We start from the raw sequence: 57,671 nt of genomic DNA on the forward strand, positions 1-57,671 counted from the left end.
GGCGAACCGAGCACTGCCACGCCGCCGCCTGCGCTGCCCGGGAGCACGGGCGGAACCGTCGGCAGACACCTCCGGCACGCCCGCCGCCGAGGCGGGCAGCACCGGCCCGGCACCGCCCGGCGGTACGGCCACGGCAGGAGTCTCCTCCTCGACCGCCCCGGCGAACCGAGCACTGCCACGCCGCCGCCTGCGCTGCCCGGGAGCACGGGCGGAACCGTCGGCAGACACCTCCGGCACGCCCGCCGCCGAGGCGGGAGCGCCGACGACGGGGCCGACCGGGGAGGGCGCGGGGCCGCCTGCCGCGGGGCCGGCGACAGAGGGCGCGGGACCGCCTGCCGCCGGGCCGTACATGCCGCTCCCCTCGGCTCCGGGGGCGGGGCCGACGGGAGAGGGTGCGGGGCCGCCTGCCGCGGGGCCGTGCACGCCGCTCCCCTCGGCTCCGGGGGCGGGGCCGCCTGTCGCCGCCGGGCCGTGCACGCCGCTCCGCCCGGCCGCTCCGGGGGCGAGGCCGATCCGAGATGGCGAAGGGCCACCTGCCGCCGGGCCGGTCGGAGAGGGCGCGGGGCCACCTACCGCCGAGCCGGTCGCAGAAGGCGCGGGGCCACCTGCCGCCGGGCCGGTCGCAGAAGGCGCGGGGCCACCTACCGCCGAGCCGGTCGCAGAAGGCGCGGGGCCACCTACCGCCGAGCCGGTCGCAGAAGGCGCGGGGCCACCTGCCGCCGGGCCGTGCACGCCGGGCCCCTCGGCGGCTCCGGGCGCGGTCCGCTCGCCGCGGTCCCGGAAGGCTGCCGCTCCGGCCGCCCTTCCGTCGGCCGTCCCGTCCGCAGGGACATCGGTCGCGGACCACTCGTCCCGCCGCCGCACCACAGACGCGGCCCGCTCACCCACGTACGGACCGCCCCGGTCACCGCGCGGATCCACACCCCCAGCCTCGTCCCCCGGGCCGCCACGCCCCCAGAGTCCAACGCCGCCCTCCCCCCGAGGCACGGCCCCTTCCGCCGAGGCGGCTCCCCCGCCCGTGACGAGCCCGTGCGGGGGCCGGTGGTCGTCCGCCGGGAGTCGGTCCGGCCTGTCGATCCTGGCCCGTAGTTCCGCGCATCGTGCGGTCGCGCGTTCGTGATCGTCCTGGGCCCAGGCCAGGTCGACGCGGAGGGCGTCGGCCTCCTCGCGGGTGGCTGCCGAGGCCAGGCGGCGGCTCAGTTGTGCCTGGCGTTCGGCCGCGTACCTCTGTTCGCGGAGCATCGCGCCGAGACGGTCCCGGAGGGAGTCCCGGGCGCCGGGCCGGGCGTCGTACGCCGCGAGCGCCGCGGCGTGCAGGAGGCGGGCCCGTTCCCGCTCCGGCGCGGCGGCCGCCGGTCCGTGTTCCGCGGCGAGGTCCTGCAGGAGGGCCTCCACCACGTCCCACGGCGGCACCTCACGTCCCTCGCGGCAGGCCCGCATGCCCTCGGGGTCGCGCCGCCAGAAGACGCCGCACCAGCCGCCGCCCTGGTCGAGACACGCCAGCAGACCGTCCAGGTAGGTCGCGAACTCCCGCAGCCGACCCGGGAGATGATCCACAGCCATCGTCCAACTCCCGTCAGACCGGAGCACTCCGACTCGTAGCGAACACCATTCGTGTTACGGGGCGGCTACGGGGAGTTTGCGCCGGGGCGTGCAGGGACCTCCGCGGGCGCGGCAAGCCGGGGTGAGGTCGCACCACCGCGGGCATCGAGGCGGCCGTCCCTGCACATGCCTTCCGCGGGAACCCGTGCCATCGTGGCATGAACGGCCCCGCGTCGGGTTACCCGGCCCCGGCACGTCGTCAGCGAAGGAATGGAAAGCCATGACCAGCGGCTTCATCGGCCCGGAGGGCGACCCCTTCGGCGAATTCCTCTCCCGCTACTTCGGCGGATCGTCCCAGGGGCCCCGGCACATCGACATCGGACGGCTGCTCAGCCAGCCCGCCCGGGAACTCGTGCGGGGCGCCGCCCAGTACGCCGCCGAGCACGGCAGCCGGGACCTGGACACCGAACACCTGCTGCGGGCGGCGCTCGCCACCGAACCCACCCGAAGTCTGCTCAGCCGGGCCGGCGCGGACCCCGATTCCATGGCGACGCAGATCGACGAGCGGTCCGGCCCGGTCCAGCGCCCGCAGGGCAACGCACCGCCGCCCACCTCGCTCTCGCTCACCCCGGCCGTCAAACGCGCCCTTCTCGACGCCCACGACATGGCGCGGGCGAGCGGCGCCGGATACATCGGCCCCGAGCACGTGCTGAGTGCCCTGGCCGCCAACCCGGACTCGGCGGCCGGGCACATCCTGAACGCGGCCCGGTTCGCCGCCTCCGGTGGCTCCTCCGAGGCGCCGGAGGCCGCGCCGCCCCTCGCCGAACGGCAGCGGCAGCGGCACTCCTCGACGCCGACCCTGGACAAGTACTCGCGCGACCTCACCGAGCTGGCCCGGCAGGGGCGCATCGACCCGGTGATCGGGCGGGACGAGGAGATCGAGCAGACCATCGAGGTGCTCTCCCGGCGTGGCAAGAACAACCCGGTGCTGATCGGGGATGCCGGCGTCGGCAAGACCGCCATCGTGGAGGGGCTGGCACAGCGGATCGTCGAGGGCGACGTCCCCGACATCCTCGCCGCCCACCGGGTCGTGGCCCTGGACCTGACGGGCGTGGTCGCGGGCACCCGCTACCGGGGCGACTTCGAGGAGCGGCTCAACAACATCGTCGGCGAGATCCGGGACCACTCCGGGCAGCTGATCGTGTTCATCGACGAGCTGCACACCGTCGTCGGCGCCGGCGGAGGCGGCGAGGGCGGTTCGATGGACGCGGGCAACATCCTCAAGCCCGCCCTGGCCCGCGGCGAGCTGCACGTCGTGGGCGCGACGACGCTGGAGGAGTACCGGCGGATCGAGAAGGACGCGGCACTGGCCCGGCGGTTCCAGCCGATCCTGGTACCCGAGCCGTCGGTCCCGGACGCGCTCGAGATCCTGCGCGGCCTGCGCGACCGCTACGAGGCCCACCACCAGGTCCGCTACACCGACGAGGCGCTGGTGGCCGCCGTGGAGCTGTCCGACCGCTACCTCACCGACCGCCGCCTGCCGGACAAGGCGATCGACCTGCTCGACCAGGCCGGCGCCCGGGTGCGGCTGCAGGCGCGCACGAAGGGCACGGACGTACGGGCCATGGAGCGCGAGGTCGAGCAGCTCGCCCGGGACAAGGACCAGGCGGTCGCGGACGAACAGTACGAGCAGGCCACGCAGTTGCGGGACCGCATCACTCAGCTGAAGGAGCGGATCACCCGGGAGTCCGGCGGCGGGGAGGTCGACGAGGGGCTCACACTCGTGGTCACCACCGAGGCGATCGCCGAGGTGGTGTCCCGGCAGACCGGCATCCCGGTGAGCAGCCTCACCCAGGAGGAGAAGGAGCGCCTGCTGGGACTGGAGGAGCATCTGCACCGGCGGGTGGTCGGTCAGGACGAGGCGGTCAGCGTCGTCGCCGAGGCGGTGCTGCGCTCCCGTGCCGGGCTGGCCGACCCGGACCGGCCGATCGGCAGCTTCCTGTTCCTCGGCCCGACCGGCGTCGGCAAGACCGAACTGGCCCGCGCGCTCGCGGAGGCCCTGTTCGGCAGCGAGGACCGCATGGTGCGCCTGGACATGAGCGAGTACCAGGAGCGGCACACGGTGAGCCGGCTGATCGGCGCCCCGCCCGGATACGTCGGTCACGAGGAGGCCGGTCAGCTCACCGAGGTGGTGCGCAGGCATCCGTACTCGCTGCTCCTGCTGGACGAGATGGAGAAGGCGCACCCGGACGTCTTCAACATCCTGCTGCAGGTCCTCGACGACGGGCGGCTGACCGACTCCCAGGGCCGGACGGTGGACTTCACCAACACCGTCATCGTGATGACGAGCAACCTGGGCTCCGAGGCGATCACCCGGCGGGGCGCCGGAATCGGGTTCGGCGCGGGGGGTGCCGAGGCGGACGAGGAGGCGCGGCGTGAACAGATCCTGCGCCCGCTGCGCGAGCACTTCCGGCCCGAGTTCCTCAACCGCATCGACGAGATCGTCGTCTTCCGCCAGCTCACCGCGGAGCAGCTGCGGCAGATCACCGACCTGCTGCTGGAGCGGACCCGCCGTCTGCTGCACGCGCAGGACGTCACCGTCGAGTTCACCGCGGCGGCCGTCGACTGGCTCGCCCAGCGCGGCTTCCAGCCCGAGTACGGCGCCCGCCCGTTGCGCCGGGTCATCCAGCGCGAGGTCGACAACGAGCTCTCCCACCTGCTCCTCGACGGCCGGATCGGCGCGGGCGGCAGGGTCACGGTGGACGTCGAGGACAAACGTCTGGTCTTCCGCACGGAGGCCGGGAGGTCCGCCCCCGGACCGGGGGACGCGGCGCCCTCGCCCGGGCCCGGGACCCCGGACGCCACGCCACCGGCGGCGGCGACGACGGACGGTCCTGACCCGTCCGGCCCGGAGGCGTGACGGCCCAGAGGCGTGAAGTCCTGCCCTGCGGAGGGCACCTTGGCCCTTCCGGCCCGGAGGCGTGACGCCCTGCCCCGCGTCGTCGGCCGTCGCCCGCCGTCGCCGAGCGCGCTACGGCGCCGGGTACACCACCATCGCCGAGCCGCCGCCGCGGCGTACCCTCTCCGCGGCGGCCAGCCACTTGCCGTCCGGCAGGCGCTGAACGCCCGTGGCGGCCCCGATCTCGGGATTGAGCTTGAAGGAGTGCCCGATCGCCTCGAGTTGCTTCCTCAGCCCGCTGTCGTACAGTCCGGGTTCCAGCTCGGTCTGGGCCGCGTTGCGCTGACTGGCGCGCGGCGCGGCGATGGCGTCGACCAGCGGCAGGTGCCGGTCGAGGAACTCGGTGAGCGTCTGCAGCACGGTGGTGATGATGGTCGCCCCGCCGGGCGAACCGAGCGCCACCACCGGCCTGTTCGACTTGTCCAGCACGATCGCCGGTGAGATCGACGAGCGCGGCCGCTTGCCGGGACCCGGCAGGTTGGGGTCGTGCACGGCCGGGCTCGCCGGGGTGAAGGAGAAGTCGGTCAGCTCGTTGTTGAGCAGGAAGCCGCGACCGGGGACGGTGATGCCGCTGCCGCCGGTCTGCTCGATGGTCAGCGTGTAGGAGACGACGTTGCCCCACCGGTCGGCGACCGTGAGGTGGGTCGTGTTGTCGCCCTCGTACGTGGTCGGGGCGGCCTTTCCGGCCACGGAGCAGGCGGTCGGGTGCCGCGGGTCGCCGGGCGCGAGCGGGCTGGTGAGGACCGCCTCGTCCTTGATGAGGCACGCGCGCGAGTCGGCGTACCGCTGCGCCAGCAGCTGCTTGGTCGGTACGTCCTCGAAGGCGGGGTCGCCGACCCAGCGTCCGCGGTCGGCGAAGGCGATGCGGCTCGCCTCGATGAAGTGGTGCAGGTACTGGACCTCGCTCGCCCTGGAAAGGTCCGTGTTCTCCAGGATGTTGAGCGCTTCGCCGACGGTCGTGCCGCCGGAGGAGGAGGGCGCTATGGAGTAGACGTCGAGCCCGCGGTAGGAGGTCTTCGTGGGCGCCTGGAGCTTGGCGCGGTAGGCCGCCAGGTCCTTGTCGGACAGCTTGCCGGGGCGGGCGTTCCACCCGGAGGCCGGGTCCACGGGCGGGTGGTCGACCGTCTTGACGATGTCGTCGCCGAGGTCCCCGTGGTAGATCGCGGCGATCCCCTTCCTGCCCAACTCCTCGTAGGTGCGGGCGAGTTCCGGGTTCCTGAAGGTGGAGCCGACGGCCGGGAGCCGCCCGCCGGGCAGGAACAGCCTGGCGGTGTCCGGGAAGTAGCGGAACCGGGTCTCGTTGGAGGCGGTCTGCGAGCGGAACGTGTCGTCGACGGTGAAGCCGTCGCGGGCGAGCCGCTCGGCCGGCTTGAGGACCGTGCCCAGCCGTCTGGTGCCCCACTCGTCCAGCGCCGTCTGCCAGGTGGCGGCCGTGCCCGGTGTGCCGACGCTGAGGCCGCTGCTGACGGCGTCGTTGAAGGCGAGGGGCTTGCCGTTCTCCACGAAGAGGCCGGAGTCGGCGGTGAGCGGCGCGGTCTCCCGGCCGTCGATGGTGTGCACCGTGCGGGAGCGGGCGTCGTAGTAGACGAAGTAGCCGCCTCCGCCGATGCCGGAGGAGTAGGGCTCGGTGACGCCGAGCGCGGCGGCGGTGGCGACAGCCGCGTCGACGGCGTTGCCGCCCTTCCTCAGGACTTCGATGCCGGCGGCGGAGGCGTCCGCGTCCACACTGGCGACAGCACCGCCGTAGCCGACGGCCACGGGGACCTTCCCGACCGGTTTCGCCGTCGTCCCCGTGCCGGCGCTCGTCCTCGCGACGGGCGGCGCCGCCGCCCCCACCGACACCACGGCGGCCGACACCGCCACAACCGCCAGCTTCCGAACACCAGGGCGACGCATGCGCACCTCCAGTCAGAGACCGTCCGCGCAGCCTATTCCATTGCCATGATCCCGTCAGGAGTGTCTCGAACACCGTTTCACTCGACCCGCTACCATGCGCGGCCATGAACGACGACGTGCGCAACATCGTCCTGGGTGTGATAGCGGCCGGCGTCAGCGCCGCGCTCGGCTGGCTGGCCCGGACCTACCTGTGGCAGCGGAAGCTGCGGCGCAAGCAGGCCTTCTTCGGGCTGCCCGACAACTCCGAGTCGCTTCTCGTGGTCAACCGCGAGGCGGGCGGACCCGAACTGACGGTGATGCGGCACGACGTGTTCGCCCTGCTCGAACTCTCCGCCCTGATCAAGGACTGCAACGCCCACGCCCAGGTCGTCGCGCACGACGCGGCCCAGCAGGGGTTCGGCGAGCGCACCGAGTTCTGCGTCGGGGGCCCGGCCTCCAACCGCCGAATGGCCGCACACCTGCACTCCCTGCTGCCCGGCGTTCGGGTGAATGTGGACGCCGAGCCCGGTCCGGACCGCGGGGCGTTCCAGATCGGCAGCGAGCGCTACCGGCTGGAGGGCGGCCGCAACGAGTACGTGCTGCTGGCCCGGCTCACCGCAGGCGAGCGCCGGGAGGCCCGGCCGGTGTTCCTCTTCTGCGGCCAGCGGGCGATCACCAACCAGGCCGCGACCCGCTATCTGGCCCGCAACCACGCCCGGCTGGCCCGCAAGTACGGCAACTCCTCCTTCGCGCTGCTGCTGAAGGTGGTCAACTCGCAGGCGTACGGGCCCGACGTGGTCGAACTCGTCGCGGACGTGACGCGGGCGGCGCAGGCGCCACTGCCGGAGGCGGCACCGGTCCGCACCTCGCACCGGGCGACCGGCTGAGTATGCGGAGGGCGCACTTCAGCCACACCGCCGCAAACGAAATCAACACTTCAACAAGCTTTACCCGCACGTAACTTACCAACGGGTTACTTCTGGTAAGGGTCTGAGGTTACCTTCGGGTCACTTTGTGCTGACACCAGTAAGGAGTGCCCCCGTGGGACACCACCGCAGGACCCTGCGCACCACGGCCGTGGGTGCCGTCTCGGCGACCCTGATCGCCGGCAGCGCCCTCGGCCTCGCCCCCGTCGCCCAGGCGGCCCCGAACGGCGTCCGCTTCGTCGACATCACCGGCGACGGCGGCACCGTCCTCAAGGCCAACGTCGTCACCCCGGCGAACGCCGACGGTTCCCGCAGCTACCCGCTCGTCGTACTGCCCACGAGCTGGGGGCTGCCCCAGATCGAGTACCTCACCCAGGCCCAGAAGCTCGCCGACTCCGGCTATGTCGTCGTCACCTACAACGTGCGCGGCTTCTGGCAGTCCGGCGGGCAGATAGAAGTGGCCGGCCCACCCGACTGGGCCGACGCCTCGAAGGTGATCGACTGGGCACTGGCCAACACGCCGGCCGATCCGCGGCACATCGGCATGGCGGGCGTCTCCTACGGCGCCGGCATCAGCCTGCTCGCCGCCGAGCACGACAAGCGCATCAAGACGGTCGCCGCGCTCAGCGGCTGGGGGGATCTGATCGACTCGATCTACTCCGGGCGTACCCAGCACATCCAGGCCGCGGCCCTGCTGGACGGCGCCGGCACCCTCACCGGCCGCGAGAGCCCCGAACTCCGGAAGGTGTTCGACGACTTCTACGCCTCCGACCTGACGAACGAACAGGGGCTCATCGACTGGGGGAAGATACGTTCTCCCGCGACCTACGTCGACCAGCTGAACCAGAACGGCACGGCGGTGCTGCTGGCCAACAGCTGGGGCGACACGATCTTCTCGCCCAACGAGTACGCCGACTTCTACGACCGGCTGACGGGCCCGAAGAGACTGGAGTTGCGGCCCGGCGACCACGCCACCGCCGAGATCCCCGGACTGTTCGGGCTGCCCAACGACGTCTGGACCGACACCCGGCGCTGGCTGGACCACTACCTCAAGGGCGAGGACAACGGCATCGACCGCGAGCAGCCGGTGCAGCTGGAGACCCGCTCCTCGGACGGCTACGAGGGCTACCCCGACTGGAAGTCGGTGGGCCGGACGAAGAAGAAGATCGACCTGGCGGGCGCGACCACGATCCACGCCAACGTCGACTCGGGCGCAGACGGCGGGATCATCTTCCTGTCCAGCATCCTCGACCAGGCGGCCCGTATTCCCCCGATGGCGTGGATCCCCCTTCTTCCCCGCCGCTGGGCCGCGGTGTGGCAGTCGGAGAAGTACGGCGGCGTCCAACGGGTGCGGGGAACCGCGACGTTCCACACGACGCTCACCCCCACCAGGGAGAGCGGCACCTTCATCGCCTACCTGTACGACGTGGGTCCGCTGGGGATCGGCAAGCTGGTCACGCACGCGCCGCTGACCTGGCACGGGCGCACCCCCGGAGAGCCGTTCGGCGTGGACCTGCCGCTGTACTCCACCGCCTACGACGTCCCGGCCGGGCACCGGCTCGCCCTCGTCGTGGACACCGTCGACCCGCTCTACATCGAGCACAACCCGTCCGGCGCGCAGCTGACCTTCTCCTCGCCCGCGGACAACCCTTCCTACCTGTCCGTTCCGCTGCGCGAGCAGTGATCTCCGGCTGCCGCCGGGCGGGCCTGGCCCTGGTGAACGCCGCCCCCTACGGCCCGGAGGCCGTGGGGGTATCCCCTCGCCGCAGCAGCGTCCTCGGGGGATGAACGGCACATCGTAGTCGAGGTTCGCTCACGGGTTCCACGCCCATCCGCAGCCCCACCCCCTCTCAGCTGTTTCCGTGGTGTCCGCAAACTATCCAGACACGACCGGAGTTGATAAACGACACGCACCTTTTGGGCAATAGCCGTATTTACCTGGTATTGCGTCCGGAGACTGACGCCGGGTCAGGTCTCCGAGACCTCGGCGTACAGTTGTGAGAGCTCGGGGACCCCGCTCGCCACCCAGGTGTGACCGGCGGCCACCACGTCGAACTCGCGGCCGGAGGCGAGTTTGACGACGGGCTGACCGTTCGGCCAGATGTCCCAGGCCGCGCCGGGGACGGTGCGGACGAGGACCGTACCGAGGTAGAGACCCGCGTCGTTGCCGAGCCAGGGCAGGATCTCGTCGTCGTCGCGCCAGCGCGGCAGCAGCTGGTCCAGTGCCTCGAGGGAGGCCGCGGAGTCGTCGAGCCGGATCCCCGCCAGGGAGGCCTGCGAGCGCAGCAGTTCGCACTCGGCGAGCAGGTCCGCGACGGCCGCGCCGTCACCGCCGTCCTGCGCGCCACCGGAGGAGAACACCGCGACACCGCGGGCGAGTCCACGCTTCTTGCGCCTGCCGGGGAAGGGGATGTTCATACGCCCAGCCTGTCACTCGCACCGCCGTCGCGCACCAGTGCGGACGGCGGTGCGACGAGTACCCGATGGCGGGCCCGTGGCCCTACACGTCCAGGTCCACCACGACCGGCGCGTGGTCCGAGGCCCCCTTGCCCTTGCGCTCCTCGCGGTCCACGTAGGCGTCGGCGACCGCCTTCGCGAACGGCTCGTTGGCGTACACCAGGTCGATGCGCATGCCGCGGTTCTTCGGGAAGCAGAGCTGGCGGTAGTCCCAGTACGTGAAGGGGTGGTCGTACTTCAGGGGGCGCGGGACCACGTCGGTGAGTCCTCCCTCGCGCAGGGCGGCCAGGGCGGCCCGCTCGGCCGGGGTGACATGGGTGCTGCCCTCGAACGCGGCCACGTCGAAGACGTCGTCGTCCGTCGGCGCCACGTTGTAGTCGCCGAGGACCGCGAACGGGCGGCTGCCCGTGGCGTCGCCGGCGACGGCCGCCTTCAGGGCCTCGAACCACTGCAGCTTGTAGGCGTAGTGGGGGTGGTCCACCTCACGTCCGTTCGGCACATAGACCGACCAGACGCGGACCGGGCCACAGGTCGCGGAGATGGCGCGCGGTTCCTGTACGCCCTCGTAGCCGGGGTCCCCGGGCAGGCCCTTGACCACGTCCTCGAGGCCGACGCGGGAGAGCACCGCCACGCCGTTCCACCGGCCGGTCGCGTGGACGGCGGCCTCGTAGCCCAGCTCGCGCAACTGGTCGAACGGGAACTGCTCCTCGGGGATCTTGGCCTCCTGGATGCACAGTACGTCGGTGCCACTGCTCTCCAACCAGGCAAGCAGCCTCGGGAGGCGGGCGGTGATCGAGTTCACGTTCCAGGTCGCGATGCGCATGCCTCACAACCTACCGGGCGGGTACGACAACGCTCCCCCGCCCGGTTCTTCCGGGCTCCGTCCCTCAGACCTCCGCGGACGCGCCGGGCGTCAGCCGCAGGTGCTCCGTACCGCCCAGGGCGCCGATCTGGTTGTCGTAGATCGGGCGGGCGAGGTCGGTGAGGAGGGCGTCGTGGATGTCGTAGGCGCGCAGGGGCTTGACCTCGCGCACGTAGTCGATCACCTCGGCGATCTTGTTCCAGGGCGCCATCACCGGGAGCATCAGCGTCTCCACCTGGTGGTCCGGGACAGTGAGGGCGTCGCCGGGGTGGAAGACCTTGCCGCCGTCGATCAGATAGCCGACGTTCGTGATGCGCGGGATGTCCGGGTGGATCACGGCGTGCAGCTCGCCGTGGACCTGGACGTCGAACCCGGCGGCCGTGAACGTGTCGCCGTGGCCGACGGTGTGCACCCGGCCCGGGAACGCCGCCGAGATCTTCTCCGCGACCGACTTCAGCGTCCAGATCTCGGCCGCCGGGTTGGTCTCCAGGCCTGCCCGCAGCCGGTCCTCGTTGAAGTGGTCGAGGTGCTCGTGCGTGACCAGGATGGCGTCCGCACCGACCGCCGCGTCCTCCTCGCTGAAGGTGCCGGGGTCGACGACGAGCGTGCGTCCGTCCTTCTCCAGGCGAATGCAGGCGTGCGACTTCTTCGTGAGCCTCATGGCACCATCCTGCCCCTACCGGGGAGCGGGCGGGCGGTTCGAGCCTGGTGCCCCTGGTGGCAGGGTGACGATCACCGAACGCCACCCGGCGTGGCGGCCGACGGCCAACGGGCGAGCCGTCGGCCGCCCGAGCGGCGGCACTGCCCGGCCACCCGCGGTACCACCCCGGTCACTCCGTCGGAGTGGTCTCCTCGCGGATCACCTGCTGGGCCACCTTGAACGCGCTGCCCGCCGCGGGAACGCCGCAGTAGACGGCCGCCTGCAGCAGCACCTCCTTGATCTCGTCCGGGGTGAGACCGTTGCGCAGGGCGGCCCGGACATGGGAGGCGAGTTCCTCCAGGTGACCGCCCGCGACCAGGGCGGTGAGGGTGACGCAGCTGCGGGCGCGCCGGTCGAGGCCCGGCCGGTCCCAGATCTCTCCCCAGGCGTAGCGGGTGAGGAAGTCCTGGAAGTCACCGGAGAAGTCGTCTGTGCGGGCCAGCTCCTCGTCGACGTGGGCGTCACCGAGCACCTCCCGGCGGACCTTCAGGCCGATGTCGTACCGGTCCGGCCGCTCCGCGGCCCGGGGCGGCGCGGCCGCCGGACCTATCTCGGCGATGGGCGCGGCCTGCGGGGGCGGGGCGAGGACAGGCCTTGCCGGGGGCGCGAGGATCGGCATCCGGCCGGTGGTGGTGTCGAAGGCGGGCTGCCACGCGGTGGAGAAGTGCCGCACCAGCAGGTCGCTGACGGCTGCGGGCTGCTCGACGGGCACCAGGTGGGAGGCACCGGGTACGACGGCGAGGCGCGCGTCCGGAATCCCGGCGACCAGGGTGCGGGCCTCGGCGGGACCGGTGACCTGGTCGTCCGAGCCGACCAGGACGAGCGTCGGTGCGCCGACCCGGGCGAGTTCGGCGCGGACGTCGAAGGCGGCGAGCGCCTCGCAGGCGGCGATGTAGCAGCCGGGGTCGGTGGTACGCACCATCTGCACGGCCCAGTCGGTGATCGCGGGCTGGGCAGCCGCGAACCCGGCGGTGAACCAGCGGTCGGGGGACGTACGGGCCATCGGATCGAGCCCGTTCGTGCGGACGATCACCCCGCGCTGCCGGAACTCGTCGGCCGTGCCGAACCGCGGCGAGGCGGCGATCAGCGCGAGCGAGGCGAGGCGCTCCGGATGGCGCAGGGCCAGCTCCACACCGACCGCGCCGCCCAGTGCGCAGCCCGCGTAGCCGAAGCGCTGCACGCCGAGTCCGTCGAGCGTGACGAGCAGCCGGGCCGCCAGGTCGGAGACCGATCCGGCCGGGTGGGCGGGGGCGCCGCCGTGGCCCGGCAGGTCGAACCGGAAGACACGCCACTGCTTGGCCAGCTCCGGGACCTGCCGGTCCCACATGTGCCATGTGGTACCCAGTGAGGGACCCAAGATCAGGACCGGAGCGTCTTCTGGCCCGTCAAAGCGGTATTGCAGGGTGTTCGGTGGTGTCTCACTCACGCCCCAGACCCTCTCACGTCTCACGGACGCCCTCATCGCCCCGCCGCCACAACAGCCGGACCCGTGGCAGCCGGTGACCTCGGCGGGCTGGCACCGCGACTCGGATGGTACGGCGCGCTCGCCGGACTCCATGTGCCACATCGAACTGCGCCCGTTGAGCGAATTCAGTGGCCGGTCGTCCTGGCACGTTGAGACCTGCGAGCCCGGCGACGGGCAGTTCCCCGGCCCGCGCATCTGGCACGCCTACTTCGATGAGGACGTCCCCGCCCACCATGTCGGATCGTTCCTCACCGCGCTGGCCGACCGCAGCCCGCTCCAGCGCGGCATGTACGACCGCACTGGCCACTACAGCGCCATACAGGAGCCCAGCCCGCTGCGCCCGCAGCAGGTGGTCGACGCCCACACTGCCCGTATCGCGTCGCTCCGCGGCCGGGCACGCTCCGCCCGCAAGCAGCAGACGAAACCCGCACCGACCCCGGCGCCGGCCCACACCGCCCAGCCGGCCGCCCGTCGCTGAACCGACAGGACCCCTTTCCCATTTCCGCCGATCACCGCGCACACCGCGACCTCCTCCGCCACCTCGACCATTACGTGAGCGACAGCAAGAAGATCCTCGACGCCTGGGACGCCTACTCCGACGAGCACACCGACCTCGACGGATGGCCCTACGACGACCACGCCTACGGAAGGCGCGCGAGCCAGCGCGACGCCGACACCGCCGAGGCATTCGAGCCGCTCCGGTACGGCGTCCGTCACCTGCTGGCCACGGCCGAAACGCAACTGGCCCACCTGCCGGAGACCAACGTGCAGAGCCGCTGGGTCTACCAGCTGGGCGTCCTGCGCGACGCACTCGACCGACTCGACGAACTGCACGAGCAATGGCTGGTCACCCGCGACGCCCTCCCCGCCACCGCCAAGCCCGGCACCCCGGACTTCGACGACGCACTCGCCGCACATCACGCCGAATCGTGGAGCTACCTCGACGACTGGGCCACCCACGGCAAGGCGCTCCGCGAGATCAACACGGCCGCCCGTAAAGCCCCTTCACCCCTGGCTCCCACACCGACACCGGCCCCGGCCACCGCGCCCGACCGGCGAGCTACGGCACGGAAGTGAGCACGCCCCCGACTCCCGAGACCGTCGAGGTCGACTTCATCACGCCGCGCCACCTGGTCGGCGGCGGTGCCCCCGCCTGGATCCCCGTCCCCCTGCACCGTGCCTGCGGCTGGAGCCACGGCAACGACCCCCTGATGCCCCGCGTCCTGCTCTCCAGCGCGAACCAGAAGGCCCTCCTGCGCCTGGAACCCGACCCCGACGGACAGTGGTGGACCCTCAACCATGCGGCGGAGGCGGACCGGCCCGCCTGGTACGCGAGTTTCGGCGCCCGCACCCCGGTCGAACTCATCGCCGCCTTCAGCGACGTCCCGCCGGCAACTCCAGGCCCGCCGCGCCCGCCGCCGGCCAGGAACAGCCGCAGCCGCTGAATGCCCCGCCCCCGCCCGGAAGGCACTTAACTCTTTGCCCCCCACCTCCTCCAACAGTTCCACCGACGGGTACGACATCGTCCTGCGCCTCCTGATCGGAGTCGCAGCCGTCGTCGTCCCCCTGTCCCACCTCGCCTGGCTGTCCGGCAACATCACCGCCTACCTCACCGGAGGCGGCTGGGCGCCGTACCAGCCGACCACCGCCCTGCTCCACCCCCAGCGCCTCTGGCCCCACGCGGGAGAAACATCCCTGCTGATCGGGGCACGCATCGTTCCCGTTCTCCTCCTCCTGGCCATCGGGACAACAGCGGGCATCCTGTGGGCCCGGCACAAGAACCGCAGCGGCGGCCGGAAGAAGAAGATCACCGGCATGGCCAAGGCCCGGGACATCGAACCGCTGATGGCCAAGGCGATCACCGACAAGGCCCGTTCCCTGCGCCCGAGCCTGAAGGACGCCAAGCACATCGAGGCCCGGGACACCGGCATCCTCCTCGGCAACCTGCAGAACACCAAGCACGAGGTGCGTATGGGCTACGAGGACGTGGCCGTCGCCATCATGGCGCCCCGCTCGGGCAAGACCACCTCGCTCGCGATCCCCTCCATCCTCGCCGCGCCCGGCCCGGTCCTGCTGACCTCGAACAAGGCCGCCGGCGATGCGTTCACCGCCACCTACGACGCCCGCGCCGCGGTGGGACGGGTGTGGTCGATGGACCCGCAGCAGATCGCGCACGCCGCACGCGAGATGTGGTGGAACCCCTTGGCGGACGCCAAAACGTTGGATGGCGCCGGGCGGCTGGCCGGCCACTTCCTCGCCGCCTCCGTGGACGCCTCCCAGCAGGGCGACTTCTGGTCCAAGGCCGGATCCAACATCCTCGCCCAGCTCTTCCTCGCCGCGGCCCTGGACGAGCGGCCGATCACCGACGTCATGCAGTGGCTGGCCTTCCCCGCCGACCGCACCCCGCTCGACATCCTCCGCGACCACGACTTCACCGCCGTCGCCGCCCAGCTCAAGGGCACCGTGGAAGGACCGCCGGAAACCCGGGACGGCATCTACGAGACCGCCCGCCAGTACGCCGCCGCGCTGCTCAACAGCGAGATCGCCGCCTGGGTCACCCCGCAGAAGAACGTCCCCGAGTTCAGGCCGTCCGAGTTCGTCACCTCCACCGACACCCTCTTCCTGCTCAGCAAGGACGGCGGAGGCGGAGCCTCGGCGCTGATCGCGGCGTGCGCCGACTCGGTGATGCGGGCCGCGACCGCCCAGGCCGAACGCGCCGGAGGACGCCTCGACCCGCCCATGCTCGCGATCCTCGACGAGGCCGCCAACGTGTGCAAGATCTCGGACCTTCCGGACCTGTACTCGCACCTCGGGTCGCGCGGCATCATCCCGATCACGATCCTGCAGTCCTACCGCCAGGGCCAGAAGGTCTGGGGGGACGCCGGCATGGACGCCATGTGGTCCGCCTCTACCGTCAAGGTCATCGGCTCCGGTATCGACGACCCCGACTTCGCGGACAAGCTGTCCCGCCTGATCGGCGACCACGACGTCGAGACCACCTCGACCTCGCACTCCGAGTCCGGCAAGTCGACCTCGGTGTCGATGCGACAGCAGCGGATCCTTCCCGCCGACGAGATCCGCGCCCTGCCCAAGGGCACGGCCCTCTGCTTCGCCACCGGTCTGCGCGCCGCCATGCTCGACCTGCGCCCGTGGTACCAAGAGCCCGGCGCGGCAGAACTGTCCGCGGCGTCCGACCGCGCATCCAAGGCGATCACCGCCCGGGCCATCGCCAAGCACGCACCGGTCCAGTCCGACTTCGGGCCCGCCGCGTGAGCGAATCGCGCCTGCACCTGGTGCCCGTCCGCTCTCGGGACGCCAAGGAGTTCGTCCGCCTCTGGCACCGGCACCACCCGCCGCCCGCCGGACAGATCTTCTCCCTCGGTGCCGCCGACGAGCCCAACATCCTGCGCGCCGTGGCCGTGGTCGGCCGCCCTGTCGCCCGCCACTTGGACGACGGCACCACCCTCGAAGTCACCCGCACCGCCAGTGACGGCACACGCAACGCCAACTCCCTGCTCTACGGAGCTGCTTGGAGAGCGGCCAAAGCGCTCGGATACCGGCGGCTGATCACCTATACGCAGGCAGGGGAGAGCGGAGCCTCGCTGCGCGGCGCGGGGTGGCGCGTCCTGGCCCACCGTCCTCCAAGGCCGGGCTGGCACACGCCGTCCCGGCCGCGGACGGACCGCGGAACCTCGCAGATCGCTCGCACACTGTGGCAAGCGCCCTGACAAGACACGCTCATCGGCACCTATGCATCCCACGAACGCGACGACATGACGTCCGTCAGCAGCGCTGGACGCGGTCATGGCCGCGGCCGTCCCGCTCGGCAGGCGCGGTACCACCACGTGCAGGCTCGCCGGGCCCGCTGAAACAGCCACCAGATCCCGTTCCCCGATCCCCTGGACCACCGTGTCTCTTTTGGACATCCCCGATGTGTTCATCGGGTCCACCGACGACGGGCACACCTTCGTCATCATCAACCGCCGCATCCACGATGCCGACCGGCTGCTGACCGAGGCCGGGTTCCTCGCCCGCGAGCACCTCGGCCGCACGCTCTACCTGCTCCCCCCAGGCACTGCCCAGGACGCGCACGAGCGCGCCGGGGTCGCCATGTACGGGCTCCTGGCCCACACCCATGACCTGATCGATCTCTGCTGGACGACCCGCTGGAGCCCCGGCAGTCCCGTCGCCGATCCGGAGATTCGTTTCCACTTCTGTGACGGCACCGTGGCGGTGACGGCCAGGACCGCCGCCGCCCGTTCCCTCTTGGAACGGCACGGCTTCACCCCGAACGGCTCTTCCTATCGGCCGCCGGACGGACTAGACGAGCGCCGCCTGCTCGGCGCTGTGACAGCTGCCGAAACCCACGCCTACACCCACGGTCTCAGTGTCCGTGTCGACCTCGGCATCCCCACGCCGTCCGACATCCCTCCCGCTCCCCGCCGCCCGTCAGCTGCCGCCCCCGGCTCACCGACCACGCCTGCGGCCCGCCGTCGCACCCGCTGACCCCACGCGGGGGGGCGGGGTGTGAACGATCGTCGAGCCGCGGCCAAGGGCGCGCGGCGGTACACACCTTCGCACCCCAGCCGTTGACCGCTTTCCCCTTGGAGTCTTGCCACGTCATCCGACACCCCGAGCGCGCATGACCTCGCCTGCGCGCTTGCCGACCAGATCCGCCCCGGCGCCGCTCCCCGTGACGTGGTCGTCAGTTTCAGCGTTCGCCGACAGGCGGCAGCCAAGTACGATCACGGCTCCTGCGGCGGCCCCGTGACGGTCTTCGCCCAAGCCCTGCACGCCCAGCTCTACAGCCTTCCCACGGACGACGATCCGCTGCCCACCGCCCTGGACGCGCTCCTGCAGGCCACTCACACCGCGACCGCCCCCGAGCAGCAGACCGCGATCCTGCAACAGCTCGCCGAGCAGCTACGCAACGCCACCGAGATCATCCAGCGCTACCAGTACCAGGCCCAATGGGACCGGCTCCCCGACAGCGTCGCCGAGCAGCTCCGGGACGCCCACGACCAGGCCGAGCAGGTCACCAAGACCCTCGACGCCGTCGCCCCCGCCTTCAGCAGCCAGCCCGCCGGCCCATGCCGCCTGCCGCGCAACCGCGCCACACCGCCAGCCCACCCGCGCCCACGACTCCACCGGCCGGGCGCCGCCGCTGACCTCCGGCGACAGCCCACCCGCCGGGAAAGGCACCAACCTGGCCACCGCCGATCCCCTCCAGACCTGCCTCACCCAAGAATCCTGTGCGCTGGGCGTGTTCGTTCCCGCCGGCCTGCACGCCGCAACCGCACAGCGCCAGCACCTCGACCAGCTCGCGCAGGCAGGTGCCGACCTGTTCGAGGTCGGCCTGCCCACCGAGGACGCCGCCCTCGACGGCCCCGTCATTCAGGCCGCCTACCGCCGCGCCCTGCGCAGCGGAAACGCCCTCGACCACGTGGTGCGCGCCGTCGAACATGCCGCCAGCCTCCGGCCGACCGTTGTCATGGCCTACTGGGAGCCCGTGAGCCGCTACGGCACCGCGTACGTCGCCCGTCTGTTCGCCGACGCCGGCGCCGACGGCGTGATGATCGTCGACCTGCCCGCTCACCAAACGGCCCGCTGGCACGAACTCGCACGGGCGACGGGCCTTCGCACCCCACGCCTCATCCCGCGCACCACCCCTGACCCCCTCCTCCCGGCCGCGGTCGCCGCCGCCTCCGGATGGCTCTACGCACCCGCCAGCACGGCCCCCACCGGCTACCGAGGGCCACTGGACATCCCGGCGCTCGCCGGCTTCACCCAGCGCCTGCGCGCCGCGAGCCCGCTGCCCGTGGTCTCGGGAGTGGGGATCTCCAACCCGGCCCTCGCCGCACGCGTCGCCCTGCTGGTGGACGCCGTCGTCATCGGCACCCCCGTCGTCCGCGCCCTGGCCACCGACCCGGCCCAAGCCCCGGACCTGACGGCCGCGTTCGCCCAGGCCCTGCACCCGCCCACTCTCACGGAGACCTGTGCCTGATCGCTCCGATCGCTCCACCCTGACCGAGGCCCTCGACCGGATCGTGGCCGACGCCCTTGTCCTGCACCGAGCCCTGCGCACCAACACCATCAGCCTCGCGCACGCGCTGGCCGCGCGGATCACCGACGCCCAAGGCATCGCCGGCGCCGCCCTGCGGCTGTTCCTCGACCTCGCCCAGCACACGCCGCACACCACGGCCGGGGAGCTGCTGCTCCTCGACCACGTCGCGCAGATCGCCAAGGCCGCCCAGGACGCAAGCGCCGAACTGACCGCAGCCCTCGCCCGCGCCGTGGAGAACCAACGCCGCCGAGCCGACGCCACGACGGGGTCGGCCGTCCTCATCCGCCCCTCACCACAGCAGTTCATCGAGTCGGCCACCGACCTCCTCGACCGCATCCCCACCCTCCACCACGTCATACGCCGCGACCGGCTGATCCCGCCCAGCCGGCTGACGCACCAGCCTCATTGAGGGCGCGCCCCCCATTTCCCCACCTCCAGGAGAGACCATTTCAGATCAGCCTCAATTCCGTGCCCTTTCCCTGGGCGCGGGAGTTCAGTCCAGCACCCTGCTCGCCCTTTCAGCCGAAGGGATCCTCCCGAAGGTCGACTACGCGATATTTGCCGACACCGGATGGGAACCCAATGCCGTTTACGCCCACCTGGACCGACTGGAACAGGAGATAGCCAAGCCCGCCGGTATACCGGTCCTCCGCGTCTCATCCGGAAACATTCGCAGCGACGCCCTGAACCCGGACCACCGATTCGCCTCCATGCCCCTGCACGTCCTGAACAAGGACGGGCGGCCTGGCATGACCCGCAGGCAATGCACCGGCGAATATAAGGTGAAACCAATAAAGCAGAAGGTGCGCGAACTCCTCGGACACCCCTACCCCTCGCGCGTTCCCAAGGGCGTGTTTGTCGAGCAGTGGGTGGGGATCTCCACCGACGAGTTCCACCGCGCCAAAGACGCCGACGTGAAATACATGCGCAACCGGCATCCACTCCTGGACCTTGGCTGGAGCAGAGCGGACTGTGTTCGTTACCTGACCTCGCTCGGGCTGGCCGATACACCGAAATCGAGCTGCCTGGGATGCCCGTTCCACGGAAATGCGCAGTGGAGGCATATCAGGGACACATCCCCGTCCGAGTGGGCGGACGTCGTCGAATTCGATGCGGCCATCCGGCAGGGCAATGCCCGCGCCAACGCTTCGGGCAGCCGACTGCTCGGCGAGGCGTTCCTGCACCGCTCCCGCGTCCCACTGAGCCAGGCGCCGATCGACCACGTCACCGCCGCCGAACGGGCAGCACTGCGCATTGACGCGGACGAAGCCGACGCGCTGGAGAACGGCGTCGTGGACGGCTGCTCCCCCTGGGCGTGCCGCGGGGACGCGGAGGCGCTGACCCGCGACGACTTCGGGCTGGCCACGTGATACTCGACCTCTTCGCGGGGCCGGGCGGCTGGAGCAGGGCACTGGGCGTCCTCGGCGTGCGCGACGTCGGCCTGGAATGGGACGAGTGGGCCTGCAAAACCCGTGTGGCCGCTGGACAGTTGACGATCCGCACCGACGTGGCCATGTATCCGACGTGGCCCTTCCTCGGCCGCACGCACGGGCTGATCGCCTCCCCGCCGTGCCAGGCATGGAGCATGGCCGGCAAACGCCTCGGCCTGCTCGACCAGCCGCTGGTGCACACGGCGGTGGAGGACCTAGCCGTCGGCCGTGACACCCGCGAGCGTCTCCTCGCCGCCTGCCGCGACGAGCGCTCCCTGCTCGCGGCCGAGCCGATGCGCTACCTGCATGCCCTAAACACGGTCGGAGAGCCCGAGTGGGTCGCGATGGAGGAGGTGCCGGACGTTCTGCCGCTGTGGAAGCAGTACGCGGCCGTTCTGCGCGGCTGGGGTTTCTCGGTCTGGTACGGGATCCTCAACGCCGCCGACTTCGGCGTTCCACAGACGCGCAGGCGAGCGATCCTGATCGCCTCCCGGATCCGTACGGCACAGCCTCCCACGCCCACCCACGCCCAAGTCGCCGAGCCTGACTCGCTGTTCGGTCCGGGCCGCGCCCGCTGGGTCAGCATGGCCGAGGCCCTCGGATGGGGCGCGACTGACCGGCCCGTTCCCACCGTCTGCGCCGGCGGCGGACCCGGCGGCGGACCCGAACCGTTCCCTTCGGGCTCCCGCAAGTCCCTCTCCGACGCCCGGGAGCGCGGCACCTGGATGCCCAGGCCGGACGGTGTGCTCCTGCAGTCCCGCCGCGAAGGAACTGGCTGGAAGGCACGGCACGGCACACGACAGAACCGTGCCGCCGACGCTCCGGCGCCGACGTTCACCGCCGACGCACACCGCTGGTCCTGGTCCCTGCGCAGCAACAACCAAGCGAACGCCACCGTCCGCCCGCTGTCCGAGCCGGCGGGCACACTGTTCTTCGGGCACCGCGCGAACGAGTGCACATGGGTCGCCGGCCCAGCCTCGCCTCCGACCGAGGACACGGACACACCAGCGGTACCCGAGCCGATCCGGATCACCGCCCGCGAGGCCGGCCTCCTGCAGACCTTCCCCGCCGACTACCCCTGGGCCGGCAACAAGGGCCAGCAGTTCTCCCAGATCGGCAACGCCGTACCGCCGTTGCTCGCCGGCCACCTCCTCGCCCCGCACCTCGGCGTCACCCTCAACCCCGACGACTTCACCCTCGCAGCCTGATGCCCCACGTCCCCGAACCCGAAGAAGACCACCTCGACGCCATCGCACCGCCGCAGCCGGTGTTCCACGTCGAGCAGGCCCTCCTCGGCGCCCTCCTCCTTCATCCACACCGCCTCGGCGACGTGACCGGCATCGCCGCCGACTCGTTCTCCACCGCCGCGCACGCCGCCCTGTTCACCGCCATCAGCACCCTGCCTCCGCCCGACCCCGCCGAGCACGCGAAAAACACCAAATGGCTCGACCAAGTGCTCGCCACGGGGCGCGAACAGGCGCGCGGGCTGACCGCCTCCTACCTGCACACCCTCGTCCAGGTCTGCCCCTGGCCCCGCCACGTACCGGCCTACGCACGGATGGTCGAGGCCGAACACGCCCGCCGGCGCCTGCAGACGGCCGCCGAACGCCTCATCCAGAGCGTCGACGACGCCACCCACCCGCACCCAGTCGAGACAGTGCTCGCCGAGGCCGACGCGCTCACCGCGGTCGTGGACGACATCGCGAGCCGGTTCCCGCCGCGCGCCGGAGTGCTGCCCCGCACCGCGGCACCGCCGCCGGCCATCACCACCGACCGCACCGAGGCGGTCGAGGAGGAGCAACTGCTGCTCGCGACCGCCACCGCCCACCCCGCCGACATCGAGTCCGTCCGGTGGCTGCTCCCCGACGACCTCACCCGGCCCCTGCACGCCGGCCTGTGGCAATGCCTGACCGCCCTGGCCCGCCGCCGCGAGCCCGTCGACCCCGTCACCGTCCTATGGGAGGCCCAACAGCGCGGCCTGCTCGACAACGCGAGTGAACCCGGCGAGGTGCTCCGCCTGCTGGCCGAACCGGCCGGTTCCGTGGAGCACTGGGGCGAACGTGCCCTGCAGCGCTCCCTCCTGGCCACCGCCGATCACGCTGGCCGGCGCATCTCGGCGTACGCCGGAGACCCGGCGAACACCCCGTTCCAGCTTGTGGTGGGCGCCCGCCGCTCCCTCGCCGACATCAGCGCCGTTCGCACCCGCTGGCAGCACGCCACCGGAACTGTCCCGCCACCACGGCCGCGCCCGGCACCCGCCACTCGCGACGGCCCGCCGACCACGACGGCCGCTCACGCCGCCCGCGCCGCGCGAGCAATCCGATAGCACCCCACTCACGCCGGTGGCCGGACCCGAAGGCCCGGCCACCGGCAGAAGAGACGACACCCAACGTGACTACCTCCATCGACGCTCACGTCCGCCTCGACACCCACCCAACCCATCCCAGCGCCGTGACCGCTGTCCTGACCGGCAGCCAGGCCCGCATCGCTCTCATGGCTCTGGAGGCAGCCGACTGGGCCGTCCTCGCCGACAACGTCCTGGTCCTGGCTCGCATCGACCACGAGGAGCCCTACTGGGCTGAGGATGCAGCCAATCACCTGTCCGCCGGCGGCATCACCGTCGAAATCACCCCTCGACTCCGGGAGGCCATGGACGAGGAATGGACCTGGGCGGACTATCCGATGCCGTGGTGCACCCGCAGCGAGATCCGCGAGGTCTCCAACCAGGCGCAGAAGATCCACGACGACATCCGCTACGGCCATCTCCTCATCCACGCACACGCCCACGACGGCCACACCACCGTCGCGGTCGGCACGTACCTCGGCCGCAACGGCAAGTCCGTCTACCTCCACGGCGAGGACCACCTGCGCCAGGTCGCCGACACCTTCGACTCACCCGCCCAGGCCCTGCTCGCCTTCGAGAAGATCCACGGCACCGACATGCGCCCCGGTCCGGCACCCCTGACCGACGCCGAGCGCGCCGCCGTCGAGGCCCGCGCCACCTTGGACCTCGGCGCAGCGAAACCCGGGCCTCACCGCCCGGAGCCGGAGACCGTCCCCGTCTACCTGGCCGATGCAGGCGACCACGACGCCCTCCTCGACTCCTTCCTCGACCGGCACGGCGAGTTCGAGAAGTGGCGGACCTGGTCCGACGAGACAACCCACGTCATCCACGAGTCGCAGACCCTGCGCATCGAGCGCGTCCACGAGACCCCGGCCCACGAGACCGCGTGGACCGTAGCCGCCTACGAGACGCCCGTCTCCGACCGCATGTGGGTCCTCACCGCGACCGGCGCCACCCCCGCCCCGGTGATAGCGGAACTTCTGAATCACCTCGCCGACGGCGACGGCTGGGACACGACCACCGGCGTCCCGGTGGACGAGAAGAGGGTCACCGCGGCCACCCAGCCGCTCTCCGACGCCGGATGGAAGCACACCGTGGACGGGCGATGGATCCGCTGGACATCCCCCGACGGGAACGTGGGCGTCCAGTTCGACGCCTTCACAGCACAACACCCGAATCAGAACCTGGCCACCTGGACCGTCTGGGCCGGCCCCGGACCGGACCGGCCCATCTGGACCATCACCGCGTCCCCGCATACCCCGAGTTCGCTGCTGGCCGATCTCTCCGAAACCCTCGCCCACGAGACCGGCACGCGCCAGGCACAGCCTGCGGGCCGCGAACACAGGACCAGCCTCGCTACCAGTCCGCCGGCCACGCCCATGTTTACGGCCGACCCAGCCGTCAGCCGTTCACGCTGAGCATTGGCGCACACGAGCGGGGCAACACAGTGCGGGATCGCCGGTTGGTCAAACCAGCGATCCCGCGCACATTCGTTCGCGGCGCACTCTGCCCCGTTCCATCGACGCCGGGCCTGGGATTCCGCGGCCTCGGCCGTAGCACGCTCAGGCCGCTATTGATGTCAGTGACACCCTTTAGGATTCGGTCCGAGGGTTGAGCTGTGCTTCCTGAACGCAACGGCAGGAACTACGGCAGGCTTACAGACACGGACGGGGAGCCGCATGCTGGAAGACCGGTGGACGACGGTCACCGAGTCCGAGTATGAGCACGAGCGCCGTGGTCTTGAGGCGATCCGCCGGCGTCTGCCAGATGAGGAGCCGTGGCGTGCCTGGACGAACTTCATGTTCACCGCGAACAGCGGGCACGTCCGTGAGGTCGATCTTCTGGTGGTAGCGCCGGCCGGGGTCTTCCTGGTCGAGTTGAAGGACTGGCACGGCTCGGTCCACGGCGGCGGCAACGACTGGGTGCAGACCACGCCCAGCGGGACCAGCCGTCGGCACGGCAATCCGCTGCACCTGGCGAACCGGAAGGCCAAGGAGCTGTCGGGCCTGATCAACGGCGTCTCCGGTCGGCCCGCGCACCGAACGAAGATCTGGGTGGGTGAGGCTGTCTGCTTCACGGACGACAAGCTTCAGGTGAACCTTCCGGCTGCCGACATGAACGGCGTGTTCACGGTCAAGCAGCTGGTGGAGATGCTGGCCGTGCCGCCGGGAGACGCCCGCTACCAGATCACAGCCGAGGCATCCCGCTCTGTCGATGCAGCCCTGAAAAAGCTCCGTATCGCACCGATCCGCCGCCAGTACGAGGTGGGCTCCTACCTCCTGGAGGCGAAGGCGTTCGACTCCGGGCCGTCCTGGGCCGACTATCTGGGACGCCATTCCCAGCTGCACGATCTGGCACGGGTGCGGGTCTTCCTCAGTGAACGTGGTGCCTCCGACGACGAGCGGCGCTCGGTGGAGCGTGCCGCCGCCCGCGAGGCATCGGTACTCAGCCGTTTTCGTCATCCCGGTGCGGTACAGCTGAAGAATTATCTGCCGTCGGGGCATCCCGCCGGGCCCGCGATCCTCTTCGACTACCACCCGGAGACGCTGCGCCTGGACGATTACCTGGTCCAGCGCGGTGAGGGTCTCGATCTGCAGGGGCGCCTCGCGCTGGTGCGGCAGCTTGCCGAGACGGTGCGCTCCGCGCACTCCCGGCGGGTCCACCACCGCACGCTGTCGGCGCACGCGGTGCATGTGATTCCGCGCGACCGCGGTCCACGCGGGCGGGAGCTCGGCGAGGAGCAGCGCTGGCTGCGTCCGTGGACGCAGATCGCGGATTGGCAGATCGCCACTGGGCAAAGCTCCAGCCGCGGCCGGCCGCTGACCCTGGCTCCGACTAACGTGACGGGGTTCCATGTCGCCGAGCAGGCTGATCCCTATCTGGCTCCGGAGCTGAGGATTCCGAAGGCCGATCCGGTGCGCCTCGATGTGTACGGGCTCGGCGTGCTCACGTATCTGCTGGTGACCGGGCAAGCGCCTGGCGCGAGCCAGAGCGAGGTCATGGCACGTCTGGAGGCCGGCGAGAGTCTGCGTCCCAGCGCGCTCGTCGACGGTCTCAATCCGGACATCGACGATCTGGTGGAGGCATCCACCGCGTACGAACCGGGTCGGCGTCTGTCCACGGTCGACGACTTCCTGGAGATGCTGGAGTACGTCGAGCAGGCATTCGTCGAGGAGGTCCCGGGCGGCGGGGATGCGGCTGCAGTCGCGGGCGGGGACGGCGGTTCAGCCGCAGGCGTGGGCGAGGAAAGATCCGAGCCGGAGAAGGACCCGCTGGAGGCCGTGGCCGGGGACGTACTGGCCGGACGCTGGGAGGTCGTGCGCCGCCTCGGTACAGGCTCGACCGCGCGGGCCTTCCTGGTGCGGGATCTGGAGGGCGAGCCTCGGCGCAGCGGCGGCCTGCCGGTGGCAGTGCTGAAGGTCGCGCTGAGCGAGGCCAAGCATGCTGTCCTGGATCGTGAGGCGGAGGTCCTGGGCCGGATCCACAGGGACTCCAGCATCATTTCGCTGTACGAGCCGCAGCCCCTGACATTGGCTGGGCGCCGGGTCCTGGTCCTGGAGTACGTGGGCGACAGCCGGGAGCTGAAGGACCAGGACGGCAGTGCGAGTAAGGGGCCGCGCCGCAGGGAGGACACCGTTGCCCGCCAGCTGCGGGACAACGGCCGCTTGGGCATGGACCAGCTGGAGGCGTACGGGAAGTACCTCTTCGGTGCTGTGGAGCACTTGGAGGCGGAGGGGATCTGGCACCGGGATCTGAAGCCGGACAACATCGCGATCCGGGTCCGCCCCAACGGCACCCGTCAGCTGGTGCTGATCGACTTCTCGCTCGCCGGGTACCCGGCGAAGGAAATCGAGGCGGGCACCGAGGGCTATCTCGACCCGTTCGTGGGCGTCATCACGCGCGGCTCGTACGACGGGCACGCCGAGCGGTATGCGCTGGCCGTGACGCTGCATGAGATGGCGTCGAACGAGCTGCCCCGCTGGGGTGACGGCTCGGTCACGGCCCGGCAGACGGATGCGAAGGAATGGCCGTACCCGCAGCTGGCGGCAGACGCCTTTGAGCCGGCCGTCCGGGACGGCCTGGTGGCGTTCTTCCGTAAGGCGCTGGCCCGGGATGTGAAGGACCGCTTTCCGGATCTCAAGCCGATGGAGCGTGCTTGGCAGCGGATCTTCCTAGACGCACAGCAGACGACGGCGCCGAGCACTGGTCACGGTGAGAAGTCGGGGCGCGGAGCGAAGGGCGGCACCGACGCGGTTGCCGAGTCGGCTGCGCAGCCGCGGATCGGGCGGGAGGATGACGACGTCTCCGCTGAGCAGGTCCGCGACCAGCAGGCCGAGCGCGCCGACCGAAAGACGCCGCTGTCGGTGGCGGGTCTGACGGTCGCAGCGCAGTCGCAGCTGTTCGCGATGGGGCTGAACACCGTCGGTGACGTCTTGGACTACTCGGCGAAGAAGTTCCTCACCGCGCCGGGCATGGGCTCGCGCACCCGGGAGGAGATCCAGCGCCGACAGAAAGAATGGAACGCGCGCCTGGGCAAGGCGGCTCCCACGCCGCTCAGCGCGGAGGCCCGCAAGGCGGCGGGCCAGGAGCTCTCCGACCTGGAGCGGGCGGTCGCGGAGTCGGTCGCCGGGGACGTCACCGACCCGCAGGTGCTGGGCGGCCTGAGCCTGGACGCGCTCGCCGCCCGTCTCGTACCGAAGCCATCCAGCGGTAGTGCCCGCTCCAATGCCAAGGAGCGCGAAGCAATCCGGCTGCTGCTGCGGCTGCCCGATGAGACAGGGACGCTGCCCGGGGGCCTGGCCTGGGTCCGGCAGCGGGACGTCGCCGATGCGGTGGGCCTGACCGCGGGCCGGATCCCGCAGATCGTGAAGAAGGCGCGCGAGCGCTGGTACAAGGACGCGGCCCTGGGGCTGCTGCGTGAGCAGGTGGTGGAGCTTCTGGCTGAGCGCGGCCGGGTGGCCCCGGTGATCGAGCTCGCCGACGCCCTCATCGCCCGGCGCGGCACCCAGCACGTGGAGCGGCGCAACCGGCGTGCACTCGCCCTGTCGCTGCTGCGTGCGGTGGTCGAACGAGAGAGTTACGACAACGAGTCCCCGCCGCTCTTCCGCTACTTCCACGCCCGCATGCCCAAGGGCGCCGATCCGGTACTCGGCCTGCTCGCCCTGGATGTCCGGGAGGACGTGGACGGTCCGGACACCCCGGCGCTGCCCGCCCTGCAGGAGTACGCGCTGAACCTGGGCGTGCGGGCCGACCGGCTCGCGGCGCTTGAGTCCCTGCCGACGGCGAGCACGGTCCTCACAGAGCTGGACGCGGTGCGACGGCCACCGGGCAGCCTGGGCTGGGATGAGCGGCGGACGGCCGAGATCGCGGTCGCCGCCTCCACCCGGGCCGCGCTCACCCCGCGCCTGGAGATCTACCCGCGCGACCTGGACCTGGTGCGTGCGCTGCGGATCACCCAGGCCGGCGTGGTCGCCGTCCAGCCGGGCGTCGAGGAGGAGCGGCAGCCGGGCCTGACGGTGGACGCGCTGCACAAGCGGGTCGCCACCCGCTTCCCCGACCTGGGCACCGATCCGCTGGCGCCGCGCGAGCTGCCCACGGGCAGCGCCCTGGTCCGCGCCCTGAAGCAGGCCGGCTTCGAGCTGAAACTGGCCACCCGCTACGACAAGGTGCTCCGACTCGTCCCCGATCGCCCCTCCGGGGACGCCACTGCCGGGCTGACCTCAGCGAGTTGGGGCGCCTCGGCGGCTCGCCGCTCCGCCCCCACCCAGTACGACGCGGACGCGGCCGTCGCCGCTGCCGTCAAGGCTGAGCAGCGACTTATGCACTCGGCGCGGCAGGACGGCTTCCGGGTCCTGACCGTGCCCCAGCGGCGGGCTGAGGACGCGGTGCGGCGGCTGGCCGGCGAACCATACAGGGCTCGGCCGGTGTCGGTGACCGGACTGTTCGTGGCCGAACTCCGCGGCGTGGTCGGCGAGGCTGCCCGTCCGACCTGGGAGACCGTCCTCAAGGCGGACGCCGCCGAGCCGGGTAGTCGAGCTCACCAACAACTGCGCATACGCACCGACAAGGCGTGGGGGCGGATCGAACCGCGGTTGCGGGAGCAGCTAGCGGAGGCTGATGGTCCGCTGTTGCTCACCGACACTGCAGTGCTGGCCCGCTACGACGCGCTCGACCTGCTCGGGCGGCTCTCGGAGGAGGCTCGGCAGGGCGGCAGCCCGCTGTGGCTGCTCGTCGCCCAGTCCGATCCGGCACGGGCGCCGCGGTTGGCCGGGCAGAGTGTTCCGTACCAGGCGGGGTTCGACGAGTGGATCGTTGTGCCTGACGCCTGGGTCGCACGCAAACACCTCGAGCCGGACGCCTGACCCCGCCCCTCCTACCCTGACCGTCTTTCGTCCTCTCGCTTTCTCCACAGGAGCCGTTCGTGATCGACCGCAAGATCCTCCTCGCCGACCTGCAGAAGCAGGTCAAGGCGGCAGAGACCGATCTGGAAAAGCAGGTCAAAGCCGTCCCCGAGGTCGGGACTCGGCTGCGCGGTGAGTATGAGCAGGCCCGGAAGCTGGGCCGTACGGCGGCGACGTGGAACGCCTGGCTCGGCGAGCGGATCACCCAGGTCGCGGTGGCCTGGGTGCTCGGCACGGTCTTCGTGCGGTTCAGCGAAGACAACCGGCTGATCGCCGAGCCCTACATCACCTCCCCCGACGTGGCAGGGCGGGAGACCGCCCAGGCGCGGTTCGAGGAGTACCTGGAGAGGGACGCCGACCCGACGTACCGCGGATGGCTGGAGACGGCGTTCGCTGAGCTGGGCGCCGGGCAGGCCGGGCGGCTGCTCTTCGATCGTGACCATAACCCGCTCTACCAGATCCCGCTGTCGCACGACGGCGCCGGCGCGCTGCTCGCATTCTGGCGGGAGCAGCGCGCCAGCGGGGACGAAGGGGCTGGCAGTCCCGTTCTCGTGCACGACTTCAGCGACCCGCTGAGCGCGGACGGCACCGAGGGATGGGACACCCGGTTCCTGGGCGACCTGTACCAGGACCTGAGCGAAGCTGCCCGCAAGACGTACGCGCTGCTGCAGACGCCGGAGTTCGTGGAGGAGTTCATCCTCGACCGGACGATGACCCCGGCAGTGCGTGAGTTCGGCTTCGAAGAGCTGAAGATGATCGACCCGACCTGCGGGTCCGGCCACTTCGTACTCGGCGCGTTCCGGCGGCTCGTGCGGATGTGGGCCGAGCAGCGGCCCGAGGTTGGCTCTTACGAGCGTGTACGAGCGGCCCTCAACTCGGTACACGGGGTGGACCTCAACCCGTTCGCAGTCGCAGTGGCCCGTTTCCGGCTCCTGGTCGCGGCGATGGCCGCGAGCGGCATGCGGACCTTCGAGGAGGCGCAGCGCTATGAGTGGCCCATCCAGCTCGCAGTGGGCGACTCGCTCATCAAGGACCGGCAGCTGGAGCTGCAGTTGGGGCTCGCTCTTGAGGAGGAGGGCGGCACGGCTGGTGACCCGCTCGCCGAGTTCTCGTACGCGACTGAGGACGTGGACGAGTACCCCGGGATCCTGGACCAGGGGCGATACCACGTAGTGGTGGGCAATCCGCCGTACATCACGGTCAAGGACAAGAAGCTGAATCAGCTGTACCGGGAGTTGTACGACGCGTGCGCTGGGAAGTACGCCTTGTCAGTGCCATTTGCTCAGCGGTTCTTCGAACTGGCCAAGCGAGGCGGAGCCGACGGTGATGGCTACGGCATGGTAGGGCAGATCACGGCGAACTCGTTCATGAAACGGGAGTTCGGAACGAAGCTCATCGAGGATTTCTTCGCGCATAAGGTCGAACTCACTGAGGTCATCGACACGTCGGGGGCATTCATTCCGGGGCACGGGACGCCGACGATCATTCTGATCGGCGCACCGAGAAGCGGCAGCACCCGATCACGGAGCATCCGCACCGTACGAAGCGTGCAAGGTGAGCCAGGCACGCCCGAGACCCCTGAGGACGGCTTTGTCTGGCGAGCAATCGTGAACCAGATCCAGGCCCCTGGGTCAGTCAGCCAGTGGGTCTCTGTGGACGACCTCGAGCGTGATCGCTACTTCAGTAAGCAACCGTGGATTCTGGCTTCTGGAGGTCTTGAGATCAACCAGGCCATTGAAGCGCGGAGCGCCGCACGGCTCACATCTGCAATCTCGCGCGAAATCGGTTTCGCGAGCTTCTCGGGAGTAGATGACGCCTTCTACCTCCCCGCCGATTGGCATCGGAGATTCGGAACCCCAGAGCATCTGCAGCGCCCGATGGTTGTGGGCGAAGACGTTCGCGACTGGATCCTGACGCCAGCCGAGGTGGCGTTGACGCCCTACGACAGCAACGGCAAACTCGTAGCACTGGAACACGATGCGCCGTGGGGTCGGCATCTGTGGAAGTACAAGCAGGTCATGGGGCGTCTCACGGACTTCTCTGGACAGACCCGCTTCGACGCCAATATTCCCTGGTGGTCCTGGTATCGCTGGGTTGCCGATCGCTACAAGATTCGCGAAACCATCTCGTTTAGTCATGTTGCTACTCATATGCATGCAGCATTCGAAAACTCAGGATTGGCCTACAATCAGCACGCACCGGTAATTAAGCTGCGGGAGGGTGCTTCGACTGAGGAATACGTGCAGCTGCTTGGGCTACTCAATAGCTCTACAGCAGGTTTCTGGCTTCGCATGGTTTGCCATGACAAGGGAAACCGAGGCGGCGAACGCGGTACGGGCCGTTACGCCTGGGAAAGCTTCTTCGAATTCACTGGCACTGCCCTGCAGGATTTCCCTCTTCCTTCCGAGTACCCCGTCGCCCTCGCCACCGAGCTTAATGCCCTCGCCCAGCAGCTCTCCGCGACGACCCCCGTCGCCCTCGCCACCGAGACCATCCCCACCGCCGCTGCCCTCCGCGAGGCTCAGGCCCACTACAACTCCACCCGCGCTCGCATGATCGCCCTCCAGGAGGAGCTGGACTGGCAGGTGTACTCCCTCTACGACCTTCACTCCGAGGATCTGCGCCTGCGCGACACCTCCACTGTGCCCGAACTTGCCCTCGGCGAGCGAGCTTTCGAGATTGTGCTCGCACGACGCGTCGCGGCCGGTGAGGCCAGTGACGAGTGGTTCAAGCGACACGGCTCGAAGCCGATCACGGAGATCCCTGCGCACTGGCCCGCCGACTATCAAGCGCTCGTGCAGAGGCGGATCGAGGTCATCGAGTCGAACCGTGCCATCGGCATGGTGGAGCGCCCCGAGTACAAGCGGCGCTGGGCCACCGAGGGCTGGGATGCTTTGCGGCAGAAGGCGCTGAAGTCCTGGCTGCTCGACCGAGTCGAGGACCGCGCGTACTGGTTCGACGCCAGCGGCAATCCCACCGTCACCACACTCGCCCGCCTCGCCGAAACCCTATCCGCCGACGAGGACTTCACGTCCGTTGCCGAGCTGTACGCACCCCGACAGGACCTCGTGAAGACCGTGCGAGAGCTGCTGTCCGAGGAGCACGTGCCGTTCGTGTCCGCGCTGCGGTACAAGCCAGCCGCGTTGAAGAAGCGTGCCGACTGGGAGCAGGTGTGGAAGTTGCAGCGGGAGGAGGACGCGGCGCCCGACGAGCCTGCCAAGCGGAAGGTTCGTGAGCGGACGCCCGCACCGCCGAAGTACACCTCGGCGGACTTCCTTAAGCCGAGCTACTGGCGTGCGCGCGGCAAGCTGGATGTGCCCAAGGAGCGGTTCGTGTCCTACGGCACGGTCAACGCACAGTCGCCGGAGCTGTACGGGTGGGCCGGCTGGGATCACCTGGAGCAGGCCCTCGCGCTCGCCTCGTACATCCAGCAGGCTGGGCTCAGCGACGAGGACCTCGTGCCTTACCTGGCCGGGCTACTTGAGCTGCAGCCATGGCTGGAGCAGTGGTACGGCGAATACGACCCGGAGTTCGGGGCATCGCCGGCCGCCGAGATCCTGGCGTTCAGGCAGCAGAAGCAGGGCGAGCTCGGGCTGACCGACGATGCACTGCGGGCTTGGCGTCCGTCGGCCGGCAGCCGTGGACGCGGCGCGTTGAAGGCCAGCACATCGAGGGCGCGCACGGGCACGAAAGCCGCCGTCCAGACGTCCATCGTCGACGCCGACAACGACACCGTCACCGTCACCGAGGCCGTAAGCGGCGCAGAATCCGCCTGAGTAGGGCGAGGAGCAGACACACCATGGCGTTCATGAACAGGAACAATCCTCGTCCCGAGGACCGGCCGCTGCTTCGGGAGCTGATCGACATCCCGGAGTCGGTGTCCACCTCCGACTTTGTGTTGAAGCTGAACGAAGCGGTCACGCCCGAGGGGGCCGAAGCGGCGCTGAAGGACTACGTCGTCACCGACCGGCTGCTCGGCAACTTCGACGAAGCCCTCGACCTGATCAAGTCCGCGCTGGACAGCCGCTCGTCGAAGGCTGCCTATCTACATGGCTCGTTCGGTTCCGGTAAGTCGCACTTCATGGCGGTGCTCTACGCGCTGCTGTCACGAAACCAGGCCGCCCGGGCGCGCGGCGACCTCGACCCGGTGCGAGCCCGGCACGCCTGGCTCGACGCGGACGACCGCAAGTTCCTGCTGGTGCCGTACCACATGCTGGGCTCCAAGTCCCTGGAACAGCGCGTCCTCGGCAAGTACGTGGAGCACGTACGGAAACTCCACCCAGACTGCCCGCTGCCGCAGGTCTACCGGACTGACGGGCTCTTCGAGGACTTCGCCGAGCAGCGCCGCCGGAACGGCGACGAGCGGGTGATCGCCCAGCTCTCCGATGCCAGCGACGGCCAGGAGGACGAGTGGGGTGACTCCTTCGCCTGGACCACTGAGCTGCTGGACCAGGCGGTGAACGCGCCGGAGGAGCATGAGAACACTAAGGACCTCGACCTGGAGAACCCTTCCACGCCGCGGGAACTGCGGGCCCGTCTCGTGCAGGACCTCACTGAGACCCTGTTCCCGTCGTTCTCTCGCAACGCCTCCGAGGACGCCGACGGCTTCGTCTCGCTGGACAAGGGTCTCGGCATCATCGCCGCGCACGCCAAGTCTCTTGGCTACGACGGTCTCGTTCTCTTCATGGACGAGTTGATCCTGTGGCTGGCCTCCCGCATCCACGACCAGAAGTTCGTCTCCCGCGAAGCCGACAAGATCACGAACTTTGTTGAGGGCGGCGACGAGCGGCGCGCCATCCCGGTGGTGTCATTCATCGCCCGCCAGCGCGACCTGCGTGAGCTGGTCGGCGAGGAGATGTCAGGGGCCGCCGAGGCCGCCGTCCAGGACAGTCTGAAGCTCAGCGGCGGGCGCTTCGACAAGATCGTCCTGGAGGACCGCAACCTCCCACAGATCGCGCAGGCCCGCCTGCTCAAGCCCACCAGCCCGGAGGCCGAGGCGAAGGTGGAGGCGGCGTTCGCCGAGGCCAAGAGACTCGGTCCGGACGTGTGGGACACCCTGCTCGGCCATGACAAGTCCACCACCGGCGCGGACGAGGGCGCGTTCAGGCGGACGTACCCATTCCCGCCGGCGTTCATGGACACCCTGGTACACATCTCCGCGGCCCTGCAGCGCTCCCGCACCGGCCTGAAGCTGATGAGCCAGCTGCTCGTCGATCACCGCGACGACTGGCGGCTCGGGCAGCTTGTGCCGTTGGGCGACCTGTACCCGGCGATCGCGGGCGGCGGCGACAAGGCGTTCAGCGGGGAGACCAGTGTTCACTTCGAGGCTGCCGACAAGCTGTACCGGGACAAGCTGCGACCGTACCTGCTGAAGACCAACCAGATCACCGAGGACCAGGTCGAGGCGTACCGACGCCGCCCCGAGACCCTCGGCGACCCGCAACTTGCGGCGCGCTGCCGCGACTTCACCGGTGACAGCCGACTGCTGCAGACCCTGCTGCTGTCTGCGCTCGCGCCCAGTGTGCCCGCGCTGGCCGACCTCACCCTGGCGCGGCTGCACGCCCTCAACCACGGCTCCATCACCACCCGCATCGCAGGGACCGAGGTCGGCCGGTTGGAGCAGAAGGCGAAGGAGTGGGCGGCGACCTTCCCTGAGATAAAGGTCACCGGTACCGGGCCGGGGGCGGTGGTGCGACTGGAGCTCACCGGCGTCGATCTGGACGCCGTCCTCGCCAACGCCCAGGTCCACAACAACCAGAACAACCGACGTGCCAAGATGCGCGGCCTGCTCAAGGAGGCGCTCGGCGTCAGCGACGGGCCTGGCGGCTTCGACGCGTACGACGTGCTCAACCTGGTGTGGAAGGGCACCGAACGGCAGGTCGAGGTGGTCTTCGGTAACGTCGCCGATGTCGACTCGCTGCCCGAGGCGACCCTGCGACCCAGCCAGGAGGACGCCTGGCGGCTCATTGTCGACTTCCCCTACGACGAGGGCGAGTTCGGGCCGATGGATGACCTGCAGCGGCTGCGCGCCCTGCGGGAGAAGCCGGGCGGTGACTCACGCACCCTGGCCTGGCTGCCCACCCACCTGACCGACGCTTCCCGCAGCGACTTCGAGCGCCTCGTCGTCATCGACAAGGCCCTCGCTGACGAGACCCGCTTCGACTCCGACTTCGCGCGCAGCCTCAACGCCGACGACAAAGAGCGTGCCAAGGGCATGCTCCAGTCGCAGCTGCTCATCCTCACCGAGCGCGTCACCCAGGCGCTTCGGCAGGCGTACGGGCTCACGCAGAAGCAGGAAGGGGTCGTCGACCTCAGCTTCGACACCCACCTGGTCGCCCAGCAGGACGTGCCCGAGCTGCGGCTCCCGCTCGGCGCGACCCTGGATACCGCCGCCCGCGACCTCGCCGGCAAGCTGCTCGCCCACCAGTACCCCGCCCACCCCGACCTGGACCCCGACGGCACTGGCAGGCCCGTGAAGCCCGCCGATATCAAAACCGTCTTCGAGTATGTCCGCAAGGCCGCCGAGAACCGTGACGGCCAGACCGAGGTCGACTCCAAGGACCGCAAGACCATGGCACGGATCGCGGGCGGTCTTGGGCTCGGCGCCATGCGGGAGGCGTACTACCGGCAGTCCACCGCCTGGCCCGACCACTTCAACGACCGAGCCCGCCGGAACGGCACCGCCGAGCCGACCCTGGTCAAGCTCTCCGACTGGAGCGACCTTCCCGAGCCGCGCGGACTACCCGAGCCGCTGCGCCGACTGCTCGCCGCCGCGTACGCCGAAATGACCGACCGGGTGTGGGTGCGCGGCGGCGTCCCCGTCGAACCCGCGCCCGCACCGCACGAGCTGAAGGGCGACTACGCCCTGCGCGAGCAACAACTGCCCACCGAGAGCGACTGGGCAGAGGCGCGCAAGCGGTTCGAGACCATGCTCGGCGACCAGGCGCCACAACTGCGGCGCGGCCGGATCGTCAACCAGTTCGCCGCACAGATCAAGCAGGCCGCCGCTTCACTCGGCCAGGACGCCGGACGGCTCGTCGGGGAGCTGGAGAAGCACCGTGCCTTCCTCCAGCTGAACGACGACTCCCCCCGGCTCGTCCTTGCTCGGCGGGCGCAGGAGCTGGTCAAGGAGGTGACGGAAGCGGGCATCGAGGCGAAGACCGTCGTGGACCGGCTCGCCCGCTTCCCTCTCGGCGACTTTTCCGCACACCGGTACGGCATGTCGTTGAAGAGCGCCGGGAAGGTCGCCAGCGCGCTGCAGAACACCAGTTGGGACCAGCTGAGCCTGGCCGACACCCTCGGCGTGGACGGCGCGGCCGTCCTGGAGCGGGTGCGGGATGCAGCGGCCGGCGACCCGGGTGACTACCCCGACCTGCCGGGCGTGCTGCACGCCAGCGGCCGGGAAGTGCTGTCCCTGCTGAGGTCTCGCCAGAGCACGACCGAGCGCCCCCAACCGTCGCCCACTCCGCCGCCGAGCTCCGACAGCGTGGACCTGAACGGCGGCTCCGCCCACCCGCAGGTGCTGCCGGAGCCGCCGCAGCAGCCGGGGCCGCGCACACCGTCCCGGTCCGTGGCCCGCTCCGGCGGCGGGCGGACCACCGCCGCCCGGGCCGCCGCCGAACTGCAGGCGGAGATCGCGGCGCTAGCGGCCGAGCACCCGAACGCCACCGTCGAGGTCACCTGGAAGGTCGTCGACTGATGTCCGACACGGTCACCACAGCCCCCCCGACCGCCGGCCCCGCCCGGCTGTCGGCAGGAACCGTCCGTCAGTACCTCGCCGCCCGCAGTCGGCTCGGTGACGGCACGGTCCGCGTACTGCTGCTGCGGGCCGCTCCCGTCTGGGACGGGCCCGCCGTGCAGCGTACGGCGAGCGGGCTGCAGGCGCGGGTGGTCGTCGCGCCCTCGGTGCTGGCCGTGCACGAGCAGATCCTGGGCCACCTCGACGCGCCGACTCCTCCCGACCCCAAAGTCCTGGTCGTCCTCACCGACCGCGAGGACACCGACCTGGACCCCGGGCTGCTCGCCCGCGTCTACGGCGGAAGGATCCGGTCCGTCGACAATTGGGAGGTCGTGCAGGAGGCGTTCGACGCGCGCGGTCTCGACGGGCGGCTGCGGAGGGAGACCTGGGCGGCCGAAGCGCTCCTTGACGCGGCGGCCAGCCGCGGTTGGCCCTCGCTCGGCAAGGGACTGCTCTCCCGAGACGAGGCCCTTACCCGGCTGGCCCGGCGTCGGCTCCGGCTCGGCCGCCGTGACACGGACGCGCTGGGCGGGCCGGCCGCACACGACGACGGGGACCGCATCGACCCCATCACCCTGTTCCGGTGGACCCACATCCCCGGCGGCCCCAACCTCCTGCGCGACCTACGCGGACCGGAACGGGCCGGCCTGGCCCGCTTCCTCGCCGAACCCGAACAGGCCGGCTCCACCGGAAAGATCATTACCGCCCTAGTAGACGCCGACCACGGGGCGGACGCAGCCGCCTACGCGGTCGTCTGCGCGGCTCTGTGGGGGCACGCGGAGGCCGACCACGACCTGTACCGGGCGCGCGGGCGCGCCGAGCGATGGCTCGGTGACCAGCCCCCCGCCCAGGGCGACGACCTTGACCGGCTGCTTGCCTCCTTCGGGCAAAGCGGTGAGGCGTACGTCCGCGGCCTCGTCGACCGGGGCGAACACCGGCTCGCCGACCCGGTCCTGAGCAGGGCCGCACAGCTCGTCACACAGTTCGGGGCGCAGACCGCTGCCGCTGCCAGTCCGCTGCTCGCCGCCGGACTCGATGCCCGCTTCACCGCCGCGGGCCGCGCCCTCGCCGACGGCGGTCCCGAGACGGTCACGGCTGCCATCACCGCGCTGGCCGAACACGCCCTGGCCGTCGACGGCGCCACCCAGGCCCGTATCGAACGGGTACGGATGGCAGGGCGGCTGCGGCGGTGGCTGGCGTCCCAGCCTGAAGTCGACATCGCCTCGGTGGCAGACGGCGCCGACCGCCAGATCCGCGAACTCGGCTGGGTAGATCGAGCCTTGGAACATTTGGACGCGGGCGGCGACGCAGATGACGCACTCGCCAACGCCTACAGCCGGATCGGCGAGCAGGTGCGCAGCAAACGTCGTGAGCTGGACCGCGCGTTCTCCGAGCGGCTCGCAGTGTGGACCGCAGATGGCACCGCCCCCGGCGCCATGCTCACCGTCGAAAGCTTCCTGGACCGGGTCGTCGCGCCCGTCGTGGACTGTCCCGGCCGACGGGTCCTGCTCCTCCTCATCGACGGAATGAGTGCGGCGATCGCAGCCGAACTGGGTGAGGAACTGCACGCACACTGGTCCGAGTTCGACCCGCTGCAGGGCGCGACCGGAGCACCGGTGAGGCGTGCCGTGGCCGCTGCGCTGCCCACCCTCACCACCGTTTCCCGCACCTCGCTGTTCGCCGGCACCCTGATGAAGGGCGACCAGAACGACGAGAAGCGGCTCTTCCCCCAGCACCCGTGCTGGAAGGGAGCCCCTGCGGCTGTCTTCCACAAGGACGATCTGCGCAGCCCCGACACCGGCTCGCCCTTCTCCACCGCCCTGACTGAAGCGCTCGCCGACGAGCGCACCCATGTCGCGGTCGTCCTCAACACCGTCGACGACCGGCTCGCCAAGGAGCAGAAGCTCGGCGACGGCGCCTGGGAGATCAAGGAGATCGGCGGCCTGGAACCGCTGCTGCGGGCCGCCCGCGCCAACGACATGACCGTGCTCCTCACCTCCGACCACGGCCATGTGGTCGAGCGACGCGGCAGCAAGATCGACACGGCCGCCGGCGCCATAGGGTCGGCCCGTCACCGCGCCCCCGGCGGACCCGTCACACCGGCCGAAATTGAGCTGTCCGGACCGCGGGTAGTCTGGCCGGAGCCCGGATCGCGGATCGTCGCGCTGCGGGACCACGACGCGCGGTACACCGCGCTCAAGGCTGGCTACCACGGCGGGGCAACCCTCGCCGAGTTCACCATCCCCCTCCTCGCCCTGCTGCCGTTCGGCGCTGAGCCACCTACGGGATGGCGTGAACTCAGCGACCCAGCGCCCGCATGGTGGGATCAGGACAACGAGGCCGCCACCGGACCAGGGTCCGAGACCAAGGCCGGAGCCGATGCCGTCGCGACACACGACGCCGCCGCAGCACGCCCAAGCCGCAAGCAGACCAAGAAGGCAGCCCCACCCGTCGCCGAGGGAGCCATCAGTCTCTTCGGCGAGGACGAGGTCACACCCCCCGCACCGCAGGAACCCGCCAGCCCTGTGGTGGAGCCTGTGGCCGTACCCGTCTCCGATCAAGCGGAGGACCCTGCCACCGCACTGGTGGAACGCCTCCTGGCCACCGAGCTGTACCAGGCACAGCTGGAACTGCTCGCCCGTGTGCCACGCGACAAGGCGGTCCTGCCGAAGGCTCTGACCGCGCTGGTCGAAGCGGGCACCCTGCCCATGACCGCCCTGGCCGAACGCGCCGGCCAGCCCGCCACCCGAGCCCCTGGCCTCGCCGCGACCCTGGCCCAGCTCCTCAACTATGACGGCGCCCAGATCCTGGAAATTCTCCCCGACAACCGCACCCTGCGCCTGCACCGGGGCCAGATGATCGAGCAGTTCGGACTGTGAACCGGGGGTCTGCGGCCATGCCGGGCGGTGCAGTCGGCCCGCCCGGCCGCTCCGAGCACCCGCGGCGCGGTGCACGCACGGGTGTCCGGCCAGGTGGGCAGCCGGATGGGAGACTATTCGGGTGAACGCGTTTGGATCTTCAGCATCCGGGGCTACCACCCCGGTCAGCGCGGTGCGGCGGCGTGCTGTCGTGGACGCGCTGCGGCGCGGCGCCGTCCCCGAGAGCGGCCTCGACCTGCTCGCCACCGGACTACACCGCTTCGAGCGGGCCATCGATGAGGAACTGGACACTGCCGCCGCAGGCGGTTCGGTGTTCAAGGCCGTGCGCGGCGAGTACGGATCCGGCAAGACCTTCTTCACCCGCTGGCTCGGCGAGCGCGCCAAACGGCGCACCTTTGCCGTGGCCGAGGTGCAGGTGTCAGAGACCGAGACCCCGCTGCACAAGCTGGAGACGGTCTACCGGCGACTCACTGAGCGCCTGGCCACCGCCAGCTTTCCGCCCAGCGCCCTGCGGCCGGTCGTGGACGCCTGGTTCTACGCGCTTGAGGAGGATGCACTCGCCGACGGCGCGAGCGAGAGCGAGCTGCCACAGGCCGTGGACCGGCTGCTCACTGCCCGCCTGGCCGAGGTGTCCCGACACGCCCCCGCGTTCGCCACCGCTCTGCGCGGATACAAGCAGTCCCTGGATGCCGGCGACGAGGCCACCGCCGCTGCGGTGATGGCCTGGCTCGGCGGCCAGCCGCACGTCGCCGCAGCCGCCCGGCGCAGTGCAGGCGTCCGCGGCGACCTCGACCACTTCGGTGCCTTCGGCTTCCTTCAGGGCCTGCTCACCGTGCTGAGGGACGCCGGGCACGCCGGCCTCGTCCTCGTCCTGGACGAAGTGGAAACCCTGCAACGGGTCCGCTCCGACGCCCGCGACAAGGCACTCAACGCGCTGCGGCAGCTCATCGACGAGGTCCACTCCGGCCGCTTCCCCGGCCTGTATCTCATCATCACCGGCACGCCCGCCTTCTACGACGGGCAGCAGGGCGTACAGCGACTCGCACCGCTCGCCCAGCGCCTCGCCACCGACTTCACCACCGACCCCCGCTTCGACAACCCGCGGGCCGTCCAGATCCGGCTGCCCGGATTCACCGAGGCATCACTGACCGGCCTGGGCGCCACCATCCGCGACCTGTATACCGAAGGCTCCCAGTCCCCCGACAGGATCAAGCAGCTTGCCGACGACGCCTACCTCACCGACCTGGCCCGGGCTGTGGGCGGGGCACTGGGCGGGAAGGTCGGAGTCGCACCACGGCTGTACCTGAAGAAGCTGGTTGGCGACGTACTCGACCGGATCGACCAGTTCCCCGACTTCGACCCGCGCAGGCACTACAAGCTGACCGTGGGCAGCAGTGAGCTCACCGCCACCGAACGGAACTTCGCCGCGCCCGCACCGGCCGCCTCGGCTGACGACCTCGACCTCGACATCTGACGACCCAGTCCCGAAGTCCCGAACTCTGACGAACAGCCCGGGAGTTGCAGACGTGCAGGAGCAGCCGCGCGGCACCGACCCGCTGGAGCGCCTTGACCCGGTAGTCCTGCACCACATCGTCAACACGCTCGGGTGGCCCGATCTGCGCCCTTTGCAGAAGGCGTCCGTTCACCCGCTGATGAACGGCGAGGACGCGGTCCTGCTCGCGCCGACGGCGGGCGGGAAGACGGAGGCCGCCACCTTCCCCCTGCTGTCCGCCATGCGAGACCAGCGCTGGACCGGCACCTCCGTCCTCTACCTGGCCCCGCTCAAGGCGCTCCTGAACAACCTGGTGCACCGGGTCGACAGCTACGCCCAGTGGCTAGGGCGCCGAGCCGCCCTCTGGCACGGCGACACCCCCGAGTCCGTACGCCGTCGCATCCGCACCGAATCCCCCGACTTCCTGCTCACCACGCCCGAGTCGCTCGAAGCGATGCTCATCAGCGTCAAGACCGACCACGCACACATGCTGGGCCGGGTGCGTGCCGTCGTCGTCGATGAAGTGCACGCCTTCGCCGGGGACGACCGCGGCTGGCACCTGCTCGCCGTACTCGAACGCCTGGAACGGCTCGCCGGCCACCGCATCCAGCGCATCGGCCTGTCCGCCACAGTCGGCAACCCCGACACCCTGCTCACCTGGCTCCAGGGCGCACGCACCGCCGACCGCCCCGGCCGGGTCGTCGCCCCCGGCGTCACTCTGCCCGACACAACCGACACCACCGAACACCCGCGCCCCGCAGGAGAGGTGGAACTCGACTACGTCGGATCGCTCGCAAACGCCGCCAAGGTGATCTCCGCCCTGCACCGGGGCGAGAAACGGCTCGTCTTCTGCGACTCCCGCAAGCAGGTGGAAGAACTCGGTGCGGCACTGCGCGCCCGCGACATCACCGTGTTCCTCTCACACGCCTCGCTGTCCACCGACGAACGCGCACGCTCCGAGCAGGCATTCGCCGAAGCCCGCGACTGCGTCATCGTCTCCACCTCCACCCTGGAACTCGGCATCGACGTCGGCGACCTCGACCGTGTCATCCAGATCGACTCACCCAGCACAGTGGCCTCGTTCCTGCAGCGCATCGGCCGCACCGGGCGTCGCGCCGGCACCTCCCGCAACTGCCTGTTCCTCGCCACCCGGCCCGACGCCCTGCTCCAAGCCGCCGGCCTCCTCACTTTGTGGGCCCGTGGCTGGGTGGAGCCCGTCACCCCGCCGCCCTCACCCCGCCATCTCGTCGCCCAGCAGCTCCTCGCCGTCACCCTGCAGGAACACCGCGTCGGCGACCGGCTGTGGCCTGAGCAGTGGAACGGCCTGGCTCCCTTCGACCAGTCCGCCGCGCCCCTCCTGTCGCACCTGGTTGCGGAAGGCTTCCTCGACAGCGACGGCGGCATGTTGTTCATCGGCTCCGAAGCTGAGAAGCACTTCGGCCGCCGGCACTTCATGGAGCTGACCGCCTCCTTCACCGCACCCCCTGAGTTCACGGTGCTCGCTGGACGCACCGAGATCGGCACCACCGACCCCACCGTCCTCACCGAAGAACGACCGGGCCCGCGCCGCCTGCTGCTGGCCGGCCGCAGCTGGCAGGTCACGTTCATCGACTGGGCCCGACGCCGTGCCTTCGTGGAACCCGTCGAGGACGGCGGCATCGCCAAATGGCAGGGCAGCGAAGCCCGCGGGCTGTCCTACATCCTCACCCGCGCCATGCGCGACGTCCTGCTCGGCACGGATCCCGACGTCCGCCTCACCCGCCGCGCCGTCGCGGCCCTTGCTGAACTCCGCATGGACCGCGCACCCCACGAAGTACACCCAGCGGGCACCCTGCTGGTCCGCGACGCCGACGCCACCCGCTGGTGGACCTGGGCCGGATACCGCGCCAACGCCACCCTCACCGCCTCCCTCGGCAACCTTGCCGACCCCGTCCAGCGCCCGACGGACACCCACATCCGGCTCCGCCAGGACCTCTCCCCCACCGACTGGAAAATCGCCCGCGCCGAACTCCCCGACTCCCTCACCCTGCCCACCGTTGACCCGCGGGCGGTCCGCGGCCTCAAGTTCTCGGCGGCCCTCCCGCCCCGCATCGCCACCACCACCCTCGCCGAACGCCTCGCCGACTTCGACGGCGCCCTCGCCGCAGCCCGCGAGCCCGTACGGATGGAATGGGGCACCTGAACAACCCGGAACACAGGCGAATTTTCGGGCGGCTGAGGTCCTTCTCGGCCTGGAGGACGCTCGCGCTCATCTCGATGTCGATGCGGTGGCCGGTGCTGTCTACCCACCTAGGCTTTCACCACGAGGGGCAGGCAGGTCCTGCTCACCGAGGTTGAGGTCCGCCTCCACCAGCCACGCCCCGGTTCCAGCCTTGATTCCAACGCACTTACTCGAGCTCAAGAGATCACCCATTTGAGCTGGAACCACTCAGGTTGCCATGACTGCGTCCAGATGCGCTTGCACCGGCTCGAACAGCCCATATGGCACGTACTGCGGAATATCGTCATGGGCGACCCACGCAAGCTCAGCCAACTCCTCGGCGTCCGCGACATAGGCAGTACCGCCCACCACCTCACAGGCCGTGTACGACATCAACCGACCCGTCTTCGGGTGGACCCGCTCGCCGAGCAGCTTCATGGCAACCACCTCCACCCCGGTCTCCTCGTGGGTCTCTCGTACGGCGGCGTCTTCGCGGCTCTCACCCGGCTCAATTTCGCCGGCCGGGAACTGCCACGAGAGCTGTCCTTCGCTGGCCCGGCGCCGCACCATGAGCACGCGCCCCTCGCTGACGACGATGGCCGCGGCGATGCCCGGCTGCTCCTCCGCGTTCTGCTGCGTCACGTCTGCTCCTGGGCGGTCAGGCGTAGGGGTCGACTTCGGGGTGCGTGAACCGCACGGGCTTGCCCAGCGACCGGGCGTAGGCGATTTCGGCTCGGGTGCTGTCTCCGATGTAGTCGCCGACTACGAGCACCTCATCAGCGAGCCGGATCTTCGCTCGGTGCAGATCGTCGAGTCGAATCTTCAGCGCCTCGGCCTCGGCAGGATCGGACCAAAGTTCGTGCGGCGACTTCATGTCGCAACCCGGTTTGACGACAATCTTTCCGGCTTTGGTCTCCCGCAGATCGGCCTCGGTCATCTCGGTCATGAAGCGGGTGGAGCCGCAGATCACGACGATACGCGGGAGGCTGAGCTGCTTCTTCGCGTCGGCGAGCTTCTCCTCGGGGGTGAGCAGTTGCGGGTGTGGCACTGGTTCCTCCTGGTGGTGTGGTCCAAGGGGTGCCTGCGGAGACGAGAACGAGGGTCTCCAAGATCGTTTTGTGACGATGTGGACACCCTCGCGACAGCACTCTATGCGACGACCGACGACATCCGAAGGAGCATCCCGAGCTGGCGCCGTGGCGCCCGCCGGTCGGCATTACGCCCCGCCTGAGCGATGCCGAACTGGTCACCCTCGCCACGAGCCCAACGCGCGGCACGCGATTTCTCCCATTCGGCCAGCGAGTCAAGCCGTTCAGCACAGCGTGTAGACCTGGGGCCGGCGCAACATAGCGTGGGATCGCCGGTTAGCCAAACCGGCGATCCCACGCATGATTGGTAGTCCACCGACACGACCTGCCCCTATGTCGAAAGGCATCACCCGACGAGCACGGGCCACCCAAGAAGCACGCACGGCCGAGAGACCCGCCAGCGATCACGCCGCCGCGTAACTCGCCATGAACAGACTTTGCGCCCGCTCCACGTCCCTCGGGGTGCGCAACTGCACCTCCAGATCACCTGTCCCGTGGTGACCGAGACCGGAGACATCCCGGGTGAATCCCGGTACGAGGTCGACATCCTTCGGGTCGACCTTCAGGTAGACCAGCAGCTTGCTCCGCTGGGGCGGACAGAGGCAGGCGAAGTTCCGAAGCCGCTGATACGCCCGGTACGTCTTGCGCTCGACGCGGTTCACACCGTCTCCAAGCGCGAGCAGTGTTTCATCGACCGCCCTCGCCAGCTCCACCATCGACGCGTCCTGGGCATCGGCTGCTGCCCGAGCAACTGCCTGGCGGCGCCCTTGGCGTACCACCTGCATATCGCCGCTCACGGACGCCACGGTCTCAAGCCCGAGCAGGTCGGTGCCGAAGAATCGGTAGCGGACCAGGTCGATCGACCGCCGGTGCTCGCGCACCGCATGCACGTCGTAGCGGGTGAAACCGCCAGCAATGCAGATCAGACGCGGACCGCTCCACAGGACCTGGGACGCGGCCGTCACCCCGAGCCGGTCGCGGACCAGGTGCTCGAACTCGGCACGGTGGTCCATTAGCCACGCCAGGTAGAACAGGCCCTGGTTGATGACGCCGGCGTCGACGCCGCGCTTGTACTCGACGATGACCGGCGATCCGTTCTCGTCCAGCCCGAGCGAATCGATCCGGCCCTTGTGGACCGGCCCGGTGCCGTACTCGCTCGCCAGGAAACGGACGCCTAGCAGCGTCTCCATGTGCGCCTCGACGAGACCCTGCACATCTGCCTCGACCTCAGCAAGACGCGGCATGACCTCGCTCACTCCGCATTGCGATGCATCCGTCCGGAACAACTTCAAGCCGACCACCCCCCGTTATCGCATAGGAGATCGACAACGTCGGACGGGCAGAGATTTGTTTCCGCAACCGGCGCGAGTCACGTGAAGAACGTGTGCGGGAGGCCCGATCGACCGGGTCAGTTGCCCCGGCGCGCAGCACGCAGGCCGGTGGTAGCCGTGATTCGTCGGCGTCCAGCACGAATCCAGCACGGTACAGGAGATGCTGGGTTGACGGCAGGTGGCGAGGGGTCAGAAAATCCAGCACCTATCCAGCACGGTGAACATCAACGGGCCTGACCCCGAAGAGCCAGACCCCAATTGACCTGCAGTGGTGCAACGGGGCGAACTGCGACCCATGCAACACCCAACTGATCCGTGGTAACCGTTCGTCACAGTGCTGGGCAATGCAGTGAAGTGCTGGACCTGCCGACTCCTCTCCGGCATCGTGCCTCACGCTGTCAGAGTGAGCCCCTCCACGGCGAGCGAGACAACATAGCCCCAAATCGCCGGTTAGCCAAACCGGCGATAACGCGGAGTATTGACGGTCCCCGCGATGACGGGCGCATGCGGTGTCCGTAGGCCCGACACGGGCTACCCGCCAAGACGAAAGTAATCGGATGCACACGCAGATCGAAGAGACTCTGGGCCCTCTCTATAGCCCCGCTCACATCCGCGCCACCTGGGGCGGAACGGGGAGCGTGGAGGACGCCTCAAAGGCGCTGGGATTCTCACGGGCCAAGGGATACGACCTGATCCGCAGCGGGCAGTTTCCGTGCCGTGTGCTACGCATCGGCCGTAAGACGCGTGTTGTCACGGCGTCCCTACTCCGCGTCCTCGAAAGCGGAGATCCGGAGTATAACGATGCCCGCGCCGGATGCCGCCCCACACCCTAAGCCAGCTTCGACGTGGCTCCGCTTCCGGCGGGGCTTCGTCGTTCCAAGCACGCCCTCTCACTACCCGCTCTGAAGGCAGACTGGCCAGCCGTGTCGCCGGGTCGAGTACACCGACCGGGCCGCGCTCATCCTCGGCTACCTCGCCGAACACCTCACCAGCCAACCCTTGGACCATCTGTCCACCGCCCGCACGTGGCACCCGCTGGGCATGAAGTCCACCCGCTTCGGCCCCCTGCCTACAAAGAATCGCTGCTCGCTGCGCCCCCACCGAACTCGACCAGGACACCGACAGCCACCTCAAGGGAACAGCTCACGACTTCTCCGCACGCCTCATGGGCGGCGTCTGCGGCATCGCCGGCGTCTTCACCGTCCTCGACGACCTCGCTGCCTTCCTGCGCTACATGTTGAACACCGACACCGCGCCCAGACAGGCTGGCTTCGGTCCCGCTTGGACCACCGAGTCGCTGACGATCCAGACCGGCGCGCTGCAACCCGCGCGCGGCTTCTTCTGGCATCCCGCCCCTGGCACCACCGCCGAACAGTCACGGGCACAGGAATGTGGGTCTCATCCACCAGGGGCCTGTGGGCAGTGCTCCTGACCAACAAGCTCTACTACACCCGCGACCGCGGACCACTGACCGATGTCCGCAACGCCTTCCGTGAACTCGCCTTCGTGTAAGCGGTGCGTGTGGCCGCATGAAGGAAACGTCGTAGGCCGCCATTCACATCGGACGCCGTCGGACGTGAGCCGAGCCCCTCACAGCCGCAATGCATTCCGCTGCCTCGCCTTGGACTGAGCAAGTCCGTGCCCCGATCCAGCGGCCAATACGGCAGCGGCGAACTAGTGTCCTGCGCCGGAAATCCATGGGTAGATCCATGGCGCCGCCGAAGCTTGGTCTCGGCCGCGGGCCAGGCGTGTTGCCAGTTCGTGGCACATCCCGAACTGCCCATGAACTTCCGGCGCGGGGCACTAGGTCACCGCCAGCACTGCGAACAGAGAGGCGTAACCGCCCAGTTCGCGCGCAAGTGCGGCCCCGGCGAAGGTCGCGATGGGCCGCCGACGGAGTCGGGGGCCCATTTGGTTGTTGGCAGTCGAGGGTGGGCCGGCCTAGGGCCCGGGTGTGGATCCTCGCACCAGGACAACGAATCCGACCGGTGTTGTCAGTGGGGCCGTGCAAACTGGATGCCGTGACGACACCCGACGTCCGAGGACTAGAGCAGCTTGAGCGCGCCGTCCTAGACGACGCTGCCTCTCTCGCCACTGCGCTCCGGCAGTGCCTCATGTTGGCCGGCTACGCGCGCCATGAGGAGCTGCGCGCATGGGCGCTGAAAGAGCTGGAGGGGTACGCCGCGTCCGATGAGCTGCCCTCTTACCGGAAGGTGCCAGCCGCGCTCGAAGTCGTGGTCGATCTCTACCTTCCAGGTCAGATCATTCGGGACAATACCCAGCGGGTCAGTCCAAACCAACTACCTCAACACGCCCAGGATCGCGGCATCGGGGAGAGCGCGCCGATCCGACAAGGAGTACGGGAACTCGAAGCGCTGGTCGCCCGCACCGACAGGGCGTCGGTACGCCTGAGCCCGCCCGGTTCTGCCGACTACGCCCTACTGATGACGCAGGAGCAGCATCAGCAGGGAAACGAAGGTTCCCAGATCACCTCTCTGCACTGGGACGTCTCCGTCGCCAGTATCGCGGGCGTCCTCGATCAAATCAGAACACGTCTGACCCAGTTCGTCGCGGAAGTGAGAGCAGCCATGCCCCCGGGCCAGCAGAACCCGAACCCCGACCAGATCAACTCGGCCGCGCAACAGGCCCTCAACATCACAGGAGGCGACGGCTCCACTTTCAACATCGTGGCGCCGAACGCGAAAGCGGACCGCGGCGGCACCGCGAGCGCCAACGTCAATGAACCCGCGCCCGCGACTCCGCAGCCCTGGTGGCACCGCACCTCGGTCATCTGGGGTGCCATCGCCGCTCTGGGGACGGTTGCTGGCGTCATCGTCACCGTGGCCGTGAAGTGAGATTCCGCCGAAGCCGCCTCGACAGACTGGAAGGCGACGTCCTCGACGAGAGCCGCCCGCTCGCGCCGATCTTGCGCCAGGTGATCACCCTGGGCGGGCACGCTCACTCCGAACCGTTGCGGGCCTGGGCGCTGCGGGAACTCCAGGGTTACGAGGGCACGGACGTGCCGATTCCCGACTACCGGAGAATCTCAGCCCCCCTGGTGATGGATGGCCTCGCTGGGATGTACCAGTTTCGGGAGCAGCCGGTCAGCATGTTCGACCTGCCGGACTTCGCCCGTGACAGCCTGGGCGGCGAACTTCGCCTCGGGCAGGGCGTCGGCCAGATCGAGTCCCTCATCGCCGGAAATCCTGGCCAGACTGTGCAGCTCGGTCCGGCCATGGCTGCCGACCTGGCCGTGTTCATGAGCCAGAACTCGCCCAGGCAGGTTCTCAGGCTGTACTGGGCTGTGCACCCGTCAGCCCTGGAGGGCATTCTGGACCAGGTCCGCACGCGACTCGTCCAGCTCGTCGGGGAGTTGCGGGCCGCGATGCCACAAGGGCAAAAAGATCCGACACCGGACCAGGTCGCTCAAGCACTCCAAAGCATCAACATCATCACGGGCGACAACTCCTCTGTGACCGTCACGGCGCCTATTGCGGTCGCGCGCCATCGTGGATCAGCGCGAGCCGAAGTCAGCGGAGGGGCCCAGCAAACCTCTGCGCGGACAGCGATCGTCTGGGCCGTCTCGGTCGCCCTGGTTGCAGCCGCGGCGGTCATTGTCTGGGGGGCGTGGTCCTGAAGCGAGCTGACCCACGAGGGCACATGAGCCTGAGAATCGGCCGCGTACCGCGCCTCCAGGTCCTCCAGCGCGTCGCGAGCGCTCTGCTCACCGACGGTCTGCAGATCGGGGTCGATGAAGAACGGTGACCTGGCCCGGCGCAGCGCTGCGGGCACGTACTCCGGCAGTGCCCGGTGCACCAGCCAGCCAAGGACGCTCTCCCAGCGGGTGGCATCGGGGATGAGATACCACCGCTGGTCGCCCTCCGGCGACGTCCAGGCCGCGACCACCGGCTCCCCGAGCGAGTCGACGAGGATGGACGGCAGCTCGCCCACAGCGGGGTGGTCCGCCCTGCCGGAACGGTAGCCGTCGTACGACTGAGAGCCGTACAACTTCAGACTCCACCACGGTGCACCCTCGGGGCGGGTCAGCAGCCGGATCGCCAGATCACGGTCAGCGCCCTCCAGACCCGGCGCGATCTCGGGCCGCATCCCCTTGGGCAGGCGCCGACCAACGGCGCTGGTGGACTGGTCACCGAGGTGCACGGAGGCGTCCACCGACGAGAACACGTTACGGGGACGGTCCCCTTCGGCGTGGCCGACGACGGCGAAGACCGGCGCGACCTCGCCACCCTGTCGTGCACCACGGCTCCTTCGCTGGCCGGCCCTGCGACCGAGAGGCACAGACCGCGCGCGTCCTGAGGGGCGACCAGCGATGGCCCCAAGCTCTGGACGGTAGTTGCCCGCAACCGCCTTGGCCGGGATCAGGATCGTCCCGTCGTGAACAGTTGCAGTGAACTGTTCACTACGTTTTGCTTCCGGTATGGCACAGTCCCTCCGTCCCCAGGCCCTGCAACGCCAACGACTGTTCAGAGAGATGAGCGTGGAACAGCTCGCCGAGGCTGTAGGGGTTACGCCACGTGCTGTACGCCACTGGGAAGCGGGAACACGGACTGTTGGTGACCGAGCTTTCGGCCGATTGCTAGAGGTTCTGCGATGTGGTGCGCAGGATCTGACAGGGCGCGAACCGGGTACCGAGAGCCTGGCCGACTTGCGTCGTGATGCTGGCTTGAGCACGGAAGAGGCCGCCTCAGCTCTACGACGCAAGCGTGGTGCACACGGTCTGCATATCAGCGCCGAGAAGATCCGCGATCTTGAACGCGGCAGACGTGTGCGCGGCTGGATGTGGGGATCTCCCGAGACCCTGGGGAGAGTGGCGCACATGATCGCCCAGGTCTATAGAGTCCCCGACCGGGTGGTGATGGATGCCTGGCGCCGCAGCCGCCCGGAGGACCCTCTCCCAGTGCTTCCCGTCCGACGTCCCCGTCAGCCTTCCGAGGAGTCGATGGCTGTATGGAGGGCCCTCAACGAGCGGCAACGTACCTATCTGACGTGCATCTTCCGTCACGACCAGGAGGTAGAGGAAGAACAGCGGCAGGCCCGCTTGGTGGGAGCGGAACAACGACCGGCAGCCGAATGGCGGCGCATGACGTTGGCGGTCTCCGCCTCGTCTGATGTAGTCGGGTACACCCGCATTCAGGAGGGGCTGCGCGCAGCGGGGGTACATGACCCAGGAGCTGGATCGTCGGTGGCCGCTTTGGAGCGGCGTGGCCTGATCGTCGTGTACCGGGACCGGCTGTATGTCGACGGTCTGGGGGATATCCCCCGTACCCGGGTGGAGATGACCCGGCACGGGCGAGCGGTGGCCCGTGCGGCCCTCGGGGCTCCCCGGGAAGCAGGACCACCTGCGCCGCTGCTGTCGTTGTGGCTCTGGAAGATCATGGTCCGGGTCGCGCGCGCCGGAGCGCAGGGGGTGGACGGCAGCCTCGCCGGGCGTGGGCCGCATTACCTGGCGGTGGGGCAAAGCCCTGATGGACGGACCCCGAGCCGGGGCTTCATCGTGTTGCGGCACCCCGACGGAGTGACTCACGGACCGTACCGGTGGTTCCTCACCGACTCCGGGCGAAGCCACATCGCCGACCACCTCGACGCCTACCGCGGCCTGTATCCCAGCATCGACACCGAGGGCCTCGACGAGAGCTCTGGCTGAACTCCCCTCGGGATTCCCAGGGCCCATTGTCAGTGGCCTGCCGTATGGTCCGGCACGTGATGCAAGCTGACGACACAACGGACATTCAGCAGACTCACGCACTGCTGGAAATCGTCAAGGCGTTCGCCGTGTGCGAGCACGCGATGGTCGGCGAGGGACTGGACGGGCCGAGACGCCTGGACCGCCTCATGGAGGCCCACGGCATCCTGATGGCGGCATGCGGCCCGGGGCACCTGATCCTGTTCGACGAACTCATGGGCAGGCTCACTGGCGACCGGGCTGGCTCCCTGGAAGGGCTGCTGCCCGACTGGATCGACAGCGAGGCTCTCGCTGGCGTGCGGCTCATGGACAGCGAGGGCGTTGCCACGGAGGACGGGTTCGACTTCCGGCACGAAGCCCAGCGCGTCCTGCGGGCCGCGCAGAAGGTCGGGAAGTTCACCGGGCAGGTAACGAAACCGAAGCTGGATGACGAGTACAGCCAGGAAGCCGTCTTCAGCGCGATCAAGGGCTCCTTCTACCAGAGGCACCGCACCACTCTGGTTGAGAACCCGACGGTGCCGACGGGCAGTCTCACGGAGCTCAAGCTGCCGTCCCGGGCGAACGACTTCTACAAGCCGATCGCCCAGTACGCGCAGTTCAACGGCTGGTGGTGGCCCTGCCCCGCCTGCAAGTGGCCGATGAAGGTGACAGCTGCCCGCACCGGCGCGCGCACAAGGGGCAGGGTGCGGTGTCTGTATCCCTGGCACGAGGAGACGGGCGCGTCGTACGAGTTCGTCGTGACCGCCCGGAAGAAGTCGGCCCCCGAACTGAGTCCGACGTTCGAATGCCGGGTCCCGTCCGGCCGGTTCGCACGCCTATGGACCGGGGCCGTACCGCACGTGCCGCAGGCCAAGCCAGCCGCAGAGTACATGGCGCTGGTACGGCCGGTGTGGCGCTACACCGTCATCCCTGGCCTACCCGAACTGGCCCTGCACCGAGCCGCCGCGGCGGCCCTGGAGGGAACCGCCTGGACATCACATCTGTGGCCCAACGGGGACCAGTGTGACCTGTGGATCACCCGCGAAGGAAGCGAACAGCCGCACTTTCCTGCTGACTTCAAGGACTACACCTGGCCGAATCACCTGGTCAGCAAACTTCATATGGACGGCGGCGATAAGGGCGGCGCCGAGTACCTGGTAGTGCCCGACCATCGCCAGGACCAGGTGGCCCAGCTCCACGCGGTGTGCCGCACATACAGGATGAAGGCGGCGATGACCGCGACGGACTACCTCGAGATGGTCATCACGCAGATCAAGGAGGGCAAGGCGTGAGCGGGGAGATGACGGGTAAGGAAGCCGGCCTGGCTGGAGCACTCGCTCTGGCCGCGCACTACTTTCCCCGCAAGGACGACGAGGGGCGCATCCTGGCCGGCTTCGAAGAAGCCACGTTCTTCGCCCACCGCAAGCCGCAGGCTTGGTCGGATTGGGCGAGCTTGCCAGTGGCCGAGCGGAACCTGATCCGTCAGGTGATGGCCTTGATGGCTCCCGAATGGACGGATGCGAAGAAACTCAGGGCCGCCGTCCTCGCGCTCCTAGGCGCCCTGGCCCCCGATCCCGACCTCGCGGACAGGTCGGGAGGTTCGCTGCGGCTGCCGGCCGGAGACCCACAGCTGGCCGAGGCGGTGATCCCCAGGGTGGGAGGGGATTTCCTCGGATACGCACAACGCGTCACCGGGCCGTTCTTCACCTTCGGCAAGCGCCCCAAGGCACAGGCGTTCGCGGGCCCAGGAACCCTCAAGACGAGGACGGCCTACCTGGGCCAAGAGCACGGCACGACCAGCAGGGAGATCCATATCCAGGCGACTCCCGGCTTCCTTGAAGCGCCCGGCCACGAGGTGCTCCCGCAGGTGCACACCCGCCCGCAGCGCGACCGGGTCGCGCCGACAGTGAACCAACTCCTGGATGTCGCCAAGATCCTTAGCGGCCAGGACAAGAGCGTCGCCTACCTGCACAAGGTGCTCAAGCGCTTCTTCAAGGCAATGAAGACGACCGACGGCGAGCTGACCGAACTGGACCTGACGTCCGGAGACCTGCAGGTCCTCAACGCCCCCACGGGAAGCGGCAAAACGGTACTCGTACGGGTCATGGCGTCCTGGGCAGCGCTCAACGACCGGCGGATCGCCCTCGCCGTCACCGATGTCCGCGCCACCCTGGACATGGCCTGGGACATCAACAACGACCTGGCCTATCTGCACAAGAACAAGCACCTAGCCGAGCCCGCTCACTGCACGCCGCTGATGTCCCCGTCGAGCATGCACCGGCGGGCCATGGACTACGCCGCCCTGGGTACCTCCACCCAGATCGACGAATGGGACCGGCGCGCCAGGACCGACATCGCGCTGCTGTCGGCCGGCTGCGCGCAGCGGGCGTTGATGGACCCGCCCACCCTGTATCCGTACGGGGAGGAGAACTGCACCTCGCTGACCTCTCCGGCCACCGGCTCCACCCGGCTCACCTGCTCCTTCGCCCCGGTGTGCGGCAAGTTCCAGCAGTTCTACCGGGCCACCGACGCGGCCGTGATCGTCACCAACCACGCCAACCTCCTGGAAGGCCGCACACGCATCGGCGTCGTCCTGGACGGGCAGGAGTTCCGCGGCAAGGCACGTGGCACCAGGGGCATGAGCGTGCTGGAGATGACGCTGCGCGCCTGCGATGCGCTGGTGATCGATGAGATCGATGCCTTCCAGACGGCCGCCATCAGCCGCTGTACCTCGGAGCTCACTCTGGCTTCCCGGAAACGGACGACCGCGTTGCGGGAGATCGACTCGGACGCCAGGAACCTGCCCGTCGTCCATGAGATGTCCCTTGCAGCGCCGGTCAGCCACGCGCGGCTCATGGCCGAGATGCTGCTGCTGTGGCTCTGCTCAGGCAGCGGGCTCAGGCTGAACCCGGGCAACGAGGCGGACAGCCCTGACGGGGCCAGCCGCGACAACACCGGCTGGCGCCTGGCCCGCTCGAGGGACCGTGAAATCCTTCAGCTCCTGTTCCCCCACCAGACCGCGGCCGACGACGTTCCGCCCGAGCTGTTCGCCTTCCTCGACGAGATCATGCCCGCCCGCTGGTACGCGGCCGGACCGGATGAGGAGGCCAAGCTTCCCGACGGAGCCGACTGGGACGCCATCCAAACAGCCCTGACGATCCTCACCGCGCAGCGCGGCCAGGACCACCTCACCGACACTCGCGACGCGATGCGCACGCTCCTGCGTGAGCTCGTGCCCGATGCGCATCAGCAGGCCGCCGTGGTGAACCTGTTGATCACCCGCACCGTGCTACGGGAACTCGACAGCGCGCTGGACGAGCTGCGCATGCAGGCCCAGACCCTGCGCTATCTCGACCTGGGATCGGTCCGCAAGATCCTTGAAAGCATGCGCAGCAGCACGGTCGCCACCCTCTACCCCCTGGCCATGCTGGGCCGCTCCATCCACGGCTACCAGGTCAAGGGCATGGACAAAAAGGAGCAGGAAGCGGAACTCCTGTCACGTTCTTTCGGCGGCGATCCGCACACCTTCGTCAGCGAACTCGGCGGCCTCACCGCCCTGCTGGCGGCCGGCGTGCAGCGTCCCGTCATGGGCCTGTCCGCCACCGCCTACCTACCACAGGCCGTACAGGAACACATCCATGCCCCGGTCCGCTGGTGGCTCCCCGACACCCGTCCGGAGTCCATCGTCACCCTCGCCACGCCTGTACGGGGCAGCAGCGGGGATGCCATGAGGATCGGGGGTCTCCCGCCAGAGCTGAAGCCCAACGCACTGCGCGATCTCGGCCGGGGCCTGTACGAGCAGCAGCTCGCCAAGCGCCTGGCCCGCCTGGAGAAGCACGAACCGGAACGGGCCCGCGTCATCCTCGCCGTCAACTCCTATGAGCAGGCCGCCTACCTCGCCTCCGGGGTGGCACAGGCCGACGGGCTGAACCACCGGATCTGCCTGCTGGTGAAGAAGCCGGAGAAACAGAACTACGAGGAGCACCTACCTGCCCACGTGGACCGGATGGTCCGCGAAGAGCTCAAGGAGTTCCCCGACCGCGGAGAGATCCTTATCGCCCCCCTCGCCGTCATCGGCCGGGGCCTGAACATCGTCGTCGGAACGCGCTCGGCAGTCCGCGACATCTATCTGTGCGTCCGGCCTGTCCTGAGCATCGAGGACACCGACTGGCTGCACGCAAGCGTCAACGCCGCCGGTTACAACACCCTTCCCGCCGGCGGCAGCGACGAGCCCTTGGCCGTCCTGCGCGCAGCAGGCGAAGCCTCCTGGAAGCAACTCACCAAGATCCTTCGCTCCCCGGCCCGGTTCTCCAACATGGACCACGACCTGCGCAAGGAACTCGTCGCAGGAATGCTCGTCCTGCTCATCCAGCTCGCCGGCCGTGCCCGGCGGGGCGAGACCGACATGACCCTCCACATCGTGGACCACTCCATCCACGACAAGAAGTTCAGCTCCGACCTGGCCACGATCATCGAACAGATCTACCGCGACTGGACTCCGAAACAGCGCGACATCATGAATGAGCTCTACGGTCAAGCGCTTCAGGCATTCCTGACCTATGCAGGGCTCGACCGCGAGACGCTCTGAACTGACCACGTCCGTCTCCGCCTTGCCGCGGCGGAGACGGACCCGCATCCTCTCCCAAACGGAGAGACCGAGAGACGAGGTACCCCCGCTCATGGGGCGAAGCAACACGCAGCGGGATCTCACCGCGCACACCACATCGATCCGGTGCACCCCCGAGCTCCTGGACGGCATGACCGCCCTGGTCTGGGACTTCGGCGACTACCACTCGCCCATCCGCACGGCCTGGCGGGATTTGGGGAGCACGGCCTCAAAGAACGCGAAATGGATCAAGGATGTCCAGGAATCCGACCCCTTCCTGGTCCCCTATTCCATCGCTGTCACCGTGCTCCAGCAGATCACCGATGGCTACGTCTACCTGGACAAGTACCTGGCCTTCATGGTGACGCTCAACCCCGTGGAGCCCGACGCCCTCAGGACGGTCTTCACTTACCTGGAAGGCATCGTCCGCCGGATTCCTCTGGATGAGATCCCCTTCGTGGATCCACCCACCTTGGCCCGACTGGTCGCGGACGTCGCTCCTGAGCGCCGAAGCCTGGCTAAGAACATCCTCCAAGAGGAAGACGGCAAGCCCGCCAGTCCGGACAGCTGGGCCTATGAGGCGGTGAAGTGGCACATCGCCAAGAAGCTGGCGGCAAAGCCCTTCCTCGACCGGGAAGTCGAGCCGGTCCGTGAGGCGTACGAGGCGACGAACGGCCAGGTGAAACACAGGACCGTCGGCTGGCAGCCCTCCGACAACGTCGCGGCCGTGCAGTACCGGCCCATCAGCAACGGTGACCTGATCGCCTGGGAACAGCCCATCGGCCCGGTCTTCGCCACCCTCGCCCACCCGGTCGACCTCGCCGAAGCGCTCAAGGCCCGTCCCGAGAACCCCACCCGCAGTCAAGTCCAGTACGCGCTGTCCCGCCTGTCGGTGAAGATGGCCACCTACACGGCCGAGCCGAACCCCGTCCTGAATCTTGACGCTCACATCCGGCGCATCAACAACACGGTGATCCACGCCAGCACCGTTCTCGTGGACCAGGGAACAGACCGGCCGATCATGTCTGTGTCCCTGGATGGGCGCGGTCTGCGGCAGACGAACAAGCATGCGCTGGAAATCCTGGCGAAGATGGACGCCGACCGGTCATCGCTCAACGCCATCGAGGAACGCGTCGCCGGTGAGCGCAGCCGCCTCAACGCCAGGGACGAAAATGGCAAGAGGATCGACATCCTGACTCCTCCTCCTGGCGCGATCAGGCCGACCATGCCGAAGACGGACTCCTTCGCTGTCGGTACCGGCGCCGGCATCTACCATCTCTCCCTGCTGCGGGAACACATCCAGCGAGTCTTCGGTGACGCCGTCTCCCTGCTCGACCTGAAGTCGAAGGGGAATGTCTTCGGTAAGCGTTCCCACGAGCCCGCCACCGCTGCCCAGGAGAAAGAGAAGAAACAGAAGAAGCAGGATGGCGAATACGTCGATCTCATCGGCAAGCCCTCCCCGGAGGGTATTCGCCGTTCCATCGAAGCGGCCGGATACAAGAAACTCCGCATCCTGTGCCTGTGGTACCGCGACGCGACCCTCACGCGGATGATCCACGGTCTCGCCCACCCCTACGGGCTGGACCCGGAGGGCATCGATCCGGACCCTGGCGGAAAGAAGTCCTTCCC

37 protein-coding genes and 3 pseudogenes (1 of these 40 running past the window's edge) are annotated in these 57,671 nt (G+C 69.5%); 30 read left to right on the forward strand and 10 right to left on the reverse strand.

From position 1 onward, the window contains the following. A partial coding sequence (locus tag AB0A61_RS17775) for a hypothetical protein (protein ID WP_361292659.1) occupies nucleotides 1-1,563 on the reverse strand: 1,563 nt, incomplete at its 3' end. Between the two features lie 259 nt (nucleotides 1,564-1,822). Here AB0A61_RS17775 and AB0A61_RS17780 point away from each other — a divergent pair. Then, nucleotides 1,823-4,462, forward strand: a complete 2,640-nt coding sequence (locus tag AB0A61_RS17780) for an ATP-dependent Clp protease ATP-binding subunit (RefSeq protein ID WP_361292661.1) — start codon at nucleotides 1,823-1,825, stop codon at nucleotides 4,460-4,462. Nucleotides 4,463-4,573: 111 nt separating this feature from the next. Here AB0A61_RS17780 and ggt read toward each other — a convergent pair whose 3' ends face one another. After that, nucleotides 4,574-6,397 (reverse strand): gamma-glutamyltransferase, encoded by a 1,824-nt coding sequence (gene ggt / locus AB0A61_RS17785; protein WP_361292663.1) that lies wholly within the window; start codon nucleotides 6,395-6,397, stop codon nucleotides 4,574-4,576. 104 nt (nucleotides 6,398-6,501) lie between these two features. Between ggt and AB0A61_RS17790 the strand changes: the two genes are divergently transcribed. Further along, a complete protein-coding gene (locus AB0A61_RS17790; RefSeq protein ID WP_361292665.1) occupies nucleotides 6,502-7,263 on the forward strand; it encodes a hypothetical protein in 762 nt (253 codons plus the stop codon). A gap of 154 nt (nucleotides 7,264-7,417) precedes the next feature. Further along, complete coding sequence (locus tag AB0A61_RS17795) at nucleotides 7,418-8,986, forward strand: alpha/beta fold hydrolase (RefSeq protein ID WP_361292667.1); 1,569 nt, start codon at nucleotides 7,418-7,420, stop codon at nucleotides 8,984-8,986. A gap of 284 nt (nucleotides 8,987-9,270) precedes the next feature. On the opposite strand, the gene AB0A61_RS17800 is transcribed toward AB0A61_RS17795, so the two are convergent. From AB0A61_RS17800 to pcaC, 4 genes are all read right to left on the reverse strand, one after another. Then, a complete protein-coding gene (locus AB0A61_RS17800) occupies nucleotides 9,271-9,720 on the reverse strand; it encodes a DUF6278 family protein (RefSeq protein ID WP_361292669.1) in 450 nt (149 codons plus the stop codon). Nucleotides 9,721-9,802: 82 nt separating this feature from the next. Next, a complete protein-coding gene (locus AB0A61_RS17805) occupies nucleotides 9,803-10,582 on the reverse strand; it encodes an exodeoxyribonuclease III (RefSeq protein ID WP_361292671.1) in 780 nt (259 codons plus the stop codon). Nucleotides 10,583-10,646: 64 nt separating this feature from the next. Then, entirely contained in the window at nucleotides 10,647-11,282 is a 636-nt protein-coding gene (locus tag AB0A61_RS17810; RefSeq protein WP_361292673.1) for an MBL fold metallo-hydrolase, read from the reverse strand. 169 nt (nucleotides 11,283-11,451) lie between these two features. After that, the gene (gene pcaC / locus AB0A61_RS17815; RefSeq protein ID WP_361292674.1) at nucleotides 11,452-12,747 is read right to left on the reverse strand and encodes a 4-carboxymuconolactone decarboxylase; all 1,296 of its coding nucleotides are present in this window, start codon (nucleotides 12,745-12,747) and stop codon (nucleotides 11,452-11,454) included. Nucleotides 12,748-12,877: 130 nt separating this feature from the next. Between pcaC and AB0A61_RS17820 the strand changes: the two genes are divergently transcribed. The 6 genes and pseudogenes from AB0A61_RS17820 (at nucleotide 12,878) to AB0A61_RS17845 (ending at nucleotide 17,292) form a co-directional block, all read left to right on the forward strand. Next, on the forward strand, nucleotides 12,878-13,264 hold the full coding sequence (locus AB0A61_RS17820; protein WP_361292675.1) for a DUF317 domain-containing protein: 387 nt from the start codon (nucleotides 12,878-12,880) through the stop codon (nucleotides 13,262-13,264). Between the two features lie 74 nt (nucleotides 13,265-13,338). After that, complete coding sequence (locus AB0A61_RS17825; protein ID WP_361292677.1) at nucleotides 13,339-13,863, forward strand: hypothetical protein; 525 nt, start codon at nucleotides 13,339-13,341, stop codon at nucleotides 13,861-13,863. Next, nucleotides 13,860-14,168, forward strand: a pseudogene (locus AB0A61_RS17830) (DUF317 domain-containing protein); the annotation flags it as partial. The gene AB0A61_RS17825 and the pseudogene AB0A61_RS17830, both read left to right, overlap by 4 nt. 97 nt (nucleotides 14,169-14,265) lie before the next feature. Beyond that, nucleotides 14,266-16,059, forward strand: coding sequence for a TraM recognition domain-containing protein (locus AB0A61_RS17835; RefSeq protein WP_361292679.1), 1,794 nt, complete (start codon nucleotides 14,266-14,268; stop codon nucleotides 16,057-16,059). Then, the gene (locus AB0A61_RS17840; RefSeq protein WP_079060030.1) at nucleotides 16,056-16,514 is read left to right on the forward strand and encodes an XF1762 family protein; all 459 of its coding nucleotides are present in this window, start codon (nucleotides 16,056-16,058) and stop codon (nucleotides 16,512-16,514) included. Before AB0A61_RS17835 ends, AB0A61_RS17840 begins: the two co-directional genes overlap by 4 nt. A gap of 181 nt (nucleotides 16,515-16,695) precedes the next feature. After that, on the forward strand, nucleotides 16,696-17,292 hold the full coding sequence (locus tag AB0A61_RS17845) for a hypothetical protein (protein WP_361292681.1): 597 nt from the start codon (nucleotides 16,696-16,698) through the stop codon (nucleotides 17,290-17,292). Between the two features lie 417 nt (nucleotides 17,293-17,709). Here AB0A61_RS17845 and AB0A61_RS17850 read toward each other — a convergent pair whose 3' ends face one another. Continuing rightward, on the reverse strand, nucleotides 17,710-18,000 hold the full coding sequence (locus AB0A61_RS17850) for a hypothetical protein (RefSeq protein WP_361292683.1): 291 nt from the start codon (nucleotides 17,998-18,000) through the stop codon (nucleotides 17,710-17,712). Between AB0A61_RS17850 and trpA the strand changes: the two genes are divergently transcribed. The 12 genes from trpA to AB0A61_RS17910 all read left to right on the forward strand — a co-directional run bounded on the left by trpA (nucleotide 17,993) and on the right by AB0A61_RS17910 (nucleotide 43,316). Beyond that, on the forward strand, nucleotides 17,993-18,790 hold the full coding sequence (trpA, locus tag AB0A61_RS17855) for a tryptophan synthase subunit alpha (RefSeq protein ID WP_361292831.1): 798 nt from the start codon (nucleotides 17,993-17,995) through the stop codon (nucleotides 18,788-18,790). The genes AB0A61_RS17850 and trpA overlap by 8 nt on opposite strands. Further along, nucleotides 18,783-19,259, forward strand: coding sequence for a hypothetical protein (locus tag AB0A61_RS17860; RefSeq protein ID WP_361292685.1), 477 nt, complete (start codon nucleotides 18,783-18,785; stop codon nucleotides 19,257-19,259). The genes trpA and AB0A61_RS17860 overlap by 8 nt, the downstream gene beginning before the upstream one ends. A 97-nt stretch (nucleotides 19,260-19,356) precedes the next feature. Further along, nucleotides 19,357-20,220, forward strand: a complete 864-nt coding sequence (locus AB0A61_RS17865) for a hypothetical protein (protein ID WP_361292833.1) — start codon at nucleotides 19,357-19,359, stop codon at nucleotides 20,218-20,220. Continuing rightward, nucleotides 20,217-21,488 carry a DNA cytosine methyltransferase gene (locus tag AB0A61_RS17870; protein WP_361292687.1) on the forward strand — a complete coding sequence of 424 codons (1,272 nt, stop codon included), beginning with the start codon at nucleotides 20,217-20,219 and terminating at the stop codon, nucleotides 21,486-21,488. Before AB0A61_RS17865 ends, AB0A61_RS17870 begins: the two co-directional genes overlap by 4 nt. Next, nucleotides 21,488-22,606 carry a DnaB-like helicase N-terminal domain-containing protein gene (locus AB0A61_RS17875; protein WP_361292689.1) on the forward strand — a complete coding sequence of 373 codons (1,119 nt, stop codon included), beginning with the start codon at nucleotides 21,488-21,490 and terminating at the stop codon, nucleotides 22,604-22,606. Before AB0A61_RS17870 ends, AB0A61_RS17875 begins: the two co-directional genes overlap by 1 nt. 65 nt (nucleotides 22,607-22,671) lie before the next feature. Then, nucleotides 22,672-24,042 (forward strand): DUF317 domain-containing protein, encoded by a 1,371-nt coding sequence (locus tag AB0A61_RS17880; RefSeq protein WP_361292691.1) that lies wholly within the window; start codon nucleotides 22,672-22,674, stop codon nucleotides 24,040-24,042. Between the two features lie 261 nt (nucleotides 24,043-24,303). Then, nucleotides 24,304-28,986, forward strand: coding sequence for a BREX system serine/threonine kinase PglW (pglW, locus tag AB0A61_RS17885; protein ID WP_361292695.1), 4,683 nt, complete (start codon nucleotides 24,304-24,306; stop codon nucleotides 28,984-28,986). 59 nt (nucleotides 28,987-29,045) lie between these two features. Further along, entirely contained in the window at nucleotides 29,046-32,801 is a 3,756-nt protein-coding gene (gene pglX, locus AB0A61_RS17890; protein ID WP_361292697.1) for a BREX-2 system adenine-specific DNA-methyltransferase PglX, read from the forward strand. A gap of 23 nt (nucleotides 32,802-32,824) precedes the next feature. Further along, entirely contained in the window at nucleotides 32,825-36,724 is a 3,900-nt protein-coding gene (locus AB0A61_RS17895; RefSeq protein ID WP_361292699.1) for a phage resistance protein, read from the forward strand. Beyond that, nucleotides 36,724-39,642 (forward strand): BREX-2 system phosphatase PglZ, encoded by a 2,919-nt coding sequence (gene pglZ / locus AB0A61_RS17900; RefSeq protein ID WP_361292701.1) that lies wholly within the window; start codon nucleotides 36,724-36,726, stop codon nucleotides 39,640-39,642. Before AB0A61_RS17895 ends, pglZ begins: the two co-directional genes overlap by 1 nt. A gap of 121 nt (nucleotides 39,643-39,763) precedes the next feature. Next, complete coding sequence (gene brxD, locus AB0A61_RS17905; RefSeq protein WP_361292703.1) at nucleotides 39,764-41,116, forward strand: BREX system ATP-binding protein BrxD; 1,353 nt, start codon at nucleotides 39,764-39,766, stop codon at nucleotides 41,114-41,116. 52 nt (nucleotides 41,117-41,168) lie between these two features. After that, the gene (locus tag AB0A61_RS17910; protein ID WP_361292705.1) at nucleotides 41,169-43,316 is read left to right on the forward strand and encodes a DEAD/DEAH box helicase; all 2,148 of its coding nucleotides are present in this window, start codon (nucleotides 41,169-41,171) and stop codon (nucleotides 43,314-43,316) included. 246 nt (nucleotides 43,317-43,562) lie between these two features. Here the strand turns inward: AB0A61_RS17910 and AB0A61_RS17915 are convergent, their stop codons facing one another. From AB0A61_RS17915 to AB0A61_RS17925, 3 genes are all read right to left on the reverse strand, one after another. Further along, nucleotides 43,563-43,976 carry an NUDIX hydrolase gene (locus AB0A61_RS17915; protein WP_361292707.1) on the reverse strand — a complete coding sequence of 138 codons (414 nt, stop codon included), beginning with the start codon at nucleotides 43,974-43,976 and terminating at the stop codon, nucleotides 43,563-43,565. 16 nt (nucleotides 43,977-43,992) lie between these two features. Next, a complete protein-coding gene (locus AB0A61_RS17920) occupies nucleotides 43,993-44,382 on the reverse strand; it encodes a hypothetical protein (protein WP_361292709.1) in 390 nt (129 codons plus the stop codon). Nucleotides 44,383-44,826: 444 nt separating this feature from the next. After that, entirely contained in the window at nucleotides 44,827-45,723 is an 897-nt protein-coding gene (locus AB0A61_RS17925) for a DUF5655 domain-containing protein (RefSeq protein WP_361292711.1), read from the reverse strand. Nucleotides 45,724-46,310: 587 nt separating this feature from the next. On the opposite strand from AB0A61_RS17925, the gene AB0A61_RS17930 reads away from it, so the two are divergent. The 9 genes and pseudogenes from AB0A61_RS17930 to AB0A61_RS17970 form a co-directional block, all read left to right on the forward strand. After that, nucleotides 46,311-46,586: a helix-turn-helix domain-containing protein gene (locus tag AB0A61_RS17930; RefSeq protein ID WP_361292713.1), complete on the forward strand. Its 276-nt coding sequence runs from the start codon at nucleotides 46,311-46,313 to the stop codon at nucleotides 46,584-46,586. A gap of 94 nt (nucleotides 46,587-46,680) precedes the next feature. Beyond that, nucleotides 46,681-47,265 (forward strand): annotated as a pseudogene (locus AB0A61_RS17935) (serine hydrolase); the annotation flags it as partial. 509 nt (nucleotides 47,266-47,774) lie between these two features. Beyond that, a complete protein-coding gene (locus tag AB0A61_RS17940; protein WP_361292715.1) occupies nucleotides 47,775-48,608 on the forward strand; it encodes a hypothetical protein in 834 nt (277 codons plus the stop codon). Further along, entirely contained in the window at nucleotides 48,605-49,390 is a 786-nt protein-coding gene (locus AB0A61_RS17945) for a hypothetical protein (protein ID WP_351728173.1), read from the forward strand. Before AB0A61_RS17940 ends, AB0A61_RS17945 begins: the two co-directional genes overlap by 4 nt. An 855-nt stretch (nucleotides 49,391-50,245) precedes the next feature. Next, a pseudogene (locus AB0A61_RS17950) lies at nucleotides 50,246-50,368 on the forward strand (helix-turn-helix transcriptional regulator); the annotation flags it as partial. A gap of 588 nt (nucleotides 50,369-50,956) precedes the next feature. Then, nucleotides 50,957-51,418, forward strand: a complete 462-nt coding sequence (locus tag AB0A61_RS17955) for a hypothetical protein (protein WP_229901339.1) — start codon at nucleotides 50,957-50,959, stop codon at nucleotides 51,416-51,418. A 59-nt stretch (nucleotides 51,419-51,477) separates the two neighbouring features. Next, entirely contained in the window at nucleotides 51,478-52,728 is a 1,251-nt protein-coding gene (locus AB0A61_RS17960; protein ID WP_189310312.1) for a hypothetical protein, read from the forward strand. Next, nucleotides 52,725-56,024 carry a hypothetical protein gene (locus tag AB0A61_RS17965; RefSeq protein WP_361292718.1) on the forward strand — a complete coding sequence of 1,100 codons (3,300 nt, stop codon included), beginning with the start codon at nucleotides 52,725-52,727 and terminating at the stop codon, nucleotides 56,022-56,024. Before AB0A61_RS17960 ends, AB0A61_RS17965 begins: the two co-directional genes overlap by 4 nt. A 169-nt stretch (nucleotides 56,025-56,193) precedes the next feature. Then, nucleotides 56,194-57,671, forward strand: partial view of an RNaseH domain-containing protein gene (locus tag AB0A61_RS17970; RefSeq protein WP_361292720.1) — the 5' portion only. 1,429 nt of this gene lie beyond the right edge of the window; 1,478 of the gene's 2,907 nt are visible here — the first part of the coding sequence; the start codon lies at nucleotides 56,194-56,196; its stop codon lies off the right edge, out of view.

It is taken from the genome of Streptomyces sp. NPDC046197, from assembly GCF_040646295.1.
GTDB lineage: Bacteria > Actinomycetota > Actinomycetes > Streptomycetales > Streptomycetaceae > Streptomyces.

Bases quoted from the DNA above. Each gene is read 5' to 3' on its own strand.
- AB0A61_RS17780 (WP_361292661.1), top strand. From the start codon at position 1,823: ATGACCAGCGGCTTCATCGGCCCGGAGGGCGACCCCTTCGGCGAATTC.
- ggt (WP_361292663.1), bottom strand. From the start codon at position 6,397: ATGCGTCGCCCTGGTGTTCGGAAGCTGGCGGTTGTGGCGGTGTCGGCC.
- AB0A61_RS17790 (WP_361292665.1), top strand. From the start codon at position 6,502: ATGAACGACGACGTGCGCAACATCGTCCTGGGTGTGATAGCGGCCGGC.
- AB0A61_RS17800 (WP_361292669.1), bottom strand. From the start codon at position 9,720: ATGAACATCCCCTTCCCCGGCAGGCGCAAGAAGCGTGGACTCGCCCGC.
- AB0A61_RS17805 (WP_361292671.1), bottom strand. From the start codon at position 10,582: ATGCGCATCGCGACCTGGAACGTGAACTCGATCACCGCCCGCCTCCCG.
- AB0A61_RS17810 (WP_361292673.1), bottom strand. From the start codon at position 11,282: ATGAGGCTCACGAAGAAGTCGCACGCCTGCATTCGCCTGGAGAAGGAC.
- AB0A61_RS17820 (WP_361292675.1), top strand. From the start codon at position 12,878: ATGTGCCACATCGAACTGCGCCCGTTGAGCGAATTCAGTGGCCGGTCG.
- AB0A61_RS17875 (WP_361292689.1), top strand. From the start codon at position 21,488: ATGCCCCACGTCCCCGAACCCGAAGAAGACCACCTCGACGCCATCGCA.
- pglW (WP_361292695.1), top strand. From the start codon at position 24,304: ATGCTGGAAGACCGGTGGACGACGGTCACCGAGTCCGAGTATGAGCAC.
- AB0A61_RS17895 (WP_361292699.1), top strand. From the start codon at position 32,825: ATGGCGTTCATGAACAGGAACAATCCTCGTCCCGAGGACCGGCCGCTG.
- pglZ (WP_361292701.1), top strand. From the start codon at position 36,724: ATGTCCGACACGGTCACCACAGCCCCCCCGACCGCCGGCCCCGCCCGG.
- AB0A61_RS17930 (WP_361292713.1), top strand. From the start codon at position 46,311: ATGCACACGCAGATCGAAGAGACTCTGGGCCCTCTCTATAGCCCCGCT.
- AB0A61_RS17960 (WP_189310312.1), top strand. From the start codon at position 51,478: ATGCAAGCTGACGACACAACGGACATTCAGCAGACTCACGCACTGCTG.